Here is a 57,671-nt window from a genome sequence, read left to right as displayed (position 1 = left end):
TGAAAGCAAATTTAAGGATTTAAAGCCGACAATCTGGTTTGAAGTCTCAGACGTTATGGTAAAATATGAAGAGATGAAACAAAAGGGAATTGTTTTCTTATCAGAACCATTTAAAATAAGGACAGGATATGCTGTTGAATTTGAAGATCCCTTCGGAAATCGTCTGGGAATAACAGATTATATGGTCTAGTATTACCTAAAGCAACCGTTTAAATAATTTTACAGGAGGACGTCTTTTTATGAGAAAATTTGTTATTTTTGCATAGCACTAGCTATTGCAATTTTAGAATATGAAATTTGTTATAGCTATTGCTAACCTAAAGAAATAATAATTTAGGAGGCAAATATGGGCTATAGAAAAGCGGAAGAAATTCTGCCTGTGGAAATAATAGAGTTAATACAGAAATATGTGGATGGAGAAAACATTTATATTCCAAGAAAAGAAAATCAGAGAAAAGAGTGGGGAAATGAAACATTGATACGCCAAGAATTGGAAGATAGAAATCTAAAAATATTTACGGATTTCCAAGATGGCTATAAAGTTCATGATTTAGCAATGAAGTATTTTTTATCCGAAAAAAGCATACAGCGTATTTTACGCAAAATGAAAGAAGCATCATAATGTTTGAGCTGGTTCAAAAATTATTTTTTGTATCGGCTCAATTTTTTTTAGAAAAATGTTTGAGGTAGGAACTAAATATAAAGTCTTCTAAAATAAGGTGAGAAATAAGTTTAGGAGGAAAATATTTATGACTACACCAGTTTATTTTGCATAGCAAAGGCTATTGCAAATAAAAATCAATTTATGGCAAGTAAAGCGACTGGCAGCTTTATCTTGTTGATGATGTAATAGCACTTTGCAAATCCGATTTTAAATTACAGAGGAGATGCAAAATGAGCTATTTAAGAAAAATAGAATATACAATAATACCCCAAGAAGCTTTTAAAATAATAAGAAATTGTTCGGGATGTGGCAGTAAAGCAGTGTTTCATAATACAAATTGCTTTCGTGTGAATGCAAATGGAAATAAAATAGATGTATGGCTGATTTATCAATGTATAAAATGTAAACATACGAACAATTTGACCGTCTATGAAAGACGCAGACCAGAGTCTCTATTGCGGCAGGAATATGAGGAGTTTCTTAGAAATTCCAGCGGTTTAGCATTTCAATATGGAACAGATAGTCAGTTTTTTGCACGAAACAAAGCGGAGGTTGACTGGACCCAGATAAAATATATGATGAAAAGGCAAAATGACAGGATGGATGGAAAGGAGCTGCTTTTTCAAAAAGGTGATTTACTGGTAATCCGTAATCCATATTTACTTAAAATACGAACGGATAAAATAGTATCAGAGATTTTGAAGTTTACAAGAACCAGAATAAAGGAATTGGAAAGATTAGGTGTTATTATTGTGGAAGAGGACAAACAAGAGCATAAAATTATTATAAAATTAGAGGGGGAGATATAGGAAGTCACCATAAATAAAAAAGTGCAGAGAAAGGGACCAGAGAAGCAATCGCTTCAAAGGTCCTATCTCTAAGTTTCAAATATTCATTTATAAACCGATTATATCATAGTCTAAATAAATTGCAATGAAAATATCTATTTACTGCTTTGTTGTAAACCAGGTATAGGTTCGAGAGTAATTCTTTGTGTCATAACCGGTATCCATTCTGAATGTAAGCGGAAAATCCTCCTTTGGTGCAGTGAAAATCAGATAGAAATCCGTACTGCCCGAAGGATATAGGCTTAGGTCAGAAAGATTTATCAAATCTGATTCAGGGGTACGACCTATTGCATAGCTGGAAACTTGTTTATTGGCAGCAGTATTATAAAACTGATTATACCATAAAACATCTAGTGTATCGATTTCTTTGGTTCCTGAAATATATTTCAAACTGAATACCATATAAACCCACTGATGTCCGGCTGGAACAGTAAGAAATTTTTTATAAGAAGTTGACACCAAAGCCTCTGCTTCTGCGCCGGTTATGCATTGCTTAAGCTGTAATTGGATTTTGCCAAGCGGACGGTTGTAATCATATAATTCAATTGTGTTCGCATTATAGGCAGATAACGGATTAGCTTGTGTACCGACAGCAGAAACCGCTTTAACAGTCACAGTACAAGTATATTTTTTACCGCTTACAGTAGCTGTGATTTTTGCTTTCCCTAATTTCTTTCCTGTTACAACTCCCTTAGAAGAAACAGTTGCAATCGCTTTATTACTGGTAGACCATTTTACCTTCTGGGTATTTCCGGTTACGGAAAGCGTTGCGGTTTTGCCCTTTTCAACAGATAAAGTTGATTGGCTGATTTTAGGCTGCTCAACAGTAATCTTGCAAGTATATTTCTTGCCGCTTACCTTTGCAGTAATGGTTGCAGTACCCGCTTTTTTCGCAGATATTTTACCGCTTTTATTAACGGCTGCGATTGACTTGTTGCTGCTAGACCATGTTACTTTTTTGGAAGTATTATTAACTTTCAGCGTCAAGGTTTGCCCTTTGATCAGAGTTGCCTTGGTTTTGCTCAGTTTAACTTTTGCTGCTTCCACAGTAGTTACATTAGAAGTTGTTGGAACGATGGCAGGAGTAGTAACGGTCACGCACAATGCGAGCGCCAAAACTCCCATGATTTTTTTGAATTTACTCATGTACTTCCCTCTTTCGTATGTTTATTTATTATAATGCTATGCATAATAACCAATATTACTAAATCAAACACATAGTACTATTTTACTGGGGTTTATAATTAATGTCAATGAAGATTTCCATATAATGGAATAAATATGCAGCTTTCATATTGCTTTTTTAACTGGTTTATGATATTGTTCTATATAGAAATGTTCTAATGGGATTCGAGGTGATGAGTTGGAAACAAAAGGTGGATTTTACATTACACAGATAAAACAAATCCAGGATAGAATTTTTGAAAAATTATTGCTTGAAAATGGAATTGAAATAAGCGGCGGCCAGGGGCGAATTTTATTTGTCCTATGGAAAACGGATCATCTTACAATTAGTGAAATCAGTCAAAAGACATCACTCGCGAAAAATACGGTTTCTATTGTGGTAAACGGAATGGTGAACAAAGGTATTTTAGACAGAAATATTAATCCTGACAATCGACGTCAGACAATCATATCCCTCACGGAATATGCGAAGTCTATGCAGGAAAAATATGAGGCGGTATCACAGCAGATGAATATGTTGTTTTATCAGGGGTTCTCGAGAAAAGAGCAGGAAGAATTCGAGTGTTATCTTGCTAAAATATTGGATACTCTGATACAAGCGGAGCGTACAGACAAGCTATCATAATATTTTATTAAAAAGGGAGGTTTTACAATGAAAACAAAGGAACAGATTTATGGATTTATCCAAAAACAAAAGACAGCTTTTATTGCATCTGTGGACGAGGAAGGCTTTCCTAATATGAAGGCAATGTTCATGCCTCGTAAGATTGAGGAAAATTGTTTTTACTTTTCCACGAATACGTCTTCCATGCGTTCCCAACAATTTATGAAGAACCCGAAGGCAAGTATTTACTTTTATAACAAAGGGCGTTTCCGCTATGAGGGGATCATGTTGATTGGAACAATGGAAGTTTTACAGGATGAAAAGATAAAGAAAGAAATCTGGCAGACCGGAGATACGATGTATTATCCACAGGGAGTTTCCGATCCGGATTATTGTGTGTTAAAATTTACAGCCGTGAAGGGCAGACATTACAGTGCTTTGAAAACAGAAAGCTTTACGGTTGAGGAGTTGTAAGGGATAAGAAAAATGAAAAATTTGATTCGTCTAAGTGATTATACAAAAAATGATGTAAAAGAAATATTTCATATCGCAGATGAAATACAGCAGGGAAATTATAAGGATTTTCTGCGAAATAAAACTATCGTCATGTTTTTTCCGGAATCAAGCATTCGCACAAGGGTAACATTTGAAAAAGGAATTTATCTGCTTGGCGGGCAGTCTGTCTTGTTTTCACCGGAAACGCTTGATAAAAAAGAGGATATAAAGGACGTGATAAGCTATCTGAATAATTGGACGGATGGGATTGTTGTCCGCTATAAGGATATTTCGATGCTGGATCAAATTGCAAAATATGCGAAAATGCCTGTTATCAATGCGATGACAGACATAAATCATCCGTGTGAAATGCTTGTCGATTTGTATGCCCTGTCTAAAATCAGAAAGGATTTTACGGCAGACCGATTTCTTTTTGTCGGAGCAAAAGGAAATATCGGTTTGGCTTGGCGTGAGGCGTCGAGGCTGATGGGATTCTCAATGGAGCAGTGCTGCCCCAAGGGATATGAGATGTCCGATATCCCGATTTATCACAATATAGAGGAGGCAATCGCGGGCAAGGATATCATCTGCACCGATTCACTGAGTAAGAATGATTTGGCGGCATTTGCAGACTATCAGATTACATTCAAGCGAATGCAGCTTGCTAACGGTAATGCTTTGCTCAACCCCTGCCCTCCATTTTTTAGAGGGGAAGAGGTATCAGTGGAAGTGGTGGACAGCCAGTTTTTTGTAGGTTATGAATTTAAGAAACACTTACTTGAAATACAACAGGCGATTCTGATATTTAGTATGCTAAACTAGGAGGACTCAATTTGATACGAGAGATTACAGAGGATGATTTAGAGAGTTTACTGGAATTATATATGCAGCTGCATGACAATCCTATCCCTGAGCCGACACAAAAGTTAAACGAGTTATGGGGACAGATTCTAAATGACAGGAGCCATCATATTATTGTTGCGGACGAGGACGGGATAATCGTGTCCTCCTGCGTTTGTATCATTATTCCGAACCTGACACACAATCAGCAGCCATATGCCTTTATAGAAAATGTGGTTACTCATGAAGCATATCGGAAAAGGGGGCTGGCAACGGCATGCCTCAATTATGCGAAGGAGCTGGCACAGAAGGAAAATTGCTATAAAATAATGCTGCTGACAGGCTCAAAGCAGGAAAGCACGCTGAAGTTTTATGAGCGGGCAGGCTATAACAGCGAGGATAAGACTGCATTTATTCAATGGATATAGAGAAGCTTCAGACGAGGGGGAGACAAAATGCCGGAAGTAAAATTTTATAAAAAAACAGAAGAAAAGAACTTTAAATTCGCTGTCATATTTGCAAAGTATAAAGGTAAGTGGGTATTTTGCAAGCACAAAGAACGTGATACCTACGAGTTACCGGGCGGGCACAGAGAACCAGGTGAGGAGATTGACGAGGCGGCAGGAAGAGAGCTGCACGAAGAGACAGGAGCCATCGACTTTGCCATCAGGCGTATCTGCGCATACTCGGTCACTGAAAATGGAGAGGAGACATTTGGAATGCTCTATTTTGCCGATGTCAGGACATTTGAGAAGGAGCTCCACAGCGAAATTGAGAAGATAATCATCACGGATGAAATGCCGACAGAATGGACCTACCCGCTTATACAACCATTGATTTTGGGTAAGGTCAAGGAGCTTGGTCTTTTGTAAAATATCAGAAAATCCTTTTACCCACCGGTTTAAAATCAATCAACATATTCTCCTCCCGATATACCCTTGGGGTTACACCCATGTGTTCCTTAAATACACGCCCAAAGTGACTCTGCGTCGCAAAACATAGGTAGTTAGAGATGGTCAGTATACTTTCATCAGAAAATTTAAGCATGTTGGCAGCAGCCTCAATGCGTTTCTTTTGAGCATACTGGGCGATGCCCATTCCTTCAGCAGCAGAAAACTTTCTTGATAAATAAGAGCTATTGATATTGATTTCATTTGCTATATCATCGATTGTAAAACGCTTGTTTAAATGCTTATAGATATAAGTCTTGCATTGCTCGACGTAGGATAAGCTGCTTTTTTCCTCTTTCACTTGTTTGACACGTTCTGTATAGCGAAAGATAACATCTTGAACCAGCCGATAAATCTCAGATATTTCTTTACAATTTTCGAGTTGTTGAAAATATAAATCACTCATCAAATAGGAGGTGAGGGAATCAAGTCCCCCGTCTATTGCAGCTCTTGAAGCAAGAATAATGGCGGTACATGCCATGTATTCGTTTTGCTTAAAGGATTTCTGGGAGAGCTTGCCAACGCGGTCCTCTTGAAAGGATGCAAGATTACGGTTCATTTGACTTTTGACAAAATCAAGGTCACCATTTCGGATTTGCTTCATAAAATCCATTTCCACAGAGAAATTAAAACGTGTCACATCTTCCTCAGAGCTGGTTAATACATAGTCTTGGTATGTACTTGGAGAGGTGTTATCTAGGCTTATGCTTGCATTTGTAATAATATCCATTTCATTGATATATTTTCTGGTTATCAAAAAGAAAAGCGCAGCCAACGAGGCACTTAGTTCGTTGATTGTCTTTGTAATAATATGAAATTCATTATTTTTAATATTGTGCTGGTGAACATAACGTTTCAGGATAAGGGGGGAAAGGGAAGTGGTCGTGACAGGACCCAAAACAATCATATTTTCCATTGTATCCTTACACGCACCATAAAGAATACTTTCTTCAAACTCTAAAATGGGATTGCTGTTAAATTGCAGCTTTTCCATTATTTTTTTGCGTAGGATATCATCGCAGGAAAGCGGATTGTCCAAAGCTTCATAGCCTGCGCCAAATAATGTGATGTCGCCTGTCTTATCCATATAATAAATCGGAATATGAGTCATCTTATAAATTCTTTCTAATAAATAAAAAACTTTCTCCATAAAAATCCCTTTTCCACAGCTTATTTTTATCAGTATAGCATAGATGGTTTCTTGAAACAAGAAAGCAGATGTCATTTTTGTGATAAAAAAGAAATAAATATGATATACGATTTGGCGGATAATTTGTAAGATTTATAGTAATAAGACCTATAAAATTTATACAGCGAATTTGAAAGGGGATAGAATACATTATGAAAAAAGAAAAAATAAGAGACATTGTCTCGAAAATGACATTGGAAGAGAAGGCGGGACTGTGCTCAGGAGCATCAGATTGGCTCACCAAAGAAGTAGGACGCCTAAATATACCGAGTATCTGGCTTACAGACGGACCACATGGCTTAAGAAAGCAGGAAGGGCTGACAGATAACTTAGGGATTTATGAAAGCAAACCGGCGGTCAGCTTTCCCTCAGAATGTGCAACAGCAGCCAGCTTTGATAGAGTTCTTCTGAAAAAAATAGGAGAAACATTAGGAGAGGAGGGGCAGGCTGAAAATATTCAGGTTTTGCTCGGACCGGGTATCAATATAAAACGAAGCCCTCTATGCGGGCGCAGTTTTGAATATTTTTCAGAGGACCCACTTTTAGCAGGAGAGCTTGGAGCAGCCTATGTAGAAGGTGTGCAAAGCCAAGGAATAGGCGCGTGCGTCAAGCATTTTCTGGCTAATAACCAGGAGACAAGAAGAATGACCTCCTCCTCGGAGGTTGATGAAAGAACGCTTCGAGAAATTTATATGCCTGCATTTGAAAGGGTAGTAAAGAAGGTAAAACCTTGGGCAGTTATGTGTTCCTACAATAAAATAAACGGAACCTATGCCTCTGAAAACAGACAGTATATGACGGATATTCTTCGAAAGGAATGGGAATTTGACGGCTGTGTCATCAGTGATTGGGGAGCCGTTCACAACCGGGCAGGTGCAGTTGCCGCCGGAGTAGATTTGACAATGCCTGCGGCGGTAGAAACAGACGAAAAAATTGCAGAAGCGGTAAGAGAAGGAAAGCTTCCCGAATTTCTTTTGGACGAAGCCTGCATAAATATTTTGGAGTTGGTAAGAAAGGGTGAGGAAGGTCATAGAGTAGGTCAAAACCCAGATTTGGAAAAGGGACATGAGCTATCACGCTATGCGGCAGAAGAGTCTGCAGTCCTGCTTAAAAATGAAGAGGGGATTCTTCCCTTAAATCCGGCAAAAAAGATAGCTTTTATCGGGCAGTTTGCCGAGCAGCCACGCTATCAGGGTGGCGGTAGTTCAAAGGTAAATGCAGCTCGTGTTATGGGTGCCTTGGAAGCAGTACAAGAGGTTGCAAGGATAAGCTACAGTGCAGGGTATACAGATAGCAAAACAGACAAGGAGATGCTTGTGCAGGCCGCAGAAATCGCACGAGATTCGGATGTTGCAGTAGTATTTGTGGGACTGACACCGGATATGGAGTCGGAGGGTTGTGACCGTCAGCATATGAGACTTCCTGAGGCACATGAAGCGGTAATTGCAGCAGTGGCAGAGGTACAGCCTAATATGGTTATTGTGCTGCACAATGGAAGCCCGGTGGAAATGCCGTGGATTGACAAGGCAAAGGGAGTGCTGGAAATGTATTTAGGAGGCGAGGCGATCGGAGAAGCGACGGTGAACCTGCTATTTGGTAAGAGTAACCCAAGCGGCAGACTGCCCGAAACATTTCCGTTGCGGCTTGAGGATAACCCATCCTACCTCTTCTATTTCGGAACGGGAAACAAAGTGGAGTATCGGGAAGGCATTTATGTAGGATATCGGTATTATGAGAGCAAAAAGCAGAATGTTCTCTTTCCGTTTGGATATGGCTTGTCCTACACCAAATACAGCTATTCTAACTTAAAAGTAGATAAGACGAAATTTTGCAGTGGCGACATTCTCAACGTATCCGTTGATGTAACCAATACAGGAGAATGCATAGGAAAAGAGGTCATACAGCTCTATGTTGCGGTCAGGGAATGTGAAGTTTTAAGACCAATAAAGGAACTAAGGGGCTTTGATAAAATTGAACTGGCACCCGGGGAAACGAAAACAGTGTTATTTCAATTGGAGCAAAGAGATTTTTCCTACTGGAACGAAGAAGCACATTGTTTCCATATGCCGGCAGGCAGTTATGAAATCCAGATTGGCAGATCAGCACATGAAGTAATCCTTTCAGCCAGAATCAAAACGGAAGAACAGCGGTTGGATACTTGGGAGGAATTTACAATGGAATCCCTCCTTGGTGAAATTATGAAACATTCGGCAGGCAGCACCTTTATGGAGACATACACGGATGAGCTTTGCGAAGGCATCATAAATAGCGGTATGGCAGAAAACATTATCGGAAAAAGTGTGACAAAGGATGAAATACTTCCTCTGCTAAAAGGAATGCAGGGGCAGACGCTTATGACACTCAAAATGTTTCTTCCGGGACTTGGGGAAGAAGTGTGGAACGGTCTGCTGGAGGATTTAAACAGCGACTGGAAAGAACACTGAAATAAATAAGAAATAAAGAATGAGGATATAAGATGAAAAAGCAAGATTTTAATAATCAATGGACAGTTCGAAAGGCAGAGGAAGTAAATGCGCAAATAATAGATTTACCCCATGATGCCATGATTGTTGAGAAAAGAGAACAAAGTTGTGCATCGGGAAGTGGCGGGGCGTATTTTCCGGGAGGAGTTTATTATTACGAAAAGACCTTCGAGGTACCGGAGGAATGGAGAGAACAATATATACTTTTTGAGTTCGAAGGGGTTTATCAGAATGCCAAGGTTTATATAAATGGTAAGGAAGCAGGCGGCTGCCCTTATGGTTACATTCCCTTTACGGTCAGCGCCGCGCCATTTTTAAATTATGGTGAGAAAAATACAATCCGAGTGGCAGCAGACAATTCGAAACACCCGAATAGCCGTTGGTACACAGGGAGCGGTATTTACAGGCCGGTGTGGTTATACGTAGCAGATAAACAGCATATTGAACATGAAGGAGTCAAAATAACAACCTTATCCTACCGTAATCCTCGTATTCGGGTGGAAACAGCCCATACAGGAAAAGAGGTTTGCGTGGAAACCTTATATGGCGGCAAAGTAATTGCGCACGGAAGCGGAGATGACATTGAGTTAGATATACCTAACGCAAAGCTTTGGAGTGATGAAGCTCCAAACCTCTATGAATGCCGTGTCACCTTAAAAGATAACGGCACAGTTGTGGATGAGGTGATAGAGGAGTTTGGAATCCGCATGGTGGAATGGAGTCCGAAAGGCTTGTTTATAAATGGAAAAGAAACGTTGCTTCGAGGCGGCTGTGTTCACCATGACAATGGTATATTGGGAGCGAGGAGTTATCGGGAGTCAGAGGAGCGCCGTATCCGCATAATGAAAAAAGCGGGATATAATGCTATCAGGATTTCACACAATCCTGCTTCGAAAGCAATGCTTCATGCTTGTGATACTTACGGGATGTATGTAATGGATGAGACATGGGATATGTGGTATAGCAAAAAAACCAAATATGATTATTCCCATCACTTTGAAAAACACTATTTGGCTGATATAAAGGCAATGGTAGATAAGGATTTTAATCATCCGTCAGTTATTATGTATTCGATAGGAAATGAAGTTACGGAACCGGTTGAAGAAAAGGGATTAAAGCTAATTCGTGAGATGACAGAATATATCCATAAGCTAGATACAAATCGCGCGGTAACCTGTGGTCTTAATTTATGGCTTCTCTATACCACAAGCAAAGGAAAGGGCGTTTACAAATCCGATCAGGAATCAGAACAGGGGAAAGAAAAGAAAGCGGATCAGGAGATGAACAGCACCGTTTTCAATTTGGTTGCTTCTCAGGTTGGAACAAAGATAAACAATGGTGCAAAGTCTAAAAAGGCAGACGAAATAGTGAGTCCATGCCTGGATGTATTAGATATAGCCGGCTATAATTACTCTTCAGGAAGATATCCATTAGATGGAAAGCTGCACCCTAACAGGGTGATAGTAGGGTCAGAAACATACCCGCAGGACATTTATAAAAATTGGGAAATGGTAAAAAAATATCCATATCTGATAGGAGATTTTGTTTGGACTTGTTGGGATTATTTAGGGGAAGTCGGACTTGGTGCATGGGCATACAGTGATGACGGAGCAAGATTTAATAAGCCTTATCCGTGGCTGCTGGCTGATACAGGTACGATTGATATACTTGGAAATATAGGAGCTCAGGCTGATTATGCCGCTGTGGTCTGGGGATTGCACGATAATCCGCTCATTCATGTGAGACCGGTTAATCATTCGGGTGAGAAACCTAAAAAGATGGTTTGGCGTGGAACGGATGCTATGCCGTCCTGGTCTTGGAAGGATTGTGAAGGAAAAAAAGCGTTGATAGAAATTTATTCAGATAGTGCATATGTAAAATTAGTGCTTAATGATAAGCTAATAGGTCTGAAAAAAGTAAAACAATGCAAAGCAATCTTTAAAACAAAATACAAGGCGGGTACCCTTACAGCAATTGCTTATGATATGGAGAAAAAGGAGATTGGCAGAACCACTTTAATCTCGGCAAAAGGTAAGAATGCAATTCAGATAAAACCGGAAAAAATGAATGTTAATCAGAATAAAGTTTTTTATGTAAATATAAATATTGCAGGGGAAAATGGAATTGTAGAAAGCAATGATGATCGTAAACTGAAGGTAGAAGTGGACGGAGGAGAGCTTTTAGCATTTGGAAGTGCTAATCCGCGAACGGAAGAACAATATCACACAGGAAGTTTCACGACATATTATGGCAGGGCACAAGCGATTGTGCGAAGTAAGGCGGCAGGAAACTGTAAGATTACGGTCAGCGGGGAAAAAACAGAGACATTTTCCGTAAACATTCAGGTAGAACCGTAAATAGGAAGAGGAGAAAAGCGATGTATCAAAGTATTAAACCGGGTCAGGTATGGCTAGACACAAACGGGAAGCGAATTCAGGCTCACGGGTTTTCTGTCTTTTACAAGGACGGCTTATATTACTGGTATGGAGAAAATAAAGAGTTTACCAGACCATTTGGAACGGTATGGCATTGGGGAGTTAGGTGCTATGTATCAGAGGATTTATATAACTGGGAGGACAAAGGGCTTATTATACCGCCGGAGCCGAAGGATTTAAGCTCACCGCTGCATCCCACCTACAGCATGGACCGCCCTCACATCATATATTGTGAAAAGACAGGAAAATATGTTGCATGGCTTAAAATTATGGCAGGAGGCACAAATCAGACGAGTCAGTTTATGAGCGTTATGCAGGCAGACAGCTTTATGGGACCTTATGAATTTGTACATAAGATGTATAAGCCCTTTCAGATGGATACGGGCGACTTTACACTCCATGTCGATGAGGAGACAAAAAAGGCGTATTTTATTTTTGAACGCCCTCATTTTGAGCTGATTACAGCTACTCTTACAGAGGACTATACAGAGGTTTCAAAAGAATATTCCAGCCATTACGAAAACCTGCTCCCTCCTTGGACAAGAGAAGCACCGGCATTTTTTGAGCGAGACAAAAAGAAATATCTGTTTACTTCGGGTACAAGCGGTTATTTTCCAAACCAGAGCAGAGTGGCAATGTTTGATAATTTTCATGGGAACTATGTGGACCTTGGAGACCCTCATATCGGCGATGAGACAAACACCTCCTTTAATTCCCAGATTTCGTGTGTTCTGAAAATACCGGGTAAAGACTTGTATATTGCGTGTGCAGACCGCTGGCAGACGGGTAAAAAAAATGCTAAATTGACAAAACAGGTTATCAAAGGAATGGAGCGAAGGTTTTTGGATTATAAGCCGGACCGTTCTCCGAAGGAGATTACCCCTCTCCCAATGAAAAAAATAAGACGCTTCGAAAATACAAGAAAAGCAAACTATGTGTGGCTGCCCGTTGAGTGGGAGGGAGAAAAGCCTGTTATCCGCTGGCGTGATGAATGGAGATTGGAGGATTTTACATGAACCATAAAATAAGTAAAGTATTAGCCGGAGAAGAAAATAACTATATCCTTCCGTTTTTTTGGCAGCATGGAGAGGAGGAAGGGGTGCTTCGAGAGTACATGCAGGCAATCCGCAGCGCAGGAATCAGGGCAGTTTGCGTTGAAAGCCGCCCGCACCCTGATTTTTGCGGTCCTAAGTGGTGGGAAGATATGGACGTCATATTGGAGGAAGCAAAAAAGTATGACATGAAGGTGTGGATTTTAGACGACAGCCATTTCCCATCAGGCTATGCAAACGGAGCGTTGGAAAATGCAAGTCCTGAGCTTTGCAGGCAAAGCGTATATTGTCGCTTAATAAAGGCGCCGGATGCAGGAAAAAGTGCTTACCTTGATATAGAAAAGCTTATACACCCCAAATTTAAGAAGACCATGATTGAAACTATCATGTTTATGGGAAAGCCTTTTCGCAAGTTTGATGATGATAAGCTTCTGAATGTGAGTGCTTACAGACTTGATAAGGAAGGCTATGCACCTGTTGACCTGACGGATTATGTAGAAGGCGGAAAGCTAAAATGGAAGGTGCCTGAGGGCGAATGGAAAATAGGGGTGAGCTGTCTGACTCGCAATGCCGGCTATCACCGGAATTACATCAATATGCTTGATGAGAAATCATGCAGAATATTGATTGATACGGTCTATGAAGCGCATTATGAGAGGTACAGTGAAGAATTTGGAAAGACGATAGCCGGATTTTTTTCAGACGAGCCGGAGCTTGGAAACGACCATCTCTACGCTATGGGAAATAAAATTGGCAGTGACATGGATTTGCCTTGGGGAGAGGAACTTGAGGCAGAGCTTGAGAAGCGTCTGGGAAAGGAGTGGAAGTTATTTATTCCGCTGTTGTGGGAAAACAGTTTAGATTTACATACGACTGCAAAAGTGCGTTATGCCTATATGGATGCGGTCACCCGACTTGTGGAGAAGAACTTTTCATTTCAGATAGGGAATTGGTGCCGTGAGCATAAGGTTGAATATATTGGGCATTTAATTGAGGACAATAATCAGCACTGCCGCACCGGCTCTAGTCTGGGACATTTTTACCGCGGGCTTTCCGGGCAGGATATGGCAGGAATTGATAACATTGGAGGACAGGTATATCCGCAGGGGGAGGACTTTGCCAACCGCCATGCATTGGGATACATCAACGACGGAGAATTTTACCACTATGCACTTGGAAAGCTTGGGTCCTCCTATGGAGCAATTGACCCAGCCAAAAAAGGAAGAACCATGTGTGAGATTTTCGGAAACTATGGGTGGTCTGCGGGGGTACAGTTGGAAAAATATTTAGCGGATCATTTTATGGTGCGAGGTGTGAATCATTTTGTTCCCCATGCATTCAGCCCAAAGGCGTATCCGGATAAGGACTGTCCGCCCCATTTTTATGCAGGAGGAAATGATGCACAGTACAGACATTTTGGCAGTCTGATGGGATATATGAATCGAATCTGTGAACTGATTAGTGACGGCTTTCATATTGCACCTGCGGCAATTTTATACCACGCCGAGGCAGAGTGGAGCGGGGAATGCATGCTGATGCAAAAGCCTGCCCGTATTCTGGCAGATAATCAGATTGATTATGATTTTATTCCTGCTGATGTATTTACGGAAAAGGAACGCTATAAGACCGGTTTGGATTATGGACTAACCGTTCACAAGCAGAGTTACAAAGTGTTAATGATACCGAGAGCACAATACATTTCAAGTGAACTTGCAAAAAGCATTGCAGCTCTAAGCGAAAAAGATTTTCCTGTTGTTTTCATAGAAGCATTGCCGGAGGGAATTTATGACGGAGACAACGATATTCTTGAAAAATTGAAAAGCTGTCCGGTTGTGGAGCTTGAGCAATTAACAGAGTTTCTGAGAAAAAGAAAAATAGCGGAAATAGAGCTGACGCCTGCGGATAACCGAATTCGTTATCTGCATTATAACAACGGCAATGATATGTTTTATTTTGTAAATGAAGGTATGAACACCTATAAGGGCACAGTATCTCTGCCGATGAAGGGCAAGTGTTATTCCTACCATGCATGGGATAACCGTTTGGAAACGATAGAGACCATTGAGGCAGAAGAAGGAACAAAGGTAATTGTGGAATTGCAGCCGAAAAAGAGTCTGATTATTATGTTTGACGAGGCAGAGGAGGAGCTATTGAGTAAGCCTTTGCAAGTCAAGGGGGACAGGGTGCAGCTTCAGGACAAATGGCTTCGAAGCATTTGCAGAAGTATTGATTATCCTGATTTTAAGGACGCGAAGGAGGTTTTACTGCCGGATTATCTTGCGAAGGAAAAACCTAAATTTTCGGGCTTTGTGCGGTATGAAAATTCCTTTTATGCCAAGGAGAAGGAGAAAATGGTGCTTGTGGTTAGTGATGCAGCAGAGGGCGTTGAAGTATTCGTAAACAAAAGAAGTGCCGGAATACAAATTGTGCCGCCATATTGCTACGATATAACCGAGTTGTTGCAAGAAGGGGAAAATACTCTTTCAATCGAGGTGGCGACAACATTAGAGCGAGAAACTGCAGCGAAAAAGATATTCAAAGGAAAAGTAAGCAGTCTATCCGGCATTACCGGAACGGTCAATTTATATAAGCAGCCGTAATGTTTAAAAAGAGGAGGTGCCTTTATGAGGGCAGAGGACTTTATAAGGAGCATGTGATATTAAAGAAGCTGATTTATAAAAATGGTGTATTAAGGAAGGAAGAGCAAGATGAAGAATAACAAAAATAGAAGTACAGAGATAGACAATGAAAAAGTTTCACTTGGAGAAAAGCTGGCGTGCAGCGTCAATAATGGTATGGGAACCTTTCATATTCAGGTTATCCAGCTATTCCTGCTTTTCTTCTATACCGATGTTATGAAGATCAATGCCGGATATGTGGCGGTTTTATTTCTTGTAGTACGTGTCGTGGATGCAGTGATAACTCCTTTTTTTGGCATAATGATGGATAAGCTGACAACACCGTGGGGAAAATATAAGCCATGGCTGGTTGCAACCGGATTATTTATGGGAATATTCGGATTTTTAACTTTTACAACATTTGATATGGGGGCGACCGGAAAGCTTTTCTATGTTACGGTTACATATACGTTATACAGTCTTTTCCTGTCTATGATAGGAGCGCCCGTAAATGCGATTTTGCCTGTTGTTACAAAGAAAATTGAGGACAGATTGTCATTGGGACAGCTTGGATATTTTACAATTATGGCAGGTGCGCTGCTGGCACAGATAGGTGTGCAGCCGCTATATAAGTTAATTGGAGGCGGTGATGATGCAAAAGGTTTTTCCGTTGTTATGGGAGCAATCATGGTGCTTAGTATACTGATTGCGATATGGCAGAATGTTGTGATAAAGGAACGTTATATTACCCAGCCTAAAAAAGGTGAAAAAGGTCCAAAGCTTGGGAAAATGCTGGGTGCGGTCCTGACAAACCGGACAGCAATCATTGTATATATTTTTGCTTTTGGTATCAATATCACAACCGGTTTGAGAAACGGAGTACAGATTTATTATTTTAAATATTATTTTGACAACGATATGCTGCTGACAATTTCCGGTATCATTGCGTTGCTGCCTACACTTGTTGGTGTTATTTTAAGTTCAAAATTTACAAAACGTGTAGGAATTAAAAAGAATCTTGTTATGTTTGTAATTGTCACAATTGCGTCAATGGCTGTTGTTATCATTTTGCCGAAGACCCAGGTCGGAATGGGAGTTTACCTATTTACGGTAGCATGTATGGGCTTCTTCAGCGGACTTGCCAATCCGGCACAGGGAACAATGATGCCTGCTGCAATTGACTATACAGAATGGAAGACAGGTATGAATATCAATGGATTTATGAGCTCTTTTCAAGGCTTTTTGCAGACCCTTGCCACGGCCTTGTCAGGTGCGATTGCGGCAGGAGCATTGCATGTGTTTGGATACGCGGAGGGTGCAGCAGTACAAAGCAATTTTACGATTATGGGCTTAAAAATGGTAATGAGTGTTATCCCGGCTGTCTTTGCGGTATTGATGCTTTCGGTGCTGTGGTTTGATTTGACGGAAAGCAAACAGGCTGAAATTACGAAGGATCTTGCAAAACGACGAAAGGAAGCGGAAGGTAAGGCGTAAGCAAAGGGAACGATAAAAATAAGCAAAGAAGGAAAGAGGGAATTATATGCGGTTAAAAGAAGATGCAAAATTAGTGGAACTATTGAGTTATTCTAAAATGTGCAAGGAAGATGTGTTTTTCAAAACAGAGGAAGGTGATGTGTTAAATTTAAAGTCTTTACTCTCTGCTATGCTTCTGCAATCACTGGCAAATGATGCCTCCTTGATAGCGAGAGGAAAGATTGTGTGCATGAACGAAAGTGATTATGAAATATTGTCGGACTTTTTGGAAAACTAAAATACGCGAGGAGAAAAAGATGAATGTAAGTATTTTGGAACGGCATAGGGATAGAGTGAATAAAATCTTGGTGATAATTTTATGGATATGTCTTCTGTTAAATAGCGGTGTAATCGTATTTACCGGAAATTTTACAGTAAGCATGGCATTAATTCCGTTATCTTTTCTGCTTATAATCGCCACTGTTTTGTTCTTTAAAAAGAAATATGCTGTTTTATCCAGTTATTTTTTACAATGCTCTACGTTGATATTTTTAATTATCCAATATAAAACAATGGAAAAAGAGACACAGGTACATATGATATATCTGTTGTTGTTGGTTGTTATTTTAAGCAGCATGTACTTTAATGTAAAGTCTTATCTGCTATTTGCGGTTATGACAATGGCGGCGTTGGTAATGAATCTGGTCAATAGTTTTGATGACGGGGCACTGGTTGTAATATTGGGAGTGTTTTTGTTTGCTGTAGTTGCAATGTATTTTGTGACAAAATGGGGCAGTGAGTTAATTGACGCGGCAATTGAAAAAGAGAAAAGGGCAAATAGTATATTAGAGCAGTTGCAGGAGACCATTACAAGTGTCAATGTAAATACCTCGGCGCTTAGAAGGGACATCACAGGCTGTAATGAAAATCTGAGCTCTGTGTCTGAACTGAGCAACGGAATTGTCACCACAGTGGAGGAGGTTGCCAGAGGTGTTGCAGAACAGGCGGCAAGCATTGCAGGGATTAACAGCATGATTACCGAGACTGATTTAAAGCTTTCTCAAAATATGCAGATTTCAAACGAAATGTCGGCTGTATCCGCTGCGACGTCCGAGATTGTGACAGGCAGTTCCCAAAAAATTGTAAAGATGTGTGACCAAATGGCGTTAATAGACAATGCAGTAAGCAAATCTTTGTCAACAGTGACAGAGCTGGAAAGCAGTATGGAAGAAGTAACGGAGTTTCTAAAAGGCATTGTTCAGATTGCGGAGCAGACAAACCTGTTATCCCTGAATGCGGCAATTGAAGCGGCACGAGCAGGAGAACAGGGAAAGGGCTTTGCTGTTGTGGCAGATGAGGTCAGAAAACTGGCAGAACAAAGTCAGGAAATGGTCGGATTCATCGGCAATATAATAGCAGAAATCAAGGATAAGACAAAGGCAGCATGTGTCGAGGCGCAAAGCGGCAACATAGCGGTAAAAAACGGTGGGATGCTGGCAAGTGAGGTAAGTGAAAGCTTTGACAAAATACAAGCCGCATTTTTAAAGATTGATGAAAAAGTAGCTGAGGAATTGAGGATGTTTCAAAATACTGCCAAAACATTTAAGCAGATACAGGAAGAAACGGAAAGCATTGCGGGTATTTCAGAGGAGCAATCTGCTTTCACGGAAGAAATGCTGGCAACCATAACAGAGCAAGGCAGCAGTATAAAAGATATATTCGGATTGATGAAAGAGCTGCAGTACGCAAGTGAAAAGTTGGAGCAGACGGCAAATATTCAGATGTAAAAAAGTTAAAGCTTGCATAACGGCTTCCATAAAGTATAATAATGGTAAACAAAAAGGAGGGAGCCACAATATGAAAACAGCATTGATTACCGGAGCATCCGGTGGGCTGGGCTATGAATTTGCCCATCTTTTGGCAAGAAAAGGATATAGTCTGGTGCTCGTTGCCAGAAGTGAGGGTAAGTTGTATCAGCTAAAGAAAGAGCTCCAAAAGAAATATGCTAAAAAACTTGAAATTACAGTAATAGCAAAGGACCTTTCCGAAAAGGATGCGGCACTTGAAATTTTTGAGGAAGTACTTGAAAAGGGTATTGAGGTTAATATGCTTATTAACAATGCGGGCTTTGGTGATTTCGGCAGATTTGCAGAATGTGATTGGGAAAAACAATATGAAATGGTTCAGGTAAATATTGTTGCCATGATGCAGATGACAAAATATTTCATGAAGCCGATGATGGAGAGAGGGCAGGGGCATATCTTAAATATGGCATCCACGGCGGCATTTCAGCCGGGACCGTTTTTTTCAAGCTATTTTGCAAGTAAGGCATTTGTTCTTTCATTTACAGAAGCAATCGCGAAGGAGCTTGAGGGGAGCGGCGTGCATGCGATGGCACTCTGCCCCGGACCGACAAGAACAGGCTTTGAAGAGAAGGCAGAAGCCGAAAGTTCTAAGCTGTTTAAGACGTTCAAAATGGCAACGGCTAAGAATGTCGTAGAGTTTGGCTACCGTAAGTTGATGAAAAATAGAGTGGTTGCGGTGCATGGTTTTCGCAATACTATGTTGACGATTGGGATAAAGGTGACACCTCGCTTTTTAGTGAGAGATATTATGTATAAGCTGCAAGGATATCAGAAGAAGATATAATAAAAGAATGCGGATGTATCCATTTTTATAATGAGTGCAGTTGAGACAAAGTTCAACTGCACTCATTGTCATTAACAAAGCTGAAACAATTTTCAAATGAATCATTAACAATAAAAGCATATAATATTGCAAAAAAGAGGAGGTGCAAGGTGTGATACATATTTTGGTTGTGGAGGATGATAAAGATTTAAATCAGTCTGTATGCAGATATTTAAACAATTACCAATATCAAGTGACCGGCTGTCTGAATGTGACGGAAGCATATGACTGCCTGTACGCAGGGCAGTATGATATGATTATTTCTGATATCATGATGCCGGGCACGGATGGCTTTGAATTTGCCCAGATGGTTCGTCAGCAAAATCAATATATTCCGATTTTGTTTATGACAGCAAAGGACGATCTCTCTTCCAAACAACGAGGATATCGTCTCGGTATTGATGATTATATGGTTAAGCCAATTGATTTGGAAGAGTTGATTTTACATATTCAGGCACTTTTGCGGCGAGCAAATATTGCGGCACAAAAGAAGCTGATTATCGGAAATCTGATCTTGGATGAGGAAGCTGTCAGTGCGGAGATATCTGGTGTTCCGATTGAGCTGACACTCCGCGAATTTCAGATTTTATTTAAGCTTCTGTCCTATCCAAAACGGACATTCACCAGAAGCCAGCTTTTGGATGAGTTCAATGGATTGGAGAGCGAAAGCGGACTACGCACGGTGGATGTCCATATTACCAATCTGCGAAGCAAGCTTGCGGACTGTGACTCTTTTCAAATTGTGACGGTGAGAGGACTTGGTTATAAGGCGGTAACGCTATGAAGGAATATTCTGATACCCGCATTAATGTAAAGAGCATGAGTCTGCGCAATTATATTATTTTGTTCTGGGTAGTGCTTATTATTTGCGGCAGTTACACCGGTATTTATTTCTTACAGGTAAAACATGAGGACAACGGAGGATTTTATGCGATGTTGTCCATGGTGGGTTACCTTGTATTTATTAGTGTGCTGTTGATTATTTTATTTTCAGCATTTCATACAAAATATTTGCTTGAGCCTGTGCATCTGCTAATCGATGCGGCAAAGCGGGTGACACAGGGAGATTTCACAGTTCAGCTTAAGTCACGACGACGTGACGGGAAAAAGGATGAATTCGAGATTTTGTTTGAGGATTTTAATATTATGGTGGCAGAGTTGGCAAGTACTGAAATATTGAAAAAAGATTTTATTTCCAACGTTTCTCATGAGATGAAAACGCCTCTTTCTGTGATTCAAAATTATGCAACTATTTTGCAAAGCAGCGACTTAAGCGAGGAGGAGAGACGGGAATATGCAGAAAGAATTGGTGAGGCATCAAAGCGTATGTCCATTCTTATAACAAATATTTTGCAGATGAGCCGTTTGGAAAATCAAAAAATACGCGTTCAGGCAAAATCGTTTAACCTCAGTGAGCAGCTTAGCCGCTGTGCCCTTGGCTTTGAGCAGTTATGGGAGGAGAAGGATATCAGTTTGGAGGCGGATTTGGATCAGAGCATTGTGATTTGCAGTGATGAAGAGCTGCTGGACATTGTGTGGAACAATCTTCTCTCCAATGCCCTGAAATTTACGGATCAGGGTAAAACAGTTTATATCACGGCGATTAAGCAGGAGCAGTTTGCAATAATTACAGTGGAAGACACTGGTTGTGGAATGGATAAAAAGTCAGTAGAACATATCTTTGATAAGTTTTATCAGGCAGATACCTCCCATGCTACAGCGGGAAATGGTTTGGGGCTTGCATTGGTAAAACAGATTATCACGTTGCTTGGAGGAAAAATTAAGGTGGACAGCTCACCCGGAATTGGGTCTGCGTTTACCATTTATTTAAAGTTAGAATAGAGTTATAGAAAACCGTTTGGATAATTCCAAGCGGTTTTTTAATATTACATTAACAATTCATTAAATAAAGTCAAATAAACGGGCAGTATTCTATAGCAGTTCAAAGACATCACATTTTAAATATGGAGGTATTACAATGAAAAAAATAATGATGATTCTCAGTGGTATTATCATACTCGCGCTAGGAGCGATAGGAATTCATAGGCTGACGAAAAAGACAGATGAGGGGTGATGAGTATGCGCCACTCAAAGCTTTGCTGTGAACTCGCCTATGCGGGAACACTTTTCTGGCTGCCGCTGGTATTCTGCCCAGGGGATGAAAATGCGAAATATTACGCGAATCAAGGCTTGTGGGTTTTGATACTATCCGTTGCGGCATGCTGGGGAATACGCATATTAGAGCTGGTAAACAACGTGTTTGCGGGAATGCTTTTGGGAATTGTAAGCGGCGGTATTTATTCTCTGGCTTTTATGCTGTTTTTGATTTTTATGCTTTATCTGTTAGTCAACTGCATAAAAAGCGTAAGGGATATCCACCGTGATGTAAAGCCTAAGTCAATTTTATTTTTTGAAGAGAGGGCTATTATTAAGTAAGGTAACAGAGAAAATTGATACAAAAACATAAGAAGAAAGAATGAGGACAAAAGATATGGCTATTATTGAAAGTATGGAAGCATTTGCGGTGAAAAAGGCATTGGCATATATGGATAAGGACCCGGAGACCAATCTGCCAAAGCTACTCGACTGGTTTGACCGGTTCGACATGAAAAATACGCTGGAAAAGGAAAGAAGTGTAGTCAGACAGGTATTGGAGAATAAGGACAGCAATTGGTATAAGCTGATTATGAGTTTATGGAAGGATATCGACAGCGGAGTGAGGAATCGCCTATTTGAGAATTTTATCGTCAACGGCTGTCTGCTTGGCTACCAGAGACAGATGGAAAACAAGAAAAAATATAACTGCAACGTGCCGTGGGCAATTCTGATGGACCCGACAAGTGCCTGTAATCTGCAATGTACCGGCTGCTGGGCGGCAGAATATGGCAACCATATGAATTTGACCTATGAGGAGATGGCTAGTGTCGTAAAGCAGGGCGTGAAGCTTGGAACTTATGTATATTTGTTTACGGGAGGCGAGCCGATGGTTCGAAAGAAAGACATTATCCGACTTTGTGAGGAACACCCGGATTGTGTATTTTCAACCTTTACAAACGGAACGCTAATTGATGAGGCATTTGCAGACGAGATGCTTCGAGTGAAAAATTTTGTTCCGGCAATCAGCATTGAGGGCTTTGAGGAGGCAACGGATTCCAGGCGTGGAGACGGAACCTATCAAAAGATTGTAAATGCCATGACCATTTTAAAAGAAAAGAAGCTGCCGTTTGGAATTTCCTGCTGTTATACAAGTGCCAATGCAGAGGTGATTGGAAGTGAGGAATATTTTGATCAGATGATTGAGATGGGAGCTAAGTTTGCATGGTTTTTCACCTATATGCCGGTTGGAAAGGGTGCGGTAAAGGAATTGATGGCAACCGCAGAGCAGCGAGAGATGATGTACCACAAAATCCGCGAGTACAGAAGTACAAAGCCTTTGTTTACAGTAGATTTCTGGAATGACGGAGAATATGTCGGCGGATGTATTGCGGGCGGCAGATGTTACTTACATATCAACGCAAACGGAGATATTGAACCGTGTGCCTTTATCCATTACTCGGATTCGAATATAAGAGAAAAGACCTTGCTGGAGGCGTATCAGTCCCCTCTCTTTATGGGATACCATGATAATCAGCCGTGGAATGACAATATGCTAAGACCTTGTCCGGTGCTGGATAATCCGGGCAGACTTACCGCTATCGTTGAGAAAAGCGGTGCGAAGAGTACAGACTATCAAAATCTGGAAACAGCTAAGGAATTTTCCGATAAATGTGTGGAGACAGCAGAAAATTGGGCTCCTGTTGCGGACAGATTGTGGAGAGAGTCACAGATAGCGAAAACGGAAGCGTGTGGGTCATGCAGACGTTGTTCGGGATATACGCAATAAAAACTAGTGTTATAAAAACGCCTGTCTTAGCAAGGTTTTTGATATATAAATTTAAAAAATTATGTTATGATAAAAATAACAAGAAATAATAGTTCTCCCCTTATAAAGAAAATGTTATACCAATACAGAAATCAGGAGGTATGATTATGGGCGCATTCGATAAAGTGCAGTCAGGGCTGCCAGACATGGACAAGCTGTTAGATAACATCAGGCTAGGAGATAATGTTGTTCTGCAGGTAAGCAATATAGAAGAATTTCGCTTTTTTACAAAGCCATTTATAGCGCAGGCGATAAAGGACAAAAGAAAAGTGATATATTTTCGCTTTGCAACACATGAGCCGCTGGTTGAGGAAAAAGATGCACATAGATATAGCCTTGATCCGGGGGGAGGGTTTGAGAATTTTACAATATCAGTGCACCGTATCATTGAGCAGGAGGGTCGGGAAGCGTTCTATGTATTTGACTGCTTATCCGAATTGCAGGTAGCATGGGCGGCAGATTTGATGATGGGTAATTTTTTCTGTGTGACCTGCCCGTTTCTGTTTAAACTGGATACGGTGGCACTGTTTCCGCTAATCAGAGGTGGCCATTCTTTCGATACAATCGCACGTATCAGGGAAACAACACAGTTGTTTCTGGATGTGTATTCTGATGAAAACAATATATATCTTCATCCTATTAAAGTTTGGAACCGGTATTCTGCCTTTATGTTTCTCCCTCACAAGGCGGATAAACAGGAAAAAGAATTCAGAAGCCTCACTGATTCGGTAAGCGTTACCTTGTTTTACCGCATTGTGGAACAGTCGTTAAGCAACACGGATCAGAATCTTGATAGCTGGGAAAGATATTTTCGAGCATGCAGTGAACTGAAAAACAGTGAGGGAACGGAAGATATTCAGAATAATCTATGCAGAATGATGATGACCAAAGATAATAAGATTAGAGCAATGCTTGCAGATTATTTTGGTATCAATGATTATCTGCAAGTCAAAAAACGTATGATTGGTTCGGGGAAAATAGGTGGAAAAGCCTGCGGAATGCTGCTGTCAAGAAATATAGTAGAAAAAGAACTTCCACACCTGTCTGAAAGACTGGAGCCACATGATTCCTATTACATCGGAGATCATATATTTTATACGTATATGGTTTTTAATAATCTGTGGGAATTGCATATTAAGCAGAAAGATGAAAGCGGATATTATGAGGTGGCAGAGCGGCTGGACAGGAAAATAAGGAATGGTGTTTTTCCTGAAAATATCCGTGCACAGCTTAGAAGAATGCTTGAATACTATGGGCAGGCACCAATTATTGTGCGCTCCAGCAGTATGCTGGAGGATAGCTTTGGCAATGCATTTGCCGGAAAATATGAATCGGTTTTCTGCGGGAATCAGGGAACTCTTGAGGAACGTTTGGAAAAACTCGAAAGAGCGATAAGAATCGTATATGCCAGTATTATAAATCCATCCGCACTTGAATATCGACGAAAAAGAGGACTGGATCAGCTGGAAGAGCAGATGTCTATCCTTGTGCAGAGAGTATCGGGCTCAATATATGGAGAATTCTTTTTCCCGTCAATTGGTGGAGTTGGATATTCTCAGGATTTATATTCCATTGATAAGAAAACGGAAGGGAAAAAAGGCATGCTGCGAATGGTGTTTGGACTTGGAACCAGAGCGGTTGACCGGACAGAAAATGACTATCCGCGAATCGTGCATTTAGACAAGCCTTCCCACACCTATATCACATCCATGGATGACAAAGTCAAATTCTCCCAGAGAAAAATGGATGTAATCAGCATAGGCCAGAACAAGATTGCCGAGATAACGGTAGACCAGATGATGGAATGCACACCATACTGGTATCAGAGACTTGTGCTAGAGCATGACTACGAGCTGGAAAGAAGGCTGAGAGAGCAGGGAAATAACAGACAAATCTGCTTTGGCACCTGCCAAGGATACGTGCAGAATGAGCAGCTTTTATCTGATATGGATGAAATTCTTTCGACGTTGCATCGTGTTTATACTTATCCTGTGGATATAGAATATACCGTTAATTCCAATGAAAATAAACAGTATGTCATCTGTTTATTACAGTGCAGGCCGTTGCAGACATTTTCTTCCATGGAAAACATAGAAATTCCCCAGATGGATGAAAACAAAATACTATTTACGAATTCAAATTCTTCGTTGGGAGCAACCCAGTTGAAGAAAATAGATGCGATTGCTGTTGTAGATGCAAAAAAATATTATGAGTATCCATATAACAAAAAAATGGAGGTGGCGAATCTGATTACTTCCATTAACTCTTTTTATAAAAATACAAAAAGCAATGTAATGATTATGGTGCCGGGAAGAATCGGAACATCTTCACCTGAACTTGGGATACCGGTGAAGTTCTCCGGAATATCAAGCTTTTGTGCCATTGCGGAAATGGATTATACAGAATCCGGATATGCGCCCGAATTATCTTACGGAAGCCATATTTTTCAGGATTTAGTGGAGACCGGAATCTTTTATACCGCTATCAATAATGTGACGGAGGAAGTCATAAACAATAACAAAAAATTACTTGAGGACTATGGGATTAAGGGAGAACTCCCAGAAGGATATGAGCAGTTAAGCGATATGGTAAGCATATATAAGTTTGAGGAAGCACCGCTTATGCTTTATTATGATATTAAAAGCGGAATTACCAGCTGTGGAATTTTTGAACAATAAGAAAACGAAATATATATTATTCGACATAAAAAAAGCATAAAACAATAAAGCAGACGATTGACGACAATGTCTTAATTTGTTAGAATATAAAAAAGATATAATGATTGGGTTTGTAAAAATTAAAATATATGATAGCGGAGGGAGAACATGCACGTTACAGGACTGATAATCGGCATCGCGGCTTTTATTATTATTGGGGTTTTTCACCCGATTGTTATCAAATGTGAGTATTATTTCTCGGATAAAATCTGGCCTGTATTTTTGATTATTGGAATAATAACAATTGTATCGTCTTGCTTGATTCGGGAGATTATTATATCCTCCATATTGGGCATTTTTGGATGTACCTGTATCTGGTCAATTATTGAGTTAAAAGAGCAGAGAGAAAGGGTGAGAAAAGGATGGTTTCCCAAGAATCCAAAGCGCAAAATCTGACCGCACAAACCGGCACGGGGAAAAAAATTATGAAGCGCGTTGAAATTATATTTGACGTGCTCTATCTCTTGGTGGTGTTTATAGCCGCAGGAGTACTGTATCGGCATGCTGAAAAGGGAAGTCTGCTATTTCAGTATGCGGTGATGGCATTTGTATTAGGAGCGGGAGATTCTTGTCATCTTATTCCAAGAATTTATACAATGACGGATAAAGGTGCAAGGGACCACACCGTCTCTTTGGGAATAGGAAAATTTATCACGTCCATTACAATGACACTGTTTTACCTGATTTTATGGGAAATTGGCAAGAAATATTATGGTTTTGAGGTGGGGCGTTATCTTGATGCTTTTGCCTATGGATGTGCATTTGTGCGTATCCTTTTGTGCCTGTTCCTGCAAAATGGCTGGACAAGCAAGACACCTTCGCTGAAATGGGGGATATACCGGAATATACCGTTTGTTTTGCTTGGGGCAGTTGTTATGCTTCTCTACATAGTAGGAGCTGTTACCAGAGGAGGAAGCCTCTCTTTTATGTGGCTTGCGATACTGGTCAGCTTTGTCTGTTATATACCGGTAGTATTATTTTCCGGTGTCAATCCAAAGATTGGCATGCTTATGCTTCCAAAAAGCTGCGCGTATGCAGCCATTGTTCTTATGGGCTTTTCGCTTATCTGATATGAAATCAGCAAATTTATAACGCTGTGATACATATAAATATACTATTTTATACCGTAAACACAACGATTTAAAAGGAGGTATTAGGATGGACGAGAACAAGAAACTGACAAATGAAGTGGGCGCACCGATACCGGATAATGAGAATTCCATAACAGCCGGACCGAGAGGGCCTGTCGCAATGCAAGATGTCTGGTTACTGGAAAAAATGGCTCATTTTAACAGAGAGGTCATACCGGAGCGCCGTATGCATGCAAAGGGCTGGGGAGCCTACGGAAATCTGACCGTCACAGGAGACATATCGAAGTATACAAAAGCCAAAGTGCTTCAGCCGGGAACAAAGACCGATTTATTTCTTCGTTTTTCTACGGTTGCAGGGGAGCGTGGAGCAGCAGATGCAGAGCGTGATATACGAGGTGTTGCAGTGAAATTTTATACGGAGGAAGGCAATTGGGATTTAGTAGGAAACAATACGCCTACCTTTTTTATCCGCGATGTACATAATTTCTCAGACTTAAACCGTGCTGTAAAGCGTGACCCGAGAACCGGTATGCGCTCGGCACAAAATAACTGGGATTTTTGGACCTTGCTGCCTGAGACATTCCATCAGAGAACGATTGTTATGTCAGACAGAGGAATACCGGCGACGTTTCGCAATATGCATTTCTTTGGTGAGCACACCTTCTCCTTCTACAATGATAAAAATGAGCGTGTCTGGTGTAAATTCCACTTCCACACGCAGCAGGGAATTAAGAATCTGACCAATGCAGAGGCAGCGGAAATTTGCGGCAAGGACAGAGAAAGCCATGGAAGAGACCTATTTGAGTCGATTGAGCGGGGAAATTATCCGAAATGGACGATGTATGTGCAAATTATGACGGAGGAGCAGGCGAAGAATCATTATGAAAATCCGTTTGATATCACGAAGATTTGGCGTCACAAGGAATTTCCTCTTATTGAGGTAGGTGTATTGGAGCTTAACCGCAATCCGGAAAATTATTTTGCGGAGGTGGAGCAATCCGCATTTACACCGGCTCATGTTGTTCCAGGAATCGGATTTTCGCCAGATAAATTTTTACAGGGAAGATTGTTTGCCTACGGCGATGCACAGCGCTATCGTCTTGGAGTCAACCACAATCACATACCGGTCAACCGTGCAAAATGCGAGGTAAATGAATATCACCGTGACGGCGCCATGCGTGTTGATGGAAACTACGGAGGAATACCTGCATATTCACCGAACAGTGACGGCTATTGGTCACCGCAGCCTGACGTGGCAGAGCCACCGCTTGATATTGAAGGTGCGATGTATCGCTTTGATCCGAAGGATGACCCAACGGATGACAACTTCCGTGCGGGAGGAGAGCTTTACCGCTTGATGACGGAGGATAAGAAAAAACTGTTAATTGAAAATACTGCTGATGATATTGCATCTGTCACGGACAATGTAAAATATCGTCATGCCACCCACTGCTACTTAGCGGATACAGAATATGGAGAGAGGATTACGGCGGCGATGGGTCTTGATATTGAGAAAGTGAAGGAACTGGCGAAGCTGGACAATAATGGGCTTATTCAAGCGACACTAAAATAATGGAAATAAAAAATAAAATTCTTATTGCAATTGGTTTTATGTTCTTACTAATCGGAGGGATTGGCTTATTTTTGCCGGTGCTGCCTACAACACCGTTTGTACTTGTTGCGGCGGCGTGCTTTTCTAGCAACAAAAAGCTGACTGACTGGTTAAAAAAGAGTAAATTGTTTGGAGAATATATTACAAATTATAAGGAAAGAAAAGGGCTTAGTACCATAACGGTCATAAAAAGCCTGAGCTTTCTATGGATTATGCTTATCATCTCTATTGTGTACATCCATTCCATGTGGGCAGCAATTCTTCTGCCTTGTATCGGAATTGCAGTGACGACTCATATACTGATTATTGCGAGACCGAAGGAAAAAGGCAGCTCACAGAAGGAATTAGGAGCAGAGGGAGATTGAGCGCGAATGGAATAAACCGCAGAGAATTTTTCTGCGGTTTATTTTCTTGCTTTTATGTTTTTCCTATGCTATGATGAGGAAAAGAACACAAGAAAGGGTGAAAAGATGATTAAATAGTCTATTTCTGGTAATAAAAGAGAAGTTTTTCAGAGGTCTGGCATACAGGCTTGCTTCTGTTACCGTGAATAGATTATTTAACCAACACCTTGATTCTTCATATCGGGTTTCTTTGCGTTAAAGTCTATTTTCGGGTTCTCTGAAAGTAGATTTTTTTATATTATGCGCACGAATGCAAGTGGAAGATGTCACTATGTGACTGCATTCGGCGCGGGGAATGTGCCTTGGCACATTCTTTGCTAGATAATATTACGAAGGGAGCTGACGATATGTTACAAATAAAAAACCTTACAATCACGCACAATAAAGATTTGAGAACAATTCTTAATAATTTTTCTTTTGTACTAAACGATGGTGACAAAGCGGTTATCATCGGGGAGGAGGGAAACGGAAAGTCCACCCTTTTGAAGCTGATTTATGAGGAAGGTCTTGTGGAAAACTATATGGAATTCACAGGGCAGATTATAAAAAATGATGTGAAAATCGGCTATTTATCACAGGAGATTTCGGTAGAGGACAAGCAGAAAAGTATACTGGAATTTTGCTCTGAGGTGCCTGAATTTTATGAAATGACACCGAAGGAGCTATCCGATATTGTATTTCCGCTTGGGGTAGATTTGGAGTTGCTGTATTCAGAACAGCTTGTCGGTCAACTGTCGGGAGGGCAAAAGGTCAAGCTGCAGTTGATAAAAATTATGATGGAGAAGCCAAATGTGCTGCTTCTTGATGAGCCTTCCAACGACATTGATATAGATACTCTGGAATGGCTTGAGAAATTTATAAATGCAAGTCAAATACCGGTGCTTTTTGTTTCACACGATGAAACCTTGATAGAAAATACTGCAAATCTTGTGATACATTTGGAGCAGATAAAAAGAAAGACGACACCGAGGCATACCATAGCAAAAATGCCTTACAGAAGGTATGTGGAGGAGAGACTTTCCAAGTTTACACACCAGGAGCAGGTGGCGAGAAAAGAACGAAGCGAATACGAGAAGCAGCAGGAAAAATTTCGGCAGATACAGCAAAAGGTGGAGCATCAACAAAATGTTATAACCCGCCAAGACCCACACAGCGGGCAGCTTCTCAAAAAGAAAATGAAGGCTGTAAAATCGATGGAAAAGCGTTTTGACAGAGAAGCACAAAATATGACCGAGATACCGGAGACGGAGCAGAATATTTTCGTTAAGTTCAGCAAAGATATCTCTGTGCCAAACGATAAAAATATTTTAAATTTAAGCATAAGGGAGCTTGAAATTGGTGAAACAAAGCTTGCTGAAAATATTGAGCTGAATATACGCGGGCCTGAAAAAATATGCCTCATCGGCAAAAATGGAGTGGGAAAAACAACGCTTATCAGAGCCATTGCAAAGGAGCTGTCGGCGCGGCAGGATATTAAAGTGTCCTACATGCCTCAAAATTATGAAGAACTGCTGGATTTAAATCTTTCACCGGTAGAATTTTTAACAAACACCGGAGACAGGGAAGAGATAACGCGGATACGCACCTATTTGGGAAGCATGAAATATACGGAAGATGAGATGATGCACAAAATAGAGGAGCTGTCCGGCGGGCAGAAGGCAAAGCTCCTGCTTTTGAAAATGAGCATGGAGGGCAGCAATGTCCTGATTTTGGATGAGCCGACGAGAAATTTTTCACCGCTTTCTAATCCGGTAATCCGCGAGGTGTTAAAAGAATATAACGGTGCAATTATCAGTATTTCTCATGACAGAAAGTATATTAGGGAAGTATGTACGACGGTTTATGAACTAAATAAGGATGGACTGAGAAAAGTGGAGGATTTATAATGAATAAAGAAGCAGCATTTCAAAAAGCAAAAAAGTACATTTATCAAAATGCCAGACCATTAGACTTGGCAAGGTGGAATTATCACTTTGAAGACGGAAGCAAGGAAGAGGTGCTTCGATATGTAAAGGCATACCAGAATGAGGATGGTGGCTTTGGATATGGGCTGGAACCGGATTGTATGAATCCAAACTCATCGCCTATACAGACTTGGGCTGCAACGGAAATTATCCGTGAAATCGGCGGTTTGAGCAAAGACGAACCAATCATAAAGTCCATTGTTGATTATCTGACCAATACAGATACCTTCAACGGAGAAGAATGGACTACGGTCATTCCAAGTAATAATGATTACCCGCATGCCCCGTGGTGGGATTATCCTCATTCACCTTGGTGGAGTGACAGCAAAGAGAATGCATTTTTTGATCAATATAATCCGACAGCAACACTGGCAGGATTTATGCTCCTATATGCGAACCGCAGCGAGAAGATATTTGATAAAGCGGTGAAAATCGCTAAGCGGGCGATTTCTGATTTAATAGACATTGTAAATCCGAAGGACATGCATGTGGTTGCGAATTTTATCCAAATGCACCATTATATCGTGCAGGCAGGGCTGGAAAAAGAGTTTGAGACATCTGCCTTGGAAAAACTGCTTTGTAAGCTGGTGAATGAATCAATTACAAGAGATACGGCACTTTGGGAAAACACTTATGCATGTAAGCCTTCACAATTTTTTAATTCGAGAGAGTCGGTTTTTTACGCTGATAATAAGGAGATTGCAAAATTTGAATGCAATTTTATTATCAAAACCCAACAACCAAATGGCAGCTTTGATGTCACTTGGTCTTGGAACGGATATGAGAAGGAATGGGAATTGAGCAAGAATTGGTGGAAAGCCCAAATAACAGTCAATAATATGATTTTTTTAAAAAATATGTAAGGTTAATAAAGGCGGGAGAGATTTATGAAAATCAAGACATTTGCATTTTTTATTGCACTTTGCATAGCAGTCAGCTTATCTGCATGTGGCAAAGAGACGGCAAATAACGACGAAAAAGTGGGAACCGAAGAAGAAGCCGGGGAGGCTTATGAGGAGCAGTCAGAGGAAACGAAGGAGGTTCAAGGGGAGCCGCAGGAACAAGCGCCTGAAAGTCTGGTTTTAGGTAATCTGATTACAGACCAGACTTTTCAGGTATCATTAAAGCCTCTTGGCGAGGTGCAGTTTTCCTCTTACGAGCCTGTAACAGAGGAGAATCCTCTGGCAGATGCAGTTTTTACGATTGGAAAAATTGATGATAGTGCGGCTTTGCAAATTCTGGATGGAATGTACCAGAATAATATCAGAACAAACAAGATTTTCAATCAGGTAGAGGCGGTATCCTTTCCCGACTACAATGGAGACGGCTACGAGGATATTATTGTGATTTGCAGTTATTCGCCCGCATCTGGTGCGGAGGTTGGAAGCGGATATTCAGAAGCAAGAATTTATGAGGGAAGTGCATCGGGAAGCTTTACACTGAAAAAAGAGCTGTCAGAAGAAACGAATTCTGCTTTGAATGAAATAACAGTAAAGTCAGTCCTAGGTTTTCTTGGAGCCAATACCGCAGATGACTCATGGAAGAATGCCTATATAGATTATCTGCAGTCTGTGAATCTCTCAGACGAGGGAGTTGACGGTTATGATTTCATCTATCTTGATGAGGATGATATTCCGGAGATTGTAGAAATTGGAAACTCTGAGGCGGCAGGAAGCAGGATTGTATATTATTATAATGGAGAGGTTCACAAGTATCAGTTAAACAGACTTTACTTTTCTTATATTCAAAAAGAAAACCTGTTATGTAATTCAGAAGGAAATATGGATTACTACTATGATTTGGTGTACAGTCTTGTAGACGGAGAGATGGTTCAAGTGGCAGCAGGCTATTATGGAGCAGAAGATAACAGTAACTTGACTTTTGATTCGGCAGGTAATCCGATTTATGTATATGAATGGAACGGACAGAAACAATCAGAAAAAGAATATAAGAGTGCTTTGAACGAAGTATTTGATTCTTCCCGTGCAGTGGATGGATATTCTTGGGATAATTATATGACGAGAGATGAAATGATAGAAAAGCTAAAAGAGTAAGTTGATTCTTTTTATAATCTATTGACTCTGACATAGTGGTATACTCTATACTATAACTGAGCTCAAAAAACACATATATGTGAGGAAAAAAATATGTTGAAAATAGGAGATTTTTCAAAACTTTCAAGAATTAGTATACGAATGCTTCGCCATTATGACGAGATAGGACTCCTTGTGCCGATAAGCACAGACCATTTTACAGGTTACCGCTATTACAGCGAGGACCAACTGCCTGTTGCCGGAAGAATCAATGCGCTCAAAGCGATGGGATTCGGGCTTGCCGCGATTTCAGAAATATTGAAAAACTATGATGAACCGCAGGCGTTGGCAGAGTTCTTGACAGTTAAGCAGTCCGAAGTGAAAGAGGAGGTTGAGGAGGCAAAGCGCCGTCTGCTGCTTCTTGAAACAGCCATCGAAAGGCTGAGAAAGGACGAAAACGCTATGGATTATAATGTGATATTAAAAACAATACCGGAGAGATATGTAGCAAGTGTGAGAAAGGTAATTACGACATATGACCAAGAGGGAATGCTGTGGAACATTTTGATGACGGAAACCTCTGCGATGAACTTACAGATGGCGGATAACTGCTATAGCCTTGCCGTTTTCCATGATGAAGGCTACAAGGAAAATGATGCGGATGTGGAAATACAGCTTGGGGTGAAAGGAAGCTACAAGGATACGGAAAATGTAGTATTTAAGAACGCGCCTGCCGTAGAGGTCGCTTCCGCAACCTATAAGGGCAGCTATGAGCAGCTGACGGCGGTTAACCATACGATTGCAAACTGGATCAGTGATAATGATTATGAGTTTAACGGTGCAATGTTTTGCATTTACCATGTAAGTCCGGCTCAGACACAAAATCCGGATGAGTTGGTAACAGAGGTTTGCTATCCGGTAAAGAAGAAAAACTAACGGATAGGATTAAGGTGTCACAAAGTAATGTTGACACCTTAATCCTATTAGTATATAAAAAGACACTACATCAGAAAAAGACCACTATATTACAAAAAAGTATATATTTTCTTCCTCCCTAATTTAAACTATAATAATAGTATCACAAAAAATAAGGAGGATTTACAATGAAAGTATTGTTAATCAACGGAAGTCCGCATGAGCACGGCTGTACCTACACCGCTCTTTCGGAAATCACAGAAACCCTTCACAAGCACAATATAGAGACAGAAATACTATATTTAGGGAAAAGTGCGCTTTCCGGCTGCATTGCCTGTGGGTATTGCGATGAAGCAGGAAAATGCGTATTCGATGACCAAGTTAACAAGGTGCTGGCAGAACTGGACAGCATTGACGCAATCATCGTCGGCTCACCTGTGCATTATGCAGCGGCAAGCGGACAGATTACCTCATTTTTGGATAGGCTGTTTTACAGTGGCGGCGGTCTTATGGCAGGAAAGCTGGGCGCAGCCGTTGTAGCCTGTCGAAGGGGCGGAGCGACAGCCGCTTTTGACCAGCTCAATAAATATTTCACAATCAGCAGTATGCCGATTGTCTCTTCCCAGTACTGGAATCAGGTACATGGCTTTACACCGGAGGACGTGAGAAAGGATGAAGAGGGTATGCAGACAATGAGAACTTTAGGTGAAAATATGGCATGGCTGCTCAAATGCATCGAAGCCGGCAGAAAAAATGGTGTTGCTCTGCCACAATATGAAGAATATGTTATGACAAATTTTATTGATTAGTTTTACTTATTATGAATAAAAACAAGGAGAAGCGCTAAGAGGCTTCTCCTTGTCTGGTATAGTGTCGAAATAAATGTTGAGGGGTAATGTTGTTTGTATCGTAAGTTTTAGCTGAGGTGAAGTTGTTTGTCGGAAAGTGCCCAGCCCTCGATAACTCTGGCACCTATCGGTTCAGGATTATCCTTGAAATGTACAAATTCCATTGTCTGCTGTTCAATCTTTTCGCCGGTCTTCTTGTTTGTCACGATAACATTATAACGGATTGCACACCAGTCCTCGTTGATGATCATGTTTTCGAAATTGCCAAGATCCATATCAAATACTTGGAAGAGCTGTCCCATTGCGTCTTTATACTGCTGGAGTGTCCATCTCTGTCCGTATACATTGTAGTGGGCATCAGGCTCATATAAGGTGTTGCACCATTCAAGCCAGCCGTCATAGCCTCCATTCCAGTTTTTGAATCCGGTCTCTAAACGATTTTTAATTGCCTCTTGTAAATTACTCATATAAAATCTCCTTTCTTAGCTACACCTTAATAGGCGGCGAATATGTTTGTCATGTATCAATTTACACGTATAAAAATACTGCCTAAAAATAAACTGAGGGTAAACTCTAAAATTATTTTACAAATTTCATGTTTACCTTTAGTTTACATCCCCATCCTAAACTAAATTTGATAACAAAAGCAGAATTTTGATTACGTGACTTTCGATTGCGTGTATAATAGGATTAACATGACTGCTTTTCATCAAAGAATATGAAAACCAAAGGAGAGGTTTGGATAATGGCAACCTTATTGATTGTAGAAGATGATAAAAATACAAGGCTTTTGACAAGTGCCAGATTGAAGCCCTACTATAAGGTAGAGGAGGCAGAGGACGGAGAAAAGGCGTTGGAGATACTTGACCACAAGCATATTGACTTAATCATTGCCGATATACAGATGCCAAGACTCAATGGTTATGATCTTGTAAAAGTGTTGAGAGAAGTGGGAAACGCAATTCCCGTTATTATGCTGACGGCAATGCATTCTTTTGATGATAAGAAGACAGGCTTTGCCTCGGGAACTGATGATTATATGACAAAACCCATCGACTATGAGGAGCTTTTGTGGCGGATAAAGGCATTGCTTCGGCGCTCCAATATTGCCAGCGAAAATAAAATATCTGTCGGAAATGTGGTTTTGGATGCTTCCACCTATAAGGTACGGGCAGGGGAGGAGGAAATCGAGCTGGCAAAAAAAGAATTTGACCTGCTTTACAAATTTCTTTCCTATCCCGGCATGATTTTCACAAAAGGACAATTGCTGGATGAAATATGGGGATATGATACCGAGAGCGATGAAAATACGATAAAAACTCATATCAACCGCCTGCGCAATAAGTTTGAGAACTGCAGAGAGTTTGAAATCATTACGGTGCGTGGTCTTGGCTATAAGGCAGAGCTGCGGGAAAGCGAAGAGTCCTTATGAGAAGAAAAAAGGAAGCGAAGAAAATAGGTGTAATCGGCTGGGCAGTGTGGTTTTATATTATTATAATAATCAGCTCCGTGATGGCGTTCGGGCTTGTGACGACGCTTACCTTTCATATGGATCGGGAAAACTCCATTTCTATGCTAGGTATGATACCGGTTATGGGGATTGCAATCGGCTTTGCCATATATAAAATTATCCAGACTCTGAGAGCAAGAATGGAAAAAATACTGATAGGAATTACCGAGGTTGCGGAAGGAAATCTTGATGTAGAATTGGAATTTGAGCATGCGGGGGAATACGAGGTTATTTACCGGAATTTTAATAAGATGGTGAAGGAACTAAAAAATACAAGAACGGAAATGCAGAATTTTGTAAACGATTTTTCACACGAATTTAAGACGCCAATTACCTCAATCCAAGGCTTCGCAGAATTACTTTTGGAAACGAAAATAAGCGAGGAAGAGCAAAAGCTCTATCTTCAAATTATTGCCGAGGAGTCAGCACGGCTTGCAGAGCTTTCCCAGAACACACTGCTATTGTCTAAGCTGGATGCGCAGCAGGTTGTGACGGATAAAAAGGAATTTGCTCTAGATGAGCAATTGAAAAAATGTGCGATTGTCCTCTTTCGAGAACTTGAAAAAAAGCAGATTGTGCTTGATATGGATTTGCCAAGCGTGAACTATTACGGAAATCCCGAACTTTTGCAGCAGGTGTGGATGAATTTGATTAACAATGCCATCAAGTTTACACCCGAGCGTGGAGAGATTACAATTTCTATTGAGGAGACGCCAAAGGAGATTTGTGTTAATATTGCAGACAGCGGTATCGGGATGGATGAAGAGACGAAGAAGCATATATTTGAAAAATATTATCAAGGAGATGCTTCCCATGCGACAAGAGGTTACGGTCTGGGATTGTCGATTGTGGCGCGTATCGTGGCATTGTGCTCAGGCAGTATTTTGGTTACAAGTGAATTGGAGTGTGGGAGTACTTTTACGGTGAGACTTGTGAAATAATAAAAAGTTTATACCAAAGGAGGTTATAAAAAATGTTTGAAATAAAAGGAAAGATAAACACAGCCGTCTGCTATGCCAAAGTAGTGGAGGACGAGGCGATTGAGCAGATACGTAGAATGTGTGATTATGAGTTTACAAAAGGCAGCAAGATAAGAGTGATGCCGGATGTACATGCAGGAAAAGGCTGTACCATCGGTACAACAATGACTGTTTTGGACAAAGCAGTGCCTAATATTGTAGGCGTTGATATCGGCTGCGGCATGTACACCGTCAATCTTGGAAAAGGCGATATTGATTTTGCGAGGCTAGATGAAGCAGCTCACTTTGTGCCTTCCGGTAAGAATGTGTGGGAAGGGCGGCAAGAGAAATTTGATTTGACAGAGCTTCGCTGTTACAGAAGCCTACGAGATACCAAGAGGCTTGAGAGAAGCCTTGGCACTCTTGGAGGAGGAAATCATTTTATCGAGGTTGATTGCGCAGAGGATGGAACAAATTATCTGGTTATCCATACGGGCAGCCGAAATCTGGGAAAGCAGGTGGCAGAAATCTATCAACAGCTTGCAATCGACCTTGATAAGGGAAAAGAAACCTATTTTCAGGAGAGAGATGCCATTATACAACAGTATAAGGCAGCAGGACACAGAAAAGAGATACAGGCGGCGCTGAAAGAAATCGCATGGACTGCAAGAGTCACAACTACGCCGGAAGACCTTTGCTTCCTATATGGAACTTATTTGGAAGACTATCTTCATGATGTGGAAATCTGCCAGAGATTTGCTCGCAAAAACCGTGAAAAAATAGCTGAAGTTATTCTGGAAAGAACCGGGATGAAGGGAATGGAAGGATTTCACACCATTCATAATTATATCGATACAGAGGAAATGATTTTGCGAAAGGGTGCAATTGCCGCCCACAATGGAGAAAGGGTACTCATTCCGATTAATATGAGAGATGGAAGTGTATTGGCAATAGGAAAAGGAAATCCCGAATGGAATTATTCCGCTCCACATGGAGCGGGAAGATTAATGTCTCGCAAAAGTGCTAAAGAAAAATTGAGCATGGAAGCTTATAAAGCAACAATGGCAGGTGTTTACACGACATCAGTAAATGAATCAACACTGGATGAGGCACCGATGGCATATAAATCTCTTGCAGATATCATAGATGTGATTAGAGAAACCGTAGATGTCATTGATGTGATGAAACCAGTTTATAATTTTAAAGCATCAAACTAGGAAGCATCCTTTCAACGCTAACATATGGAAGAAGAAAATAAAGTGGAATCAAGATAGGGAAACCTTTCTTGGTTCCATTTTTTAGTTTACCTATATGTTACCTTCTAACAATAAAATAAAGAAAACAAACAAGAGGTGATGGATTTAAAACAAATTAACAAAACTCAAACAAAATAGAAACAATTTAAAATATTTAAGAAGTATGATACAGAGAACGATTGAAAAATAACTTTCTAAAAAATTAACAATAACGAGGAGAAATAGTATGAAAGCACAAGGAAAAAATATTGTTGTAACAGGTGGAGGAAATGGCGTAGGAAGGGAGCTGGTTTTACAATTGCTTGAAAAAGGTGCTACGGTTTTTGCAGCAGATATCAATGAAGAGGCATTAAAGGAGACTGTTAAGAGAGCTGGAAATAGTAAGCGATTATTTACGTATGTTGTAGATATTTCTAATAGGGAGTCGGTTTTTGCCTTTGCAAAAACGGTGGAAGAAGAACATGGCAGTGTGGATGGAATTATTAATAATGCGGGGATTATCCAGCCGTTTATTCATCTGAATGAACTGGAGATGGACCGAATTGACAGAGTGATGGACATTAATTTTTACGGAACGCTTTACATGGTAAAAGCATTTCTGCCATATTTATTAAAACGTCCGGAAGCACATATCGTAAATGTTTCCAGTATGGGCGGATTTTTACCGGTACCGGGACAAAGTATTTACGGGGCATCAAAGGCAGCGGTAAAACTTTTAACAGAAGGGCTTTCATCGGAACTGAAAGGGACAAATGTAAATGTATCTGTTGTAATACCGGGGGGAATAGCAACAGATATTAAAAAGAATTCTAATATTGAATCGAAGGTAACGACTGACAGCAGTAAAGCCAATATGGTTCTGACTCCTGCAAAAGCGGCTGAATTGATTATTAAAGCAATGGAACAGAAAAAACTCCGTCTTTATATTGGAAAGGATTGCAATATCATGAATTTTCTGTATAAGGCGAATTCAAACTTTGCCATGAAGATGATCAATAAAGTGATGAACGCATCGGAACATTAGGATTTGGGCTTGGACAATAAATGCAATGATTAAATATGGAGGAATTGATGATGAAAGATGTTTGTGTAATAACCGGCGGCGGAAGCGGAATGGGGTTTGCAACCGCTAAATTAATGGGAAAAGATCATTATATTATTATATGCGGAAGAAGTGTCAATAAGCTTGAAAATGCCGTAAATGAACTACAGGCAGAAGGGATTGAGGTGGAAGCCTTCCCATGTGATGTATCGAATTATGATAGTGTAGAAAAACTTGCGAATCATGCGAAAGAAAAGGGGCGTATAGCGGCGGTGATTCATGCGGCCGGTATGTCTCCGCATATGGGAACAGCACAGCAGATTATGGAAGCAAATGCACTGGGAACAATATATATCAACAATGCCTTTTTTCATGTGATGGAGAAGGACTCCTGTATGATTGATGTTTCCTCCATGTCCGCCTATCTGACGCCCAAAATCGTTATGCCGGTGAAAAAATATAAATACAGCATTCGAAATCCGGAGCTTTTTATGAAAAAGATGATGAAGCATGTGAATATTTTTCCGAAAAAAGTACGGGCAGGTGTTGCTTATGGCATATCCAAGCATTTTGTAATTTGGTTTGCAGGGCAGGACGCCGCGCGATTTGGTATGAAAGGGGCAAGGGTATTATCCGTTTCTCCGGGAAATTTTGAAACACCGATGGGTAATTTGGAGAAAGAAGAGGCTGACACTTTCACAAAGCACAGTGCGTTGAAACGATTTGGACAGGTGGACGAAATTGCCAGCCTGTTTGCCTACTGCGCCAGCGAGAGTGCAGGATATCTGACGGGTACGGATATTCTGTGTGACGGAGGTGTGGTGGCATCTGGTGTAAGTCCAATTGGGAAGAAGTAAATAATTCTCTAGTCTTTTACGGAAATAGAATTTATGGTATGATTGTGGCAGAAGAGTGAGGGAAGCGGAAGTTATGCTTTTTGGATATTATGGCGAGGTAATGGAAGAATGGAGAATAGAAAATTGGAACAGAGAATTTAGTAGAAGAGCTTTGTGTACTCGGTATCTGTATTTGCAATGTGATAGATGAAGATAAAATCGCCTATCTGTTTATGAATAGCGACATATTTTTCGATTATAATCATTCGATAGCCCATGCTGTTTAACCATGAGTCCGGAGTTAAAGAGCCCGAGGTTGGGAAGGTTTCCAAGCGTTCGATGGCATCTAATATATGGTCACTGACTTTTAATGCGGTTTCTACATTAAATTGAACGGCATAATAATCTTCAATGCTTTTCAAATCTTCCCATGCGGTGGGCAATAGTTGTATTTTATATTTCTTCATGGTATCGCTCTCTTAGCTCCTTTCTTGCCTCTGCAATACTTCGTGTCTTAGCGCCGTCTAATCGCTCCTGTTCAGCTTGTAATACTTTTGCCCGCAGCTGTAAAATCTGCTCTCTTTTTTCGAAAGCTTCCAGATTCATAAATACGCCGTCACCTTCACCATTTTTGGTGATGTAAATAGGTTCTTTTGTATCTCTGGCAAGATTGGATATAGACAAATAATCATTGCGCAATGATGCTGATGGTTTAATAATCATATTGGGTACTCCTTTCATATCTTTTTTATGATATAATAATATCATTTTTTTTGTATTTTGTCACTGCGTTATATAGATGTTCTGCAAAGATTTTGATATAATTGGAATTAGTAACCGTAAAATAGAATCGAAATCATAATGAATCATAAAAAGGGGATATTATGCGAATTGCAATTGTAGAAGATGAACGCTCTTATCAGGAACAGATGATAAAATATCTGACAGATTTTGAACAGGAGTATGATACCGTAATTCGGCCACAGGTTTTTAGTGATGGAGATGAAATCGTAGAAGCGTATGAAAATGGAAACAACCAGTGGAGCATCATCTTTTTGGACATCAAAATGAAGAATAAAAATGGGATAGAGACGGCACGGGAAATACGTAAGAGAGATAACGATGTGGTGATTATTTTTATTACTTCTCTTATGCAGTATGCCATCAAAGGGTATGAAGTGGATGCCCTCGACTTTGTATTAAAGCCTATCAGCTATGGACAATTTGCCCTGAAGATGAAAAAAGCTCTAAATAGTGTGAAAAAGAGAGAAAGTCGTTTCCTTGTATTGTTCAAGGGGCAAAGAATGGATAAGGTATCCACAGATGATATTCGTTATATTGAAGTACAAAATCATTACCTCCATATTGTAACAAAGGCGCATACTTATAAAATGCGTGGCACCATGCAAGAGATAGAAAAAGAGTTATCCAATCTTCCTTTTGCCAGATGCAGTAACGCCTATCTGGTTAATCTAAAACATGTGAAACAAGTGACGAAAGATACAGTATATTTGGCAGATACAGAGCTTTCCATTACAAGAACGAAAAAAGCTGGTTTTTTGCAACAGTTTTCCGATTATCTGGGAGGTGATTATCGATGACAACATTGATATATTTCCCATTGGAATTATTGGGAGCTATTATCGTGTATTGTATTGGACTGGAAAAGAAGGATAATTTCAGGAAAAAATTACTGAGAATTATTATAGTATATCTGCTTCTTACTTTAGCTGTACAAAGCTGGATCTGGAATTATGGAAATACACATATGGAAATGGAGAGAATGTATGGGTCAAGCGGAAATAATATAATTATCCTATGGATAGTTGCAGTTCTTATTGCAATGCCGGTACTGATTTTGTATCAGGTTCGGGCTAGGGAATTGATTTATTGCGTTACATGCGCTTATCTGACAGAACATATGGCATATTGTATTCGTATTCTTAGCAATTATATTTTTGGTGTATGTCAGGGACAAGAATACAAAGAGGCTGTTATTTCCAATCCTGGACAGCCGGCCTATTTTCTAATACATATTTTGGTATATCTAACGGCATATTTTATTTTTGCCAGAAAAATTATTCAGAATCAGCATTATTCGGCAACGGCACTACAGTCAGTGGGCCTGATGATTGCAGTTGCATTTCTGGTTATCTGTATGAGTGTCTTTGCTACAATTTATGGGTTTGAACCGATTCATGCGGTATATGCGTTATTTGCCTGCTATTTCGTATTGTATAGTCAGGTGAAACAACAGAAAGAACAAAATTTACAACAGGAATTATCTTTGCAGCAGCAGGTCTGGATGAAATATAAATCTCATTATGAAATGTCAAAAGAAACCATTGATGTGATTAATATGAAATGTCATGATTTGAAACATCAGATTGCAGCACTAAGGAATATTCAGAATCTGGAAAAACAACAAAGAGCAATTGATTCAATCGAAGATGCAGTTATGATTTACGACTCATTCATAAATACAGGTAATGAAATACTGGATACCACCCTTACAGAGAAAGGGCTTTTATGCCAGCAGAAAGGAATTACCTTATCCTGCATTGCAGATGGGGAAAGTATTTCATTTATGGATCCGGTGGATTTGTATTCTCTTTTTGGAAATGCCATCGATAACGCAATGGAAGGAGTTTTGAACCTGCCAGAAGAAATGCGGGGAATTACACTTACACTGCAGAAGAAGGCAGGATTGATTATCTTACAGGTTGAAAACCCTTACCAGGGAGAAATAAAACTACAGGATGGCTTTCCGCTCACATCCAAGGAAGATGTAAATTATCATGGATTTGGGATGAAGAGCATGGCATGGCTAGCTCAAAAGTATCATGGGTTTATTAACATAAAAACGGATCACCAGGTATTTATATTTCGAATGACAATACCTGAACCAGAGGAAAAAGATCTTTGAAAAAAGGTCTTTTTTTTGTTGTCTACGACATGAATATGACAGTTTATGCAGTTTTGAAAGATGTTTCATAAAATGTGATATATTTTGATTATAAAGCTTTAAAGAGAGAAAAAGGAGGGTTTTCGTTTATGAAAAAGGAGAAAAAAGTGAAAAAGAAAGGTATGGTGGGAAAAATAATACGTACGACTGGCTCAGGGATTTTATGTCTGGTACTTGTCGTTATTATGATTGCAGCCAATACGATTCTTGCATCGAATAACCGAATGGTGGATATGATTGCAGGGGGCATGGTAGGTGCATCTTTCAAACATATCGATAATTCTGGTGCAAAGACAGATGGATTTGATTTGGAATACAATAAGTCTGATTATACCAAAGATTCAATTGCAAAAGCAGAGGATGCGTTGAAAAATCAGATTTCGGAAGAGGGGCTTGTTCTTTTAAAGAATGATAACAATGCGCTTCCAATTTCGAAGGATGAGACGCTGAGTTTTTTCAGTGTGAACAGTAATACGCTTTCTGTTGGCGGAGGTCTTTTGGGTGGCGGAAGCAATCTTAAAGATACGGTAGAAGCAGATGGTATGAAGGTAAATGATAAGTTATGGGATTTCTACAGCAAGCAGGCAAAATCAGGATATGGTCTGGCAAGCGGTTCCATTAGTTTTGGAGATGCTGAAGATTTTAGCATCAATGAAGTCCCATTATCAGCACTGGAAGAAGACGCTTCCGTATTAGACAGTGTGAAAGGTACAATTCCGGTTTATGTTCTAAAGAGGGTAGCAGGTGAAGGCCGTGATATGCCACGTTCGATGTACAACCATGCAGACAATACAGAAGATAAGGCAAAGAGTTACTTAGAGCCAGATTCTACTGAACTGGAAGTATTACAGTACTTAAATAATAATTTTGAAAACGTTATTCTGGTTGTAAATTCTAATGCAGCATTAGAGCTTGATTGGCTTGCAGATTATCCGAATATTACATCAGTTATTTATGCGCCAGACGGCATGTTGGCACTTGCAGATGTGATAACGGGTACGGTAAATCCGTCTGGACGTACGGTGGATACATTTGCAGCAGATGCTCTTGCATCACCGGCAGCACAGAACTTTGGTGATTATGCTTACTACAAGGAAGACGGCAGTGCCACAAAGTACAATTATGTATCTTATGCAGAAGGCATTTACGTAGGTTATAAATATTATGAAACCCGCTACGAAGATGTTGTATTGGGTCAAGGAAATGCCGGAGAATATGATTATGCCAGTGAAGTGACATATCCATTTGGATATGGACTTTCCTATACTTCATTTGATTGGAGCAATCAGACGACAAGCTGGGATGGGACGGTTTGTACTGTGACAGTGGATGTTACCAATACTGGTGATGTGGCTGGTAAGGATGTAGTAGAAATCTATGCACAGAGTCCATACACAGACTATGATAAGGCAAACGGAGTAGAAAAAGCTTCCGTTGAATTGGTTGGCTATACAAAGACCTCTGAATTAGAGCCTGGCTCAACAGAAACCGTTACTGTTACATTTGACCAGGAACAGTTAAAAGCATATGATGCAAACAATGCCAAGACTTATATCTTAGATGCGGGTACCTATTATATTACTGCAGCAGCAAATGCGCATGATGCAGTGAACAATATCCTAACAGCCAAAAGTGCCAATACGGGTGCGATGACAGCGACGGGAAATACAGATATGGTATCGACTTATGAGCCATCAAACACAGATGTCGATACAGCAACCTATGCAACAGATTCTTACAGTGGGAATGAAATTACCAATTTATTTGATGATGCAGCAGGTGATGTGACTTATATGACCAGAAATGACTGGACAGGAACATTCCCGGCACATGACGGCGAACCGATGGGTGATATCAGTACATGGGGAAATGAAATCAATGGAGAAGATGGTGTGTCTTATACCTATGGAAAATTAGCCAGTGAAGAACTGATTGCTCAGTTAGACTCTTTTGATTCTGGTACGGATATCGACCCGAACAGTTTTAGTGATGAGATTGTATACGGAGCAGACAATGGGCTTTCACTGATTGATATGCGTGGTTTGAACTATGATGATCCAAAATGGGATGATTTGTTAGATCAGCTGACAGCAGAAGAATATTATGAAGCAATTGCACAGTCTGGATATGGTATTGATTTTATCGAGTCAGTAAATATGCCTTTCTGCGTAGATGCAGATACAGCCTCTGGGTTGATTTATGGCGGAACCGGAGCAATGTTCCCTAATATGATGACACTGGCACAGACATGGAACCAGGAACTTGCATCTGCTTATGGAGAAATGATTGGTAATGAGGCAATCCTTGGCGGTGCTGATGGCTGGTATGCCCCATCCATGAATATCCACCGTACACCATTCTCTGGACGTAATGGAGAATATTATTCAGAAGATGGCTTCTTATCCGGTACAGTGGCATCCAATGAAGTAAAAGGTGCTGCTTCCAAGGGAATGTATACCTATATCAAACATTTCGCGTTCAACGATCAGGAAGACCATCGTGGTGACCGAATGGGACAATACGGTGCAGCAACATGGTTAAATGAACAGTCAGCACGTGAACTGTACCTAATGCCATTTGAAATGTGTATGAAAAATGGAAATGTGGATTTAAATTATATTCAGACAAATGAAGATGGAACATATGAAAATGCTACGACAACCATTCGTGCTACACAGGCAGTTATGACGGCATTCAACCGAGTGGGGGCTACATGGACAGGTGGTTCTTATGCACTGATTACCGGCGTACTTCGAAATGAATGGGCATTTAATGGACTGGTATTAACGGATAATGCCAATACCGGTGTGTTTATGGATGGCTATCAGATGATTGAGGCTGGAGCAGACGCAAAACTGACTTACGCAAAAGAATCTGCACGATTTGATTTTGATAAGGATAGCAGTGCAACTTACCACTATGGACGCGAATCCATGCACCGTCTTTTATATACCGTTGTAAATTCCAAGGCAATGAATGGTGCAATGCCAGGATGTGTATTTGAAGATAAGGCAACATTTGTAGATAAACTGATTGTTGGCATCAACATTATATGCCCATTACTCATTCTTTTAATGGGAGTACTTACGATTAAAAGGTTCCGTAAAAAGAAAACAGTGCTTATAGTGGAAGAATAAAAATGATGTAAATAGGAAATGAGATAAATAGAAAAATAAGATTGTCGTACTATCGGTTGAGCATATCAAGCTGATGGTGCGACAGTTTTTATTCATGACAAGTGAAGCTGCTTGCAGATTCATCTTGCCTGTTTCCCATTTTAGCCTGATTTATGTTAGAATGAAAGCAACACAAATCGGTAAAAAAACTTGACATGGACTTAACTCCAAGGGATAGAATGATAAAAGAAGAGAAGTAAATGAGAAATTTTTATCATAAGAATGGAGAGGAAAGCCATATGAGATGGGAAAGAATAGTTAGGAGGAGAACCACATGACGATAGCGGAGGTAAGCAAAAAATATAATTTATCGGCAGATACCCTGCGTTACTATGAGAGAATCGGACTGTTACCGGCAGTAACCCGAAACAGCAGCGGAAACCGGGATTATACAGAGGAGGACTGCCGCTGGGTTTCCTTTATAAAATGTATGAGAAGTGCCGGGCTTTCGATTGAAACACTGATAGAATATGTTGCCCTATTCCAGCGTGGGAATGAGACAATCGGTGTAAGGAAAGAATTGTTATTGGAACAGAGAAAGCAGTTGGCAGAGAAAATAGATGAGCTTCAGAGTACCTTGACATATCTGGATCATAAAATAGATGGTTATGAGGAACGAATGCTGAAAATTGAAAAAAATCTTAAGAAGTTTGACGAGTAGACAATATAAGCGAAATGTGCGGTTTTGAAAGGAGAAGAACAACCCCATGAACAAACAAGCAGAAAACAAAGGTGACAACAAAACAAAATTGGGAGAGTTGCATAGCCAGATTGCACAGTGCAGGCTATGTGAGGTAGATTTTGGCTACACGCCTCGCCCGATTATTCAGGGCCACCACAATGCAAAAATCATGCAGATTAGTCAGGCACCATCCAAAAGCGTACATGAGGCAGGCAAACCCTTTCATGATGCCAGCGGAAAAAAGCTGCGCGGTGAATGGTATCAAATTTCCGATGAGGATTTTTACAATCCTGACAATTTCTATATTGTATCGATGGCACACTGTTATCCCGGGAAAGCACCGGGCGGGGGAGACCGCCGCCCGCCTAAAATCTGTTCCAAAGAGTGGCTTTCCAAGGAAATGGAGCTTGTGGAGAATGAAATTTATATCATCATCGGAAGCTATGCGGCGGAATATTTTTTCCCCGGTGAAAAGATAACCGCGTTGGCGTTTCAGGACAGGCAAATCAACGGAAAGCCAGCCTATATTCTGCCGCATCCGTCGCCGCTTAATGTAAAGTGGTTTAAGGACTATCCTGAATTTACAACGCAGCGCATTGTGAAAATACGAGAAGACGTTCATCGGGTATTAGAAATAACCAAATAGGGAGTTGATGTTTTACATTAACCCACAGCCCCCTCCGCAAACTGGCTGTTGTACAAATCAGCATAAAAGGTATTTCCCGCAAGAAGCTCCTTATGGGTCCCCTTCTCAATAATTGTTCCGTCTTTCATAACGAGAATCATATCCGCTGATTTAATCGTGGAAAGCCGGTGTGCAATGACAAAGCTGGTTTTTCCCTTCATCATGTTCGCCATCGCTTTCTGGATTTCCACCTCAGTTCGGGTATCAACGCTTGAGGTAGCTTCATCCAAAATCATAAGAGATGGGTTAGCCAAAAGTGCACGAGCGATGGTTAAAAGCTGCATCTGCCCTTGGGATACGGTACTCTCCTCGCTCGAAATCACCGTGTCATAGCCTTTTTCCAAGGTGCGGATAAAGTGGTCGCATCTGGCCGCTTTTGCCGCCTGTACAATCTCCTCGCGTGTTGCCTCCCTATTTCCGTAGGCAATATTTTCTGCGATTGTTCCCTCAAACAGCCAGGTATCCTGAAGAACCATGCCGACCATTTTTCGAAGCTTGCTCTTTGGCAGGTTTTTGATGTCAATGCCGTCAAGGAGAATTCGCCCTCCGTTTAGTTCGTAGAAACGCATTAAAAGATTGATTAACGTTGTCTTTCCGGCTCCCGTAGGTCCTACGATGGCAACCATCTCATTCGGCTTGACCTGAAAGCTTACATCCTGCATCAGCATCTTATCTGAATGGTAGCCAAAGCGCACATGCTCGAATTCCACAGCTCCCTTTGGAGAAGTGATGACTTCCGGTGAAGCTGTGTCAGGAATTTCTTCCTCTTCCTCCAAAAACTCAAAGACACGCTCTGCCGCCGCTAAGGCGGATTGTAAAGAGTTAAAGAAATAGGAAGACTGGGTAATCGGCTCGGAAATCTGGTTTACATATTGTAGAAACGCCTGTATCGTTCCGATAGTCATCCTACCGCTTATGACTAAAATACTTCCTGCAATGGCGGTCACAACGAAGCCAAGCTGGGTCAAAAAGCGGATGGCAGGGTAGATGGCAAACAATACAAACTGTGCCTTTTTATTTGCCTGATACTGCCTTTCGTTCACCTCATGGAAGGTATCGATAACCGCTTCCTGTTGATTAAATGTCTTGATAATTAAGTTACCTGTGTAATACTCCTCAATTTTTCCGTTCAACTCTCCAAGGACCGCTTGGTTTTCAGCGGCATATTTAAAGTTCTTGCTTGAAATCCATTTTGTGGCAAAGATACTGACGGATAGTGCGGCAAGAATAAGAATCGTTAAGAAAGGACTCTGGGTCAGCATGATGAGGATAGTAAGGGAAATATTAAAGGCGGCATTGATAAACTGTAAAAAACCGGTCTTTAACACCTCGGATACTCGGTCCAAATCATTTGTTGTTCTGCTGAGCAAATCTCCGGTCGGGTGAGAGTCATAGTAATTTAAAGGCAGCTTTGTGATTTTTTTACTCACTTTTTTTCGAAGGGATAGTACAAGCTTCTCTCCCACGCCTGCCATGGTGTATTCCTGTATATAGGAAAAACCGGAGCTTAGCAGGTACGCGGCAAGCAGCCAGAGCAGAGACGAAAGTATAAGCTCAGAAAGCATACCAAAGCCTCCGCCATAACCATGCTGTTTGATTCCGTCAATCAATTGGTCAATTGCGACACCCAGAATCAGGGGAGTCGCAACGTACAGTCCAATACTTCCGATTGTCGCAATGATAATAATAACGAGCGCCTTTTTCTGTGCCAGCAGCAGCGTCACCAACTTTTGTAAAGTGGCTTTTGTGTTTTTGGGAATATCTGCATTCTCAATCGTATTTTGTGTTACTTCGTTTTTCTTTTTATTTTTCATGGTGCTCCTCCTTTTCTGTGAGCTGGGAGTCGGCAATTTCTTTGTATATATCACATGTTTTTAATAATTCTGCATGTGTTCCGATTCCTGCAATCTTTCCGCTGTCCAAGACGATAATCTGGTCAGCGTCCATAATGGTGCTGATGCGCTGTGCAATAATAACGACAGCCGCATCCTTCATTTCTTGCTTTAAGGCAGCGCGAAGTGCCGCGTCAGTTTTAAAATCCAAAGCGGAAAAGCTGTCGTCAAAAATGTAGACGGAAGCCTTTTTAACCAACGCTCTGGCAATACAAAGCCTTTGCTTCTGACCGCCCGAAAAATTAGTTCCACCCTGTGAAACCTCGCTCTCGTAGCCGTTTGGCAAAGCACTGATAAAAGAGTGTGCCTGTGCGGTTTCTGCTGCTTTTACAAGCTCTTCAATAGAAGCATCCTTCTTTCCCATGCGCAGATTATCCGCGATGGTTCCGCTGAACAAAAATGCTTTTTGCGGTACAAAGCTGATGGCTTTTCGCAAGTCGTGCTGAGAAATGGTTCGGATATCTCTTCCCTCCAGAAAAATATTACCTTCCTGAATGTCATGAAGGCGAAGCATTAAACTTGAAACGGTACTTTTTCCGGAGCCTGTACCGCCGATGATTGCGGTTGTTTTACCCTGTTCGCATACAAAGCTTAGCCCTTCAACAACCGGCTCCTCCGCTCCCTGATAGGAGAAGGCGGCATTCTGGAAAACAATTTTCTCAGACGTTTTAACAGAGAGTGCCTGTACCTCCTTGGCATCTGCAATCTCAAGATCCGTGTCCAAAACCTCACGGATACGCTGGATACACGATCTCATTCGCGGGATGGTTACGAGGACAGAGGCAGTCATCATCAGATACATTAAGACTAAAATGGTATATTCTGTTACGGCGGAGATACCGCCTATCAGCATTTTTTCCTGTAGAACCAAGTAGCCTCCAAACCAGACCACGACCGCCATCACGATACCCATAATGCCCCATACAACCGGATTAAACACGGAAAAGATGCGGTTTAAGCGGATTACATTGTCCGCGTATTCCGAAAAGGCATCATCGGTTTTCTGCTTTTCATAGGCTGTATTGTCAAAGGCACGGATAACCCGGATTCCGACGATGGATTCTCGTACGACCCGATTTACCGTATCGACATAGTTTTGTATCGTTTGGGAAATCGGGCTTGACTTCTTAAATAGGAAGAAAACCAAAATAAAGAAGGCAAGCATGGCACACAGTGGGATATAAACCAAATCAGGATTGATGGCAGCGGTCATCACAATGGAAGCCACAGCGATGAGCGGAGTCGGAAGCACAAGCTGTGCAACCATAATAACAGTCTGCTGAATCAGGGTGATGTCACCGGTGGCTCGTGTAATCATGGATGCCGTTCCGAAATGGTTGAATTCTCGAATAGATAAAAGCTGCGTTTTATCAAAAATCTTCTCTCTTAGAAATTTACCTGTCAGGGCAGCAAAATCAGCGCAGAGGTAACTTCCCCAGAGGGAAATCAAAGCTGTGATACCCGCCGCGGCAAGCATTTGCAGACCGATGGTGACAACGGCAGTAATACTTTGCTGAGCGATTCCGACATCTATGATTTTAGCAACAAAATACGGAACCATCAGTGTCCCGAAGGATTGTAATAAGGAAGCCAAAAGTATAAAAAATATAGTTTTCTTTTTTGTTTTAAAAAATTCGATTAAGTATTGCAAGTTATGTTTCCTCCGTGGACAGGTCTGTCTCTGCCTCCAGACGCCTAAGGCCGTTTGTAAGGTGGGTTAGGAAGGCACGCTCCCCGTTTACCAGACCGATTCTCTCAGCCGCTGTCATGTTGGAAAATGCTGTTTCCTCTATCTGAAACATGTTTGAGAGGATTCTTTTGGCATACTCCTGTCCCTTTTTTGTCAGTAAAATATATTTGTTTCGTTTATCGGCAGCCACGGTTTCCTTTGTTATTAAGTCTTTTTTTTCAAAAGCAACCAAAATAGTATTGACCGTCTGCTTTGGGTAATGAAGCTGCTCGCAGATAAAACGCTGTGTGCAGCCTTCCGGGTTTTTATAAAGCACATGAAGTACAAAAAGAGAGTGTGATGTAAGTCCATGCAGTTTAGCAAACCTCTCATACACTGCTTCCGTTTTATAAAAGGTATCATAAAACGCATCCAACAATTGCTCTATATCAGAATTTGAATCATTCATAGCATCATCTCCTTAAATAATTAGTCTGTTTACGGACTAATTTAGTTTAACTCATACAAATTTATTTTGCAACAAAAACTTTTTTCCACCTGTCTCCTATCATAAAAAGCAGTGTGAATGCGGGTAATTCTATTGACAATTAAAAGCAATTAATGTATATTTGTTAATGATATTGTGTGCAAAGAACAAACAGATGTATGTATCCAATACACAGTTTGAAACAGGAGGATAATTATGAAAAAAATGAAGAAAATCATGGCGCTTGGCATGGTGACAACGTTAGCAGTTGCTTCCCTTGCAGGCTGTCAGGGCGGTTCAGATTCAAGCTCAAATGCGAGCGGAGATACTTTTGTAATCGGAAGTATCGGACCTACTACCGGAGATGCAGCTTCTTACGGTACTTCTGTAAAACAGGGTGCTGAAGTTGCGATAAAGGAAATCAATGAGGCAGGCGGAGTGAAGGTTGGCGATAAGACCTTACAGTTCTCCCTTAAATTCGAAGATGACCAGGCAACACCGGATAAAGCGGTTACAGCTTACAACTCTTTGATGGACAGCGGAATGAATGCTCTTTTGGGCTGTGTTACCTCAGATTCCAGCTTGGCAGTAACAAGTCTGGTACAGGAAGATGACCTTTTAATGCTTACTCCATCCGGTTCAGCAGCTAAGATTACGGAGAACAATCCAAATGTATTCCGTTTATGCTTTACTGATCCACTTCAGGGAGATACAATGGCAGCGCATTTGGTTACTGACTTAGGATACAAGAATATCGCAGTTATTTACAAGAATTCTGATCCGTACAGCGCAGGTATCTATGAGACATTTGCAGCAAAAGTACAGGAGCTTGGCGGAACAATTTCCACAGCAGAAGCGTTTGCTGACGGCGAGGATTTCAATACACAGCTTACTTCCATTAAGGGAACTGATGCAGAAGTAATTTTCGCTCCGGTTTATTATACCGATGCAGCTCATATTGTAACACAGGCAGCAGACCTTTCCATGACACTTCCTTTCTTTGGCAGTGACGGATGGGATGGAATTTTGGATGCAGTTACTGATACAGCAACAATTGAAGGCGCAATTTTCTTAAGCCCGTTCTTCTCAGGTGACGCATCATCAGCAGATTTTGTTGCAGCTTACAAGAGTGCTTACAATGCAACTCCGGATCAGTTTGCAGCAGATGGCTATGACGGTGTTTATGTAATCAAAGCAGCATTAGAGCAGGCAGGTTCTACCGCAACAGCAGACCTGATTAAAGCGATGACAGAGATTTCTGTAGATGGTGTAACAGGAAAAGGAATTAGCTTTACCGCAGAGGGCGAGCCACAGAAGGCAGCAAAATTCATTAAGATTGTAGACGGAGCTTACACAGCAGCTGAGTAAACAATAAGTTAAGAATGTGAAATATATTGTAAAAGATTGGTAGCAATGGAGTTACTTATTAATTCCCGCTGTCAATCTTTTACAGATTTCAGTTGATAAATACAACTTTTAACACAGGGTAAAGGCTGTATTTATCGACTGAGAAAAAAAGATGCTTGATAAGCAGGAGGGTACAGAATGGAAATTCTTCAAAATATTTTAGAACAGTTAATAAACGGGCTTCGAAGCGGCAGTATATATGCGTTGATTGCCCTTGGGTATACGATGGTTTACGGTATTGCAAAAATGATTAACTTTGCACATGGTGATATTATTATGGTTGGAGCCTATGCCCTCTATGTCGGACTTTCCGTGCTTCAATTGCCGGTAGTGCTTGCAGTACTTTTATCGATTGTGGTTTGTACGATATTCGGTGTAGTAATCGAGCGCGTTGCCTATAAGCCGCTTCGCTCCGCACAGCCGCTTTCCGTATTGATTACAGCAATCGGTGTCAGCTTCTTATTGCAGAGTGTATCGCTTCTTATCTTTGGCGCAACTCCAATTCCGCAGGAATCCATCGTAGGCTTTTCAGGAGTGAAAATCGGAGGGATATCAATCTCCGGCGTTACCGTTGTGACATTAGTGGTGACTACTATTTGTATGATACTTCTAACATGGTTTATCCATAAGACTAAGCTGGGAAGTGCCATGCGTGCGGTTTCAGAAGACAGAGGAGCTGCCGAGCTGATGGGTATTGACGTGAACAAAACGATATCAATGACTTTTGCAATCGGTTCTGCACTTGCTTCTATCGCAGGTATTTTATATGTTTGCCAGTATCAGTCCCTAAAGCCTACCCTTGGCGCGATGCCGGGTATCAAGGCATTCGTAGCTGCCGTGCTTGGCGGTATCGGAAGTGTGCCGGGCGCGATGCTTGGCGGTATTATTCTGGGATTAATTGAAAGTTTATCGAAGGCGTACATTTCAACGGAACTTTCAGATGCAATTGTATTCGGTATTCTTGTTCTTGTTTTATTGGTTAAGCCGTCCGGGCTTCTCGGTAAAATAAGAAAAGAGAAAGTATAGTCTGGAGGAAATCGCGATGAAAAATAAACAAGTTGATAAACAACTTATAAAAAGTTTGGCGTTAGCCATTATTGTGTTTGCGGTTGTGGAAATTCTTCTCTACGGCGGATTTTTGAGCCGCCAGTTCAGAAGTCTTTTGATACCCGTTTGTATTAATGTTATTCTGGCAGTTTCCTTGAATCTGACGACAGGCTTCTTAGGCGAGTTGACACTCGGTCATGCAGGATTTATGTCCGTGGGTGCCTATACAGGTGCGTTAATTACGATGAACTTAAATCTGCCTATGATAATTGAGTTTCCGATTGCGTTGATTGCAGGCGGTCTTGTGGCATCTTTGTTCGGTGTTATCATCGGAGTTCCCGTACTTCGTCTTCGAGGAGATTATTTGGCGATTGTGACACTTGCCTTCGGTGAGATTATCAAATCGATTGTGAACTCTCTGAAAGTAACAAACGGCGCCATGGGTCTGTCAGGAATTGAGCTTCATTCCAATTATAGATTTTTTGGCATGGTATTTTTACTGACAGTGCTTACAATTTTTGCAATTAAAAATATGGTGAATTCAAGACAGGGAAGAGCGGTATGCTCAATCCGTGACAATTATATTGCAGCAGAAGCAGTTGGTATTCCGGTAAGCAAATTCAAGGTAATGGCATTTGTCGTTGCAGCATTTTTTGCGGGAATTGCTGGTGTTATTTACGGACATAATGTAGGAACGCTTAAGCCGACTACGTTTGATTATAACAAATCAATTGAAATCTTGGTTATTGTAGTACTTGGCGGAATGGGAAGCATCAAGGGTTCTATCATTGCCGCAATTATTTTGACTATTTTGCCAGAAATGCTTCGAGGAGCCGATGAATTTAGAATGTTCCTGTATGCGATTGTATTGATTGCGATGATGATTTTCAACTCTTCTCAGCTCAAGCAGCGTATACTGGCAAGCAACATATTCTCAAAGCTTACGAGAAAGAAAAAGGAGGCGTAAATCATGGCATTGTTAGAGGTTAAGAATTTAGGGATTTCCTTTGGTGGCTTGCGTGCGGTAGATGATTTTAATATATCAATAGAAAAAGGCTGTCTCTATGGTCTGATTGGACCAAACGGAGCGGGAAAAACAACCGTTTTTAATATGCTCACAGGAGTTTATCTTCCGACGGACGGAACGATTGTGCTGGACGGTCAAAGCCTTGTAGGGAAAAATCCGACACAGATTTGCCAGAGCGGTATTGCAAGAACATTTCAGAATATCCGCCTTTTTGGAAAAATGACGGTTTTGGATAATGTAAAGGTTGCACTTCACAATGAATATCAGTATTCTTTGGCAAGTGGTCTGCTTCACCTTGGAAAGTACAAAAAGACAGAAGAAGCCATGAACAAGCGCGCTTATGAGCTTTTAGAGGTTTTTGGGATGGAGGGTCATGCAGGGCTTTTGGCATCTAATCTTCCATACGGAGAGCAGAGAAAACTGGAGATTGCGAGAGCACTTGCAACAAACCCAAAGCTTTTACTCTTGGATGAGCCGGCGGCGGGAATGAATCCGAATGAGACAGCGGAGCTTATGGATACCATTCGTTTGATCCGTGATAAATTTGAAATTACAATCCTGTTAATTGAACATGATATGAAACTGGTTTCCGGCATATGTGAAAAACTTACAGTGCTGAATTTCGGTATGGAGCTGACCACAGGAACACCGGACGTCGTACTGAATAATCCGGAAGTAATCACAGCATATCTGGGAGAATAGGAGAGAAAAAGTATGGCAATGTTAAAGGTAACAGATTTAGAGGTTAGTTATGGCATGATACAGGCAATCAAAGGTATCAGCTTTGAAGTAGAGCAAGGCGAGGTTATCGCTTTAATCGGTGCAAACGGAGCAGGTAAGACGACAATCCTTCATACTGTGACAGGGCTGCTAAAGAGTAAGGTCGGAAAGATTGAATTTGAGGGGACGGATATTACCAAGATGCCGGGGCATAAAATCGTATCGCTTGGAATGGCACATGTACCGGAGGGGCGAAGAGTTTTTGCAGATTTATCCGTGTTGGAAAACTTAAAATTAGGAGCATACACAAGAAAAGATAAGCAGGAAATTGAAGACAATCTTAAAATGGTATACAAACGTTTCCCAAGGCTGGAAGAGAGAAAATCACAGTTTGCAGGAACGCTAAGCGGTGGTGAGCAGCAGATGCTTGCAATGGGAAGAGCATTGATGTCACAGCCTAAAATTATTTTGATGGATGAGCCTTCTATGGGATTGTCACCGATTTTTGTGTCGGAGATATTTGACATTATCAAGGAAATCAGTGCCAGCGGCACAACAGTTTTAGTGGTGGAGCAAAATGCGAAAAAGGCATTGTCCATAGCAAACCGCGCATATGTATTAGAGACAGGTAAGATTGTGCTTGAGGGTGCGGCAGATGAGCTGCTTGAAAATGATTCTGTAAAGAAGGCATACTTGGGAGAATAATTGGAAGGAAAAGGGTGAACGTTATGAGTAAATATGTGATTACAATTGCCAGAGGATACGGCAGCGGCGGAAGGACCATAGGAAAAATGCTGGCGGAGGAGCTGGGAATACATTATTACGACAGGGAGCTTCTTCGTCTTGCTTCCGATGAGAGCGGAATAAACGAGGAGCTTTTCGGAAAAGCCGACGAGAAGCTTAAGGAGAGCTTTCTGTATAAGATTATGAAAAAGTCTTATTCAGGAGAAATTATTACGCCGGACAGCGATGAGTTTGTCTCAAATGACAATCTCTTTAACTATCAGGCAAAGGTGATTCACCAGTTAGCAGAGGAAGATGAAAAATCCTGCATTATAGTCGGAAGATGTGCTGATTATATTTTACGCGATAACAAAAATGTAATTCGTATATTCGTGCATGCTCCGCTTGAACACTGCATTGACACGCTTGGAACGATGTCGAATGCCTCCAGAAAAGAATTACAGAAAAAAATTGAGAGTATTGATAAGCATAGAGCGGAATACTATGAGTATTACACAAAGAGAAGATGGGACAACGCAGGCAACTATGATCTGTGTA

At 40.9% G+C, this 57,671-nt stretch carries 54 protein-coding genes (2 of these 54 only partly in view); 46 read left to right on the top strand and 8 right to left on the bottom strand.

Annotation, left to right across the window (positions count from 1 at the left end; genetic code table 11):
* The 3 genes from CTY48_RS02195 to CTY48_RS02185 form a co-directional block, all read left to right on the top strand.
* Positions 1-190, top strand: the 3' portion of a protein-coding gene (locus tag CTY48_RS02195; RefSeq protein ID WP_099466884.1) for a VOC family protein. 161 nt of this gene lie to the left of the window's left edge; the window shows 190 of its 351 coding nt (coding positions 162-351); its start codon lies off the left edge, out of view; the stop codon is at positions 188-190.
* Between the two features lie 156 nt (positions 191-346).
* Positions 347-622 carry a CD3324 family protein gene (locus CTY48_RS02190; protein ID WP_099466883.1) on the top strand — a complete coding sequence of 92 codons (276 nt, stop codon included), beginning with the start codon at positions 347-349 and terminating at the stop codon, positions 620-622.
* 272 nt (positions 623-894) lie between these two features.
* Positions 895-1,473, top strand: a complete 579-nt coding sequence (locus CTY48_RS02185; protein WP_099466882.1) for a DUF1062 domain-containing protein — start codon at positions 895-897, stop codon at positions 1,471-1,473.
* Between the two features lie 138 nt (positions 1,474-1,611).
* Here CTY48_RS02185 and CTY48_RS02180 read toward each other — a convergent pair whose 3' ends face one another.
* Positions 1,612-2,658 carry an Ig-like domain-containing protein gene (locus CTY48_RS02180; protein WP_236354695.1) on the bottom strand — a complete coding sequence of 349 codons (1,047 nt, stop codon included), beginning with the start codon at positions 2,656-2,658 and terminating at the stop codon, positions 1,612-1,614.
* A 217-nt stretch (positions 2,659-2,875) separates the two neighbouring features.
* On the opposite strand from CTY48_RS02180, the gene CTY48_RS02175 reads away from it, so the two are divergent.
* From CTY48_RS02175 to CTY48_RS02155, 5 genes are read left to right on the top strand one after another with little or no spacing between them, the layout of a single operon-like run.
* Positions 2,876-3,322, top strand: a complete 447-nt coding sequence (locus tag CTY48_RS02175; RefSeq protein ID WP_180272616.1) for a MarR family winged helix-turn-helix transcriptional regulator — start codon at positions 2,876-2,878, stop codon at positions 3,320-3,322.
* Positions 3,323-3,349: 27 nt separating this feature from the next.
* Positions 3,350-3,775, top strand: a complete 426-nt coding sequence (locus tag CTY48_RS02170) for a pyridoxamine 5'-phosphate oxidase family protein (RefSeq protein ID WP_099466880.1) — start codon at positions 3,350-3,352, stop codon at positions 3,773-3,775.
* A gap of 12 nt (positions 3,776-3,787) precedes the next feature.
* Positions 3,788-4,618, top strand: a complete 831-nt coding sequence (locus tag CTY48_RS02165) for an ornithine carbamoyltransferase (protein WP_099466879.1) — start codon at positions 3,788-3,790, stop codon at positions 4,616-4,618.
* An 11-nt stretch (positions 4,619-4,629) separates the two neighbouring features.
* Complete coding sequence (locus tag CTY48_RS02160; RefSeq protein ID WP_099466878.1) at positions 4,630-5,064, top strand: GNAT family N-acetyltransferase; 435 nt, start codon at positions 4,630-4,632, stop codon at positions 5,062-5,064.
* A gap of 27 nt (positions 5,065-5,091) precedes the next feature.
* The gene (locus CTY48_RS02155) at positions 5,092-5,508 is read left to right on the top strand and encodes an NUDIX hydrolase (protein WP_099466877.1); all 417 of its coding nucleotides are present in this window, start codon (positions 5,092-5,094) and stop codon (positions 5,506-5,508) included.
* Positions 5,509-5,512: 4 nt separating this feature from the next.
* Here CTY48_RS02155 and CTY48_RS02150 read toward each other — a convergent pair whose 3' ends face one another.
* Complete coding sequence (locus tag CTY48_RS02150) at positions 5,513-6,736, bottom strand: AraC family transcriptional regulator (RefSeq protein WP_180272615.1); 1,224 nt, start codon at positions 6,734-6,736, stop codon at positions 5,513-5,515.
* Between the two features lie 191 nt (positions 6,737-6,927).
* Between CTY48_RS02150 and CTY48_RS02145 the strand changes: the two genes are divergently transcribed.
* The 22 genes from CTY48_RS02145 (at position 6,928) to CTY48_RS02040 (ending at position 34,991) form a co-directional block, all read left to right on the top strand.
* Positions 6,928-9,219 (top strand): beta-glucosidase family protein, encoded by a 2,292-nt coding sequence (locus tag CTY48_RS02145; RefSeq protein ID WP_099466875.1) that lies wholly within the window; start codon positions 6,928-6,930, stop codon positions 9,217-9,219.
* Between the two features lie 32 nt (positions 9,220-9,251).
* Positions 9,252-11,615 carry a glycoside hydrolase family 2 protein gene (locus tag CTY48_RS02140; protein WP_099466874.1) on the top strand — a complete coding sequence of 788 codons (2,364 nt, stop codon included), beginning with the start codon at positions 9,252-9,254 and terminating at the stop codon, positions 11,613-11,615.
* Between the two features lie 20 nt (positions 11,616-11,635).
* Positions 11,636-12,709: a family 43 glycosylhydrolase gene (locus CTY48_RS02135; protein ID WP_099466873.1), complete on the top strand. Its 1,074-nt coding sequence runs from the start codon at positions 11,636-11,638 to the stop codon at positions 12,707-12,709.
* On the top strand, positions 12,706-15,345 hold the full coding sequence (locus CTY48_RS02130; RefSeq protein ID WP_099466872.1) for a glycosyl hydrolase: 2,640 nt from the start codon (positions 12,706-12,708) through the stop codon (positions 15,343-15,345). The genes CTY48_RS02135 and CTY48_RS02130 overlap by 4 nt, the downstream gene beginning before the upstream one ends.
* 108 nt (positions 15,346-15,453) lie before the next feature.
* On the top strand, positions 15,454-16,857 hold the full coding sequence (locus CTY48_RS02125; RefSeq protein WP_099466871.1) for an MFS transporter: 1,404 nt from the start codon (positions 15,454-15,456) through the stop codon (positions 16,855-16,857).
* A 46-nt stretch (positions 16,858-16,903) separates the two neighbouring features.
* Complete coding sequence (locus CTY48_RS02120; RefSeq protein ID WP_099466870.1) at positions 16,904-17,134, top strand: hypothetical protein; 231 nt, start codon at positions 16,904-16,906, stop codon at positions 17,132-17,134.
* Positions 17,135-17,153: 19 nt separating this feature from the next.
* Positions 17,154-18,623 carry a methyl-accepting chemotaxis protein gene (locus CTY48_RS02115; protein WP_180272614.1) on the top strand — a complete coding sequence of 490 codons (1,470 nt, stop codon included), beginning with the start codon at positions 17,154-17,156 and terminating at the stop codon, positions 18,621-18,623.
* 70 nt (positions 18,624-18,693) lie between these two features.
* Positions 18,694-19,485: an SDR family NAD(P)-dependent oxidoreductase gene (locus tag CTY48_RS02110; RefSeq protein ID WP_099466868.1), complete on the top strand. Its 792-nt coding sequence runs from the start codon at positions 18,694-18,696 to the stop codon at positions 19,483-19,485.
* 151 nt (positions 19,486-19,636) lie between these two features.
* On the top strand, positions 19,637-20,308 hold the full coding sequence (locus CTY48_RS02105; RefSeq protein ID WP_099466867.1) for a response regulator transcription factor: 672 nt from the start codon (positions 19,637-19,639) through the stop codon (positions 20,306-20,308).
* Positions 20,305-21,366, top strand: coding sequence for a HAMP domain-containing sensor histidine kinase (locus CTY48_RS02100; RefSeq protein ID WP_099466866.1), 1,062 nt, complete (start codon positions 20,305-20,307; stop codon positions 21,364-21,366). The genes CTY48_RS02105 and CTY48_RS02100 overlap by 4 nt, the downstream gene beginning before the upstream one ends.
* A 231-nt stretch (positions 21,367-21,597) precedes the next feature.
* Positions 21,598-21,960 (top strand): hypothetical protein, encoded by a 363-nt coding sequence (locus CTY48_RS02095; RefSeq protein ID WP_099466865.1) that lies wholly within the window; start codon positions 21,598-21,600, stop codon positions 21,958-21,960.
* Positions 21,961-22,015: 55 nt separating this feature from the next.
* A complete protein-coding gene (locus CTY48_RS02090) occupies positions 22,016-23,407 on the top strand; it encodes a radical SAM protein (RefSeq protein WP_099466864.1) in 1,392 nt (463 codons plus the stop codon).
* A 146-nt stretch (positions 23,408-23,553) separates the two neighbouring features.
* Positions 23,554-26,124 (top strand): PEP/pyruvate-binding domain-containing protein, encoded by a 2,571-nt coding sequence (locus CTY48_RS02085; RefSeq protein WP_099466863.1) that lies wholly within the window; start codon positions 23,554-23,556, stop codon positions 26,122-26,124.
* A gap of 147 nt (positions 26,125-26,271) precedes the next feature.
* Positions 26,272-26,559 carry a DUF4491 family protein gene (locus CTY48_RS02080; RefSeq protein ID WP_099466862.1) on the top strand — a complete coding sequence of 96 codons (288 nt, stop codon included), beginning with the start codon at positions 26,272-26,274 and terminating at the stop codon, positions 26,557-26,559.
* A gap of 29 nt (positions 26,560-26,588) precedes the next feature.
* Positions 26,589-27,233 carry a hypothetical protein gene (locus CTY48_RS02075; protein ID WP_143452681.1) on the top strand — a complete coding sequence of 215 codons (645 nt, stop codon included), beginning with the start codon at positions 26,589-26,591 and terminating at the stop codon, positions 27,231-27,233.
* 88 nt (positions 27,234-27,321) lie between these two features.
* Positions 27,322-28,827, top strand: coding sequence for a catalase (locus CTY48_RS02070; protein ID WP_099466860.1), 1,506 nt, complete (start codon positions 27,322-27,324; stop codon positions 28,825-28,827).
* On the top strand, positions 28,827-29,231 hold the full coding sequence (locus CTY48_RS02065; RefSeq protein ID WP_099466859.1) for a YbaN family protein: 405 nt from the start codon (positions 28,827-28,829) through the stop codon (positions 29,229-29,231). The genes CTY48_RS02070 and CTY48_RS02065 overlap by 1 nt, the downstream gene beginning before the upstream one ends.
* Before the next feature lie 386 nt (positions 29,232-29,617).
* Complete coding sequence (locus tag CTY48_RS02060) at positions 29,618-31,156, top strand: ABC-F family ATP-binding cassette domain-containing protein (protein WP_099466858.1); 1,539 nt, start codon at positions 29,618-29,620, stop codon at positions 31,154-31,156.
* On the top strand, positions 31,156-32,097 hold the full coding sequence (locus tag CTY48_RS02055; protein WP_099466857.1) for a hypothetical protein: 942 nt from the start codon (positions 31,156-31,158) through the stop codon (positions 32,095-32,097). The genes CTY48_RS02060 and CTY48_RS02055 overlap by 1 nt, the downstream gene beginning before the upstream one ends.
* A gap of 24 nt (positions 32,098-32,121) precedes the next feature.
* Entirely contained in the window at positions 32,122-33,288 is a 1,167-nt protein-coding gene (locus CTY48_RS02050) for a hypothetical protein (protein WP_099466856.1), read from the top strand.
* Positions 33,289-33,381: 93 nt separating this feature from the next.
* Positions 33,382-34,203 carry a MerR family transcriptional regulator gene (locus CTY48_RS02045; RefSeq protein ID WP_099466855.1) on the top strand — a complete coding sequence of 274 codons (822 nt, stop codon included), beginning with the start codon at positions 33,382-33,384 and terminating at the stop codon, positions 34,201-34,203.
* Positions 34,204-34,370: 167 nt separating this feature from the next.
* The gene (locus tag CTY48_RS02040) at positions 34,371-34,991 is read left to right on the top strand and encodes a flavodoxin family protein (RefSeq protein WP_099466854.1); all 621 of its coding nucleotides are present in this window, start codon (positions 34,371-34,373) and stop codon (positions 34,989-34,991) included.
* A gap of 107 nt (positions 34,992-35,098) precedes the next feature.
* On the opposite strand, the gene CTY48_RS02035 is transcribed toward CTY48_RS02040, so the two are convergent.
* Positions 35,099-35,497 carry a nuclear transport factor 2 family protein gene (locus CTY48_RS02035; RefSeq protein ID WP_099466853.1) on the bottom strand — a complete coding sequence of 133 codons (399 nt, stop codon included), beginning with the start codon at positions 35,495-35,497 and terminating at the stop codon, positions 35,099-35,101.
* A gap of 278 nt (positions 35,498-35,775) precedes the next feature.
* Between CTY48_RS02035 and CTY48_RS02030 the strand changes: the two genes are divergently transcribed.
* The 5 genes from CTY48_RS02030 to CTY48_RS02010 all read left to right on the top strand — a co-directional run bounded on the left by CTY48_RS02030 (position 35,776) and on the right by CTY48_RS02010 (position 40,654).
* The gene (locus CTY48_RS02030) at positions 35,776-36,462 is read left to right on the top strand and encodes a response regulator transcription factor (RefSeq protein WP_099466852.1); all 687 of its coding nucleotides are present in this window, start codon (positions 35,776-35,778) and stop codon (positions 36,460-36,462) included.
* Positions 36,459-37,481, top strand: a complete 1,023-nt coding sequence (locus tag CTY48_RS02025) for a sensor histidine kinase (RefSeq protein ID WP_099466851.1) — start codon at positions 36,459-36,461, stop codon at positions 37,479-37,481. Before CTY48_RS02030 ends, CTY48_RS02025 begins: the two co-directional genes overlap by 4 nt.
* A gap of 32 nt (positions 37,482-37,513) precedes the next feature.
* The gene (locus CTY48_RS02020; protein ID WP_099466850.1) at positions 37,514-38,716 is read left to right on the top strand and encodes an RtcB family protein; all 1,203 of its coding nucleotides are present in this window, start codon (positions 37,514-37,516) and stop codon (positions 38,714-38,716) included.
* Between the two features lie 265 nt (positions 38,717-38,981).
* Positions 38,982-39,779: an SDR family NAD(P)-dependent oxidoreductase gene (locus CTY48_RS02015; protein ID WP_099466849.1), complete on the top strand. Its 798-nt coding sequence runs from the start codon at positions 38,982-38,984 to the stop codon at positions 39,777-39,779.
* A 47-nt stretch (positions 39,780-39,826) separates the two neighbouring features.
* Positions 39,827-40,654: an SDR family oxidoreductase gene (locus CTY48_RS02010; RefSeq protein WP_236354692.1), complete on the top strand. Its 828-nt coding sequence runs from the start codon at positions 39,827-39,829 to the stop codon at positions 40,652-40,654.
* Between the two features lie 137 nt (positions 40,655-40,791).
* On the opposite strand, the gene CTY48_RS02005 is transcribed toward CTY48_RS02010, so the two are convergent.
* Together CTY48_RS02005 and CTY48_RS02000 are read right to left on the bottom strand one after the other, a co-directional pair.
* Positions 40,792-41,100, bottom strand: a complete 309-nt coding sequence (locus CTY48_RS02005) for a type II toxin-antitoxin system RelE/ParE family toxin (protein ID WP_099466847.1) — start codon at positions 41,098-41,100, stop codon at positions 40,792-40,794.
* Positions 41,087-41,356 (bottom strand): type II toxin-antitoxin system Phd/YefM family antitoxin, encoded by a 270-nt coding sequence (locus CTY48_RS02000; protein WP_099466846.1) that lies wholly within the window; start codon positions 41,354-41,356, stop codon positions 41,087-41,089. Before CTY48_RS02000 ends, CTY48_RS02005 begins: the two co-directional genes overlap by 14 nt.
* A 161-nt stretch (positions 41,357-41,517) precedes the next feature.
* On the opposite strand from CTY48_RS02000, the gene CTY48_RS01995 reads away from it, so the two are divergent.
* The 5 genes from CTY48_RS01995 to CTY48_RS01975 all read left to right on the top strand — a co-directional run bounded on the left by CTY48_RS01995 (position 41,518) and on the right by CTY48_RS01975 (position 48,102).
* Entirely contained in the window at positions 41,518-42,234 is a 717-nt protein-coding gene (locus tag CTY48_RS01995; protein ID WP_099466845.1) for a LytR/AlgR family response regulator transcription factor, read from the top strand.
* On the top strand, positions 42,231-43,559 hold the full coding sequence (locus tag CTY48_RS01990) for an ATP-binding protein (RefSeq protein ID WP_099466844.1): 1,329 nt from the start codon (positions 42,231-42,233) through the stop codon (positions 43,557-43,559). The genes CTY48_RS01995 and CTY48_RS01990 overlap by 4 nt, the downstream gene beginning before the upstream one ends.
* Positions 43,560-43,687: 128 nt before the next feature.
* A complete protein-coding gene (locus CTY48_RS01985) occupies positions 43,688-46,735 on the top strand; it encodes a glycoside hydrolase family 3 N-terminal domain-containing protein (protein ID WP_099466843.1) in 3,048 nt (1,015 codons plus the stop codon).
* 313 nt (positions 46,736-47,048) lie between these two features.
* Positions 47,049-47,435: a MerR family transcriptional regulator gene (locus CTY48_RS01980; protein ID WP_099466842.1), complete on the top strand. Its 387-nt coding sequence runs from the start codon at positions 47,049-47,051 to the stop codon at positions 47,433-47,435.
* A gap of 46 nt (positions 47,436-47,481) precedes the next feature.
* On the top strand, positions 47,482-48,102 hold the full coding sequence (locus CTY48_RS01975) for a uracil-DNA glycosylase family protein (protein ID WP_099466841.1): 621 nt from the start codon (positions 47,482-47,484) through the stop codon (positions 48,100-48,102).
* Positions 48,103-48,119: 17 nt separating this feature from the next.
* Here the strand turns inward: CTY48_RS01975 and CTY48_RS01970 are convergent, their stop codons facing one another.
* The 3 genes from CTY48_RS01970 to CTY48_RS01960 are packed head-to-tail and all read right to left on the bottom strand — an operon-like array spanning position 48,120 to position 52,171.
* Positions 48,120-49,955 carry an ABC transporter ATP-binding protein gene (locus tag CTY48_RS01970; RefSeq protein WP_099466840.1) on the bottom strand — a complete coding sequence of 612 codons (1,836 nt, stop codon included), beginning with the start codon at positions 49,953-49,955 and terminating at the stop codon, positions 48,120-48,122.
* Complete coding sequence (locus tag CTY48_RS01965; protein WP_099466839.1) at positions 49,945-51,684, bottom strand: ABC transporter ATP-binding protein; 1,740 nt, start codon at positions 51,682-51,684, stop codon at positions 49,945-49,947. Before CTY48_RS01965 ends, CTY48_RS01970 begins: the two co-directional genes overlap by 11 nt.
* Before the next feature lies 1 nt (position 51,685).
* The gene (locus CTY48_RS01960) at positions 51,686-52,171 is read right to left on the bottom strand and encodes a MarR family winged helix-turn-helix transcriptional regulator (protein ID WP_099466838.1); all 486 of its coding nucleotides are present in this window, start codon (positions 52,169-52,171) and stop codon (positions 51,686-51,688) included.
* A gap of 234 nt (positions 52,172-52,405) precedes the next feature.
* On the opposite strand from CTY48_RS01960, the gene CTY48_RS01955 reads away from it, so the two are divergent.
* The 6 genes from CTY48_RS01955 to CTY48_RS01930 all read left to right on the top strand — a co-directional run.
* A complete protein-coding gene (locus CTY48_RS01955; RefSeq protein ID WP_099466837.1) occupies positions 52,406-53,557 on the top strand; it encodes an ABC transporter substrate-binding protein in 1,152 nt (383 codons plus the stop codon).
* Between the two features lie 177 nt (positions 53,558-53,734).
* Complete coding sequence (locus CTY48_RS01950) at positions 53,735-54,622, top strand: branched-chain amino acid ABC transporter permease (RefSeq protein ID WP_331463134.1); 888 nt, start codon at positions 53,735-53,737, stop codon at positions 54,620-54,622.
* A gap of 16 nt (positions 54,623-54,638) precedes the next feature.
* Positions 54,639-55,610: a branched-chain amino acid ABC transporter permease gene (locus tag CTY48_RS01945; protein ID WP_099466836.1), complete on the top strand. Its 972-nt coding sequence runs from the start codon at positions 54,639-54,641 to the stop codon at positions 55,608-55,610.
* A 3-nt stretch (positions 55,611-55,613) separates the two neighbouring features.
* Positions 55,614-56,372, top strand: a complete 759-nt coding sequence (locus CTY48_RS01940) for an ABC transporter ATP-binding protein (protein ID WP_099466835.1) — start codon at positions 55,614-55,616, stop codon at positions 56,370-56,372.
* Between the two features lie 12 nt (positions 56,373-56,384).
* Positions 56,385-57,095, top strand: coding sequence for an ABC transporter ATP-binding protein (locus CTY48_RS01935; RefSeq protein WP_099466834.1), 711 nt, complete (start codon positions 56,385-56,387; stop codon positions 57,093-57,095).
* A gap of 23 nt (positions 57,096-57,118) precedes the next feature.
* Positions 57,119-57,671 carry the 5' portion of a cytidylate kinase-like family protein gene (locus CTY48_RS01930; protein ID WP_099466833.1) on the top strand. Its footprint extends 74 nt past the window's final position, so the window shows 553 of its 627 coding nt (coding positions 1-553); it begins with the start codon at positions 57,119-57,121; the stop codon falls past the right edge of the window.

The sequence above is a fragment of the Konateibacter massiliensis genome, from assembly GCF_900184995.1.
In the GTDB taxonomy this organism is placed as follows: domain Bacteria; phylum Bacillota; class Clostridia; order Lachnospirales; family Lachnospiraceae; genus Lachnotalea; species Lachnotalea massiliensis.
This window is presented reverse-complemented; position numbering and strand designations above follow the sequence as displayed.

What these genes read in the sequence shown, in the direction of transcription:
- CTY48_RS02190 (WP_099466883.1), top strand. Translation starts at nt 347, where the DNA reads ATGGGCTATAGAAAAGCGGAAGAAATTCTGCCTGTGGAAATAATAGAG.
- CTY48_RS02185 (WP_099466882.1), top strand. Translation starts at nt 895, where the DNA reads ATGAGCTATTTAAGAAAAATAGAATATACAATAATACCCCAAGAAGCT.
- CTY48_RS02180 (WP_236354695.1), bottom strand. Translation starts at nt 2,658, where the DNA reads ATGAGTAAATTCAAAAAAATCATGGGAGTTTTGGCGCTCGCATTGTGC.
- CTY48_RS02170 (WP_099466880.1), top strand. Translation starts at nt 3,350, where the DNA reads ATGAAAACAAAGGAACAGATTTATGGATTTATCCAAAAACAAAAGACA.
- CTY48_RS02165 (WP_099466879.1), top strand. Translation starts at nt 3,788, where the DNA reads ATGAAAAATTTGATTCGTCTAAGTGATTATACAAAAAATGATGTAAAA.
- CTY48_RS02155 (WP_099466877.1), top strand. Translation starts at nt 5,092, where the DNA reads ATGCCGGAAGTAAAATTTTATAAAAAAACAGAAGAAAAGAACTTTAAA.
- CTY48_RS02150 (WP_180272615.1), bottom strand. Translation starts at nt 6,736, where the DNA reads ATGGAGAAAGTTTTTTATTTATTAGAAAGAATTTATAAGATGACTCAT.
- CTY48_RS02145 (WP_099466875.1), top strand. Translation starts at nt 6,928, where the DNA reads ATGAAAAAAGAAAAAATAAGAGACATTGTCTCGAAAATGACATTGGAA.
- CTY48_RS02140 (WP_099466874.1), top strand. Translation starts at nt 9,252, where the DNA reads ATGAAAAAGCAAGATTTTAATAATCAATGGACAGTTCGAAAGGCAGAG.
- CTY48_RS02135 (WP_099466873.1), top strand. Translation starts at nt 11,636, where the DNA reads ATGTATCAAAGTATTAAACCGGGTCAGGTATGGCTAGACACAAACGGG.
- CTY48_RS02130 (WP_099466872.1), top strand. Translation starts at nt 12,706, where the DNA reads ATGAACCATAAAATAAGTAAAGTATTAGCCGGAGAAGAAAATAACTAT.
- CTY48_RS02125 (WP_099466871.1), top strand. Translation starts at nt 15,454, where the DNA reads ATGAAGAATAACAAAAATAGAAGTACAGAGATAGACAATGAAAAAGTT.
- CTY48_RS02120 (WP_099466870.1), top strand. Translation starts at nt 16,904, where the DNA reads ATGCGGTTAAAAGAAGATGCAAAATTAGTGGAACTATTGAGTTATTCT.
- CTY48_RS02115 (WP_180272614.1), top strand. Translation starts at nt 17,154, where the DNA reads ATGAATGTAAGTATTTTGGAACGGCATAGGGATAGAGTGAATAAAATC.
- CTY48_RS02110 (WP_099466868.1), top strand. Translation starts at nt 18,694, where the DNA reads ATGAAAACAGCATTGATTACCGGAGCATCCGGTGGGCTGGGCTATGAA.
- CTY48_RS02100 (WP_099466866.1), top strand. Translation starts at nt 20,305, where the DNA reads ATGAAGGAATATTCTGATACCCGCATTAATGTAAAGAGCATGAGTCTG.
- CTY48_RS02095 (WP_099466865.1), top strand. Translation starts at nt 21,598, where the DNA reads ATGAGTATGCGCCACTCAAAGCTTTGCTGTGAACTCGCCTATGCGGGA.
- CTY48_RS02090 (WP_099466864.1), top strand. Translation starts at nt 22,016, where the DNA reads ATGGCTATTATTGAAAGTATGGAAGCATTTGCGGTGAAAAAGGCATTG.
- CTY48_RS02085 (WP_099466863.1), top strand. Translation starts at nt 23,554, where the DNA reads ATGGGCGCATTCGATAAAGTGCAGTCAGGGCTGCCAGACATGGACAAG.
- CTY48_RS02080 (WP_099466862.1), top strand. Translation starts at nt 26,272, where the DNA reads ATGCACGTTACAGGACTGATAATCGGCATCGCGGCTTTTATTATTATT.
- CTY48_RS02075 (WP_143452681.1), top strand. Translation starts at nt 26,589, where the DNA reads ATGAAGCGCGTTGAAATTATATTTGACGTGCTCTATCTCTTGGTGGTG.
- CTY48_RS02070 (WP_099466860.1), top strand. Translation starts at nt 27,322, where the DNA reads ATGGACGAGAACAAGAAACTGACAAATGAAGTGGGCGCACCGATACCG.
- CTY48_RS02065 (WP_099466859.1), top strand. Translation starts at nt 28,827, where the DNA reads ATGGAAATAAAAAATAAAATTCTTATTGCAATTGGTTTTATGTTCTTA.
- CTY48_RS02060 (WP_099466858.1), top strand. Translation starts at nt 29,618, where the DNA reads ATGTTACAAATAAAAAACCTTACAATCACGCACAATAAAGATTTGAGA.
- CTY48_RS02055 (WP_099466857.1), top strand. Translation starts at nt 31,156, where the DNA reads ATGAATAAAGAAGCAGCATTTCAAAAAGCAAAAAAGTACATTTATCAA.
- CTY48_RS02050 (WP_099466856.1), top strand. Translation starts at nt 32,122, where the DNA reads ATGAAAATCAAGACATTTGCATTTTTTATTGCACTTTGCATAGCAGTC.
- CTY48_RS02045 (WP_099466855.1), top strand. Translation starts at nt 33,382, where the DNA reads ATGTTGAAAATAGGAGATTTTTCAAAACTTTCAAGAATTAGTATACGA.
- CTY48_RS02040 (WP_099466854.1), top strand. Translation starts at nt 34,371, where the DNA reads ATGAAAGTATTGTTAATCAACGGAAGTCCGCATGAGCACGGCTGTACC.
- CTY48_RS02035 (WP_099466853.1), bottom strand. Translation starts at nt 35,497, where the DNA reads ATGAGTAATTTACAAGAGGCAATTAAAAATCGTTTAGAGACCGGATTC.
- CTY48_RS02030 (WP_099466852.1), top strand. Translation starts at nt 35,776, where the DNA reads ATGGCAACCTTATTGATTGTAGAAGATGATAAAAATACAAGGCTTTTG.
- CTY48_RS02025 (WP_099466851.1), top strand. Translation starts at nt 36,459, where the DNA reads ATGAGAAGAAAAAAGGAAGCGAAGAAAATAGGTGTAATCGGCTGGGCA.
- CTY48_RS02020 (WP_099466850.1), top strand. Translation starts at nt 37,514, where the DNA reads ATGTTTGAAATAAAAGGAAAGATAAACACAGCCGTCTGCTATGCCAAA.
- CTY48_RS02015 (WP_099466849.1), top strand. Translation starts at nt 38,982, where the DNA reads ATGAAAGCACAAGGAAAAAATATTGTTGTAACAGGTGGAGGAAATGGC.
- CTY48_RS02010 (WP_236354692.1), top strand. Translation starts at nt 39,827, where the DNA reads ATGATGAAAGATGTTTGTGTAATAACCGGCGGCGGAAGCGGAATGGGG.
- CTY48_RS02005 (WP_099466847.1), bottom strand. Translation starts at nt 41,100, where the DNA reads ATGAAGAAATATAAAATACAACTATTGCCCACCGCATGGGAAGATTTG.
- CTY48_RS02000 (WP_099466846.1), bottom strand. Translation starts at nt 41,356, where the DNA reads ATGATTATTAAACCATCAGCATCATTGCGCAATGATTATTTGTCTATA.
- CTY48_RS01995 (WP_099466845.1), top strand. Translation starts at nt 41,518, where the DNA reads ATGCGAATTGCAATTGTAGAAGATGAACGCTCTTATCAGGAACAGATG.
- CTY48_RS01990 (WP_099466844.1), top strand. Translation starts at nt 42,231, where the DNA reads ATGACAACATTGATATATTTCCCATTGGAATTATTGGGAGCTATTATC.
- CTY48_RS01985 (WP_099466843.1), top strand. Translation starts at nt 43,688, where the DNA reads ATGAAAAAGGAGAAAAAAGTGAAAAAGAAAGGTATGGTGGGAAAAATA.
- CTY48_RS01980 (WP_099466842.1), top strand. Translation starts at nt 47,049, where the DNA reads ATGACGATAGCGGAGGTAAGCAAAAAATATAATTTATCGGCAGATACC.
- CTY48_RS01975 (WP_099466841.1), top strand. Translation starts at nt 47,482, where the DNA reads ATGAACAAACAAGCAGAAAACAAAGGTGACAACAAAACAAAATTGGGA.
- CTY48_RS01970 (WP_099466840.1), bottom strand. Translation starts at nt 49,955, where the DNA reads ATGAAAAATAAAAAGAAAAACGAAGTAACACAAAATACGATTGAGAAT.
- CTY48_RS01960 (WP_099466838.1), bottom strand. Translation starts at nt 52,171, where the DNA reads ATGAATGATTCAAATTCTGATATAGAGCAATTGTTGGATGCGTTTTAT.
- CTY48_RS01955 (WP_099466837.1), top strand. Translation starts at nt 52,406, where the DNA reads ATGAAAAAAATGAAGAAAATCATGGCGCTTGGCATGGTGACAACGTTA.
- CTY48_RS01950 (WP_331463134.1), top strand. Translation starts at nt 53,735, where the DNA reads ATGGAAATTCTTCAAAATATTTTAGAACAGTTAATAAACGGGCTTCGA.
- CTY48_RS01945 (WP_099466836.1), top strand. Translation starts at nt 54,639, where the DNA reads ATGAAAAATAAACAAGTTGATAAACAACTTATAAAAAGTTTGGCGTTA.
- CTY48_RS01940 (WP_099466835.1), top strand. Translation starts at nt 55,614, where the DNA reads ATGGCATTGTTAGAGGTTAAGAATTTAGGGATTTCCTTTGGTGGCTTG.
- CTY48_RS01935 (WP_099466834.1), top strand. Translation starts at nt 56,385, where the DNA reads ATGGCAATGTTAAAGGTAACAGATTTAGAGGTTAGTTATGGCATGATA.